This is a genomic window from Candidatus Binatia bacterium (assembly GCA_036563615.1).
GTDB lineage: Bacteria > Desulfobacterota > Binatia > UBA12015 > UBA12015 > DATCMB01.
Genome location: DATCMB010000007.1, coordinates 1 through 57,671, shown reverse-complemented (window position 1 = coordinate 57,671; position 57,671 = coordinate 1). Strand labels below are relative to the sequence as shown.

Here is a 57,671-nt window from a genome sequence, read left to right as displayed (position 1 = left end):
CGCGTGCCTGCCAGGCCAACATCGACAAGGCCATCAACAAGTGCGTCACCTCCGGCGTGTTGCTGCAGAACGCCTTCCCGGCGTGCGGTGAGCCGTCGAGCGCCGGTCTCTCCGCCTGCCTCGGCGAGCGCATGCGCTGCCGCGCGTGTGACCTGCTGAACGGCGTCGACGGCATCGACAAGGACTGCGACGTCTTCGACGACGGCGACGACTCCAACCAGAGCTGCAACGAGCCGACGACCTGCGGCGACATGCTGGTCGACGGCCAGGAGAACTGTGAGGACGGCAACGACGTCGGGGGCGACGGCTGCAGCTCGGCCTGCCAGATCGAGGCCGGCTGGAACTGCTCCGGCCATCCGGCGGTCTGCACCGAGATCTGCGGCGACGGCCTCGTGGTCGGCAGCGAGCAGTGCGACGACGGCGGCAACGCCAACGGCGACGGCTGCGACGCGTCCTGCAACGTCGAGCCGGGCTACTCCTGCACGGGCTCGCCGAGCGCCTGCAACGAGATCTGCGGCGACGGCATGATCGTCGGCGCCGAGCAGTGCGACGACGGTAACACGATGTCGAACGACGGCTGCAGCAGCCAGTGCGGCATCGAGCCCGGCTACGCCTGCGACGGCGCGCCGAGCATGTGCATTCCGTTCGACGTGGTGATCACCTCGCCGACCCACGGCTCGTTCACCACGGCAGCCTCGGTCACCGTGAACGGCGTCGTCCAGCACCTCTCGCCGGCGCTCGCCGCGGTGACGGTGAACGGCACCCCGGTGACGGTGAACGGGGACGGCACGTTCTCGACGACGGTGCCGCTCAACGCCACCACGATCCTGAACCCGATCCGTGCGACGGTGACCGACGTGGTCCACGGCGGCTTCGCGCACGACCGCGTCGTGGTGCACCGCGGCATGTCGATCGCCGACGGCGCGTTCTCGCCGCAGAGCGTGGCGCTGCGCCTGAACGACACCGGTCTCGACAAGATCGAGCCGCTGGTCGCCGACCTCGCGGGCGAGGGCCTCGACCTGGCGACGCTCGTGCCGGTCGGGACGGTGCTGATCAACAATCAGTGCTTCGTCGACTCGATCTTCGGCTGTCTGGGTCGCGCCACGGTGCGCATCGCGTCGCCGCCGCCGGCCTTCCAGAGCTTCTCGCTCCAGACGGACTCGATGGTGAACTTCGTCGCGGGCGACATCTCCATCAACAGCATCCGGGTCGACATCAGCCTGGAGGGCAGCGGCGTGGTTCCGACCTGCGGCATCCGGCTGACCGCCAACCAGGCGTTCTTCCTGGGTGACTACACCCTGAGCCCGGATCCGGTGGAGCCGTCGAACATCGACGTCAACCAGCTCGGTGCGATCGACGTCAGCTTCGCCGGGTTCCAGCGGACCTTCACGTCGGGCATCTGCGATGCGCCGATCATCGGCGACATCATCCAGGCGTTCATGCCCAACATCGAGCAGCTGACGATCAACGCGATGCGTGACTTCCTGAACGATCCGGACGGCGCCGGTCCGCTCGACGGCCCGATCGCCGACGCGATCGAGACGGCGCTCGCCGGCATCTCGATCACGGGTCCGATCGGTGAGGGCCTCGGCGTGCTCCTCGAGACGCCGCTGCACGCGGTGGACGAGGACAACGTCGGCATCACCCTCAACTCGAACTCGCGCATCACGTCGCAGATCGGCACGGATCCCGGGCAGTGCCAGCCGCCGCTCGGTGCGCCGAACCTGACCGCGTCGCTGGCCTTCAACGAGGTCTTCCCGACGTTCGGCCAGAACGCGCCGGTGAGCGGCCAGTCCTACGACGCCGCGATCGCGATCTCGGCCGAGGGCTTCAACCAGCTGCTGAAGGCTCAGACCGAGTGCGGCCTGCTGGTGACCACCATCACCGAGCTCGACCTCGGCACCGGGCCGCTGCCGCTCAACGCCGCGATCCTGTCGCTGCTGATGCCGCAGTTCGCGGTGTTCCCGCCGGCGACGCCGTTCCGGCTCGACATCCGTCCGACCCTCGCGCCGATCGTCACCGGTCAGCCGGGTCCGAACGGCGAGCTCACCGAGCTGCGCGTCGGGCAGGTGCTGGCCGACATCGTGCGCGACGACGGCAGCGAGCAGGTCGCTCTGACCGCGGCGTTCGACGTCCGCCTCGGCATGAACCTCGAGGGGCAGTCGGGTGCGCTCGGCGTCGTGCTGTCGCCGCCGGCGCCGGGTGATCTGACGATCGCGATCATCCACAACCCGCTCAACGTCAACGAGGCCTCGCTCGAGAACGACGTGCTCCCGCCGCTCGTCGGGACCCTGATCCCGGATCTGGCGTCGTCGCTCTCCAGCTTCCCGCTGCCGACGTTCTTCGGCCTGCAGCTGCAGCCGGTCGAGGTGTCGCGCACCGGGATGTTCATGGGGATGTACGCGAGGATGGTCGCGGCTCCGTAAGGAGCGCAAAGCTCCGCGCGCCCGCGGGAGAGGAGCTCCCGCGGGCGCGCGGTCTCACTGCACCATACCCCACGAAACACCTCGTCCGGGCCGTGCCGGGGAGCAGGATCTCCCCGGCATGGACGCCCACCCCGCGGGCCGACCCCGCGGCCAGCGATCCCCAACCCGCAGCTCGCGCCGCTCACCCAAGCGACGCTCGAGCGCGATCCCTCGACGCGGCGCTTGTGCGCCGCGCACCGAGCGGCGAGGATGCTCCGCCATGCGAATCGACGCGGTGCTCTTCGACTTCGGCGGCGTGTTCATGGACTCGCCGTTCGAAGCAGTCCGCAACTTCGGCGAGCGCTGCGGCGTCGGCGCGGACCGCATCCTCGAGCTGGTATTCGGCCGGTACGACGACGACACCGACCACCCGTGGCACCGGCTCGAGCGCGGTGAGATCACGCTCGAAGCCGCGCGCCAGGCGATCCTCGAGCTCGCCGCTCCGCACCGCGTCGACCTGTTCGAGGCGCTCGGCTCGATGGCGCGCGCCGCGGTGCGCGACGAGATGGTCGAGATCGCGCGCTTCGCTCGCGCGAGCGGCCGGCGCACGGCGGTGGTGACCAACAACGTGCGCGAGTTCGGCCACGCCTGGCGCGCGATGCTGCCGGTCGACGAGCTCTTCGACGCCGTCGTCGACTCGCACGAGATCGGCATGCGCAAGCCCAATCCGCGGGTCTTCGCCTACGCGCTTGAGCGCCTCGGCAACGTGCCGTGCGCGAACGCCGTCTTCCTCGACGACTTCGAGGGCAACGTCGAGGCCGCGCGACGCGCGGGCCTGCACGGCATCGTCGTCGGCCCCGACTGGCGCCGAGCGGTCAGCGAGCTGCGCGCGCTGCTCGAGGCGGAGTCGCGCCGCTAGCTCGGAAAGGCGACGCGCCGCTCGCTCGCCGCCGACGTCGGCGCGCGCGCCGTCTGGCTCTCTGGCTCGCGCGCTGGCTCAGCTCGCCGCCGACGTCCCGTCGACCCAGTTGCCGTGGAAGCCGTACGGCACGCGGTGCGGCAGCCGCACCCGCGCCACCGGCTCGCCGGTGAAGTCGCGCGCGTCGAGCAGGAGGAGCTCGCTCGCGTTCCGCTCGCGGTCGTAGGCGAGGTACATCACCCAGCCGTCGTCCTCCTCGGCGTCGGGACGGCGCGGGATGAAGATCGGCTCGCCGCAGCCGTTGCCCGCACCGTGCGGACGCAGCTCCACGCGGCCGCCGCGCTCGAGGTCGATCTTCGCGACCGCGGTGAACTCCGGCAGCAACGACGTGTTGCCCTCCGGGCCGGTCGCCGCGAAGTAGCCGAAGCGGTGCTTGCGTCCGACCAGGCGCTCGTCGACGCGCGGGAACTCGCCCTCGTGGTCGTCGAGCGGCTCCGAGCGCACGGTGCCGGCCGTCGGATCGAGCCGGAAGCGGTGCAGGCGGGCGACCTGCGAGTCGCGCCACTGCGGATCGCGCGCGGCCTGCGGGCTCAAGAAGAGGAGCTGCTCGTAGCGGTGGACGTCGAGCACCACCTGATCGCCGTCGTCGTAGGCGTTCAGCGGGTGGAAGACGTAGCAGGGATCCGTCTCGAGCCAGCGCACGTCCTCGCTGCGTCCGCGCCGCGGCATGACGCCGATGCGCGTGCCGCGCTCGGGCTGCCAGGAGAACGGCGAGCCGTGCTGCGCGATCTTCTCGAGGTCGAAGACGATCGGGCAGAGCAGGAAGACGGTGTGGCGCTCGGTGACCGCGAAGTCGTGGATCATCGAGGGCCACGCGAGATCGATCGGCTCCGCGTGCACGAGCGCGCCGTCGCGATCGACGACGTAGTACTGGAGGTAGGGCGGGAAGGGCGAGTAGCCGAAGAAGAGCATCTCGCCCGTCACCGGATCGAGCTTCGGGTGCGCGGTCATCGGTCCCGAGAGCCGGCCGGCGAAGTCGTAGAGTCCCAGCGTCTCGAGCGTGCGAGCGTCGAGCTCCGTCGGCAGCGAGCTCTCGACCAGCGCGAGCAGCCGGCGGGCGTGAAAGACGATGTTGGTGTTCGCCGTGACCTTGAACTTCAGCGACTCGCCCTTGCCGAGCTCGAGCAGGCCGGGGTAGAGCGCACGTCCGGCCGCGCGCTCCTCCTTCAATCCTTCGCTTGCCACCCAGCGGTTGCGGTAGTGTGCGCGGCCGTCCTCGATGCGGATCGCGTGCACCATCCCGTCGCCGTCGAACCAGTGGTAGCGCCCGAGCGGCTCGTACGCGGGGTTGGGGCCGTTGCGGTAGTACGTGCCGACGAGCTCGCGCGGCAGCTCGCCGATCACCTCCAGGTCGGGGGCGTCGCCCTCCATGCGCCACGGCGCGAAGTTGCCCTGCAGGAACGGGTTGACCTCCGACTCACGCTGCCTTGCCATGCTCGCGTCCTTTGCTCTTTCGTGCGGCGTCCCGCCGAGGAAGCAGGATACGGGATCCGCCAGCTGGTGCGAGAGGCGCTGAGCCGGCGATCTCGTCTTGCTGGCGGTGGAGCGGTCGGGCTACTCGAGAGCGATGCGCCCCGAGGTTGGCCACGCGCGCGGTGAACGCCTCGCACGACCGCTGCTGCGCGTGGCGGTCGCCCTGCTCGTGGCGTCGCTCGCGCTCGCGGCGTGCGGGCCGAGCAGCGGCGGCGAAGCGTCGCGAGCCAGCTGCGACCCCGCGCAGACGGCGGCGATCGCGGCGGCGTTCGCGGACGAAACCGTGCCGTACGAGGTCGGCGCGGTCGCGATGGTCAAGGACGCGTGCGGGAAGCGCTACTTCACGCGCGGCGCCTCGACCGACGTGCCGGAGGACGCGCTGCACCTCGTCGGCAGCGTGACCAAGACCTACATCGCGTCGCTCGTCCTGCTGCTCGTCGAGGACGGCAGCCTGTCGCTCTCCGATCCCGTGACGCGCTGGATCCCGGACGTCCCCGGCGGCGACGCGGTGCAGGTCGAGCATCTGCTCAACCACACGAGCGGCATCTTCAACTACACGAGCGACGAGACCTACCTGCTCGACACCCTGAGCCGTCGCGTCTACACGCCGCGCGAGCTGCTCGACATCGCCTTCAGCCGACCGCCGTCCTTCGTCGCCGGCGAGCCGGGGAAGTGGGAGTACTCGAACACCAACTACGTGATCCTCGGAATGATCGTCGAGGGCGTCACCGGAAGGCCAGTCGCGCAGGTGCTGCGCGAGCGCATCCTCGAGCCGATCGGCGCCAGCGCGACGTTCTTCGACGGCGAGGAGCCGCTCGTCGGCGACGTCGCGTACGGCGAGTCGTTTCTCGGCACGAACGGCGCGACGTTCCTCCACCCGAGCGCGTCGTGGTGCGCGGGCAACATGGTCTCGACGATCGGCGACCTGGTCGACTGGACCGAGATGCGCGGCAGCGGCTCGTTCCACTCGGCCGCCATGCAGGCCGTGCTCACCGATGGCGTGCCCACGCCGCCGTCGCCGGAGACGCCGTGGCGTTCGCAGTTCACCTACGGCGCGGCGCTCGTGATGGTCGACGAGGAAGCGCTCGACGGCAACGGTCCGGCGCTCGGCCACGGCGGCGACACCGTCGGCTACCACACGCTCGCGTACTACTTCCCGGAGACGCAGGTGACGATCGCGGTGATCGTCGACAGCGACAAGGGGCCCGGACAAGGCTACCCGTTCGGCCCGACCTACCTCGGCGACCTCTACCAGGCCGTGGTGGACGCCTACTTCGGCATGCAGCGTCGTTAGCGAGATCGCTTCGTCCGAAGCGCTGCAGCAGATCCCCAAGCGTCTGGGATCGTTCGCAGACGGCTCTTTCAAAAGCTGCGAATGGCCGATATCGATAGGGAAGGGGCGTCACCGAGGTGAAGCGCGGCACTCTGAAGCATCAGCGCGTCGACGATCGCGCGGCGAAGCGGCGAGCGACGCAACGTCCGTCGCGCGTCCAGCGCGGCCGCACGACGCTGCTGACCAAGCTCGGCACTGCGACCGGCATCACGCGGTGGTCGCCAGCCTACCCGTGGGACGGTCGGCAGATCGGCACGGGTCTCGTCGACACCTCGCAGCTCGCGTGCGAGTGCGGCGAGTGCCCCGGATGCCAGAGCCGCGTCGGGTGATCGTCCCGCGCGCGACGACCTAGCGGCGCAACGATGGCGCCTCGCTCGCCCAGGCCGAAGTCGATCGGATCGCGGCGGGGACGAGCGGCTCGTCCATCGAAGCTCGCGAAGCTCGGGAAGCGCGGCCGGTGCTTGACGGGCGCGCTGATCGCGACGGGCGCCGTCGCTTTCGCTGTCGCCGCGACGCCGACGCCGAGCGACACCGCGAGCCGCCTGACGGCTGCGGCGCAGAGCTTCCTCGCGAGCCTCGACGCCGGACAGCGCAAGGACGTCGAGTACGACTTCGACGACAGCGAGCGCTTCGACCTGCGTCTCGCACCGATCGGCCTCGACGGCATCGCGCTCAGCGACCTCGACGCCGAGCAGCGCGCCCGCGCGCGCGACCTGCGTGCGGCCGCGCTCAGCGAGCAGGGCCTGCGCAAGGTCGAGCTCATCATGAGCCTCGAGAACGAGGTTCGTCAGCTCGAGGGCGAGCGGCTGATCGGGCTCTTCACGCGCTTCATCCGCGATCCCGAGCGCTACTTCACGACCATCTACGGCGAGCCGTCGACGAGCGAGCCGTGGGGCTTCCGCTTCGACGGCCACCACGTGTCGCTCAACTTCACGGTCGTCCCGGGTGCGCCGCCCGCGTCGACGCCGCTCTTCCTCGGCGCGCAGCCGCGCCAGGTGCGGCAAGGCTGGGAGCGCGCGGGTCTGCGCGTGCTCGCCGCGGAGGAGGATCTCGCGCGCGAGCTCTACCTCTCGTTCGACGAGGCGCAGCGCGCCCGCGCGACGCTGCCCTACGAGAGCGATCGCGAGCTCTTCCTCGGCGACGTGCGCTTCATCGACCTCTCCGAGCCGCCGAAGGGCTTGCCGCGCAGCGAGATGAACGACGAGCAGAAGCGCCTCCTCGACGCCTTGCTCGACGTCTACATCGACAACTTCCCGGCCGACGTCGCGGCGGCGCGCCGCGCCGAGATCGACCCCGCCGGGCGCGACGCGATCCACTTCGCCTGGGCGGGCAGCACCGAGCCTGGCCGTGGCTGCTACTACCGCTTGCAGGGCCCGACGCTGCTCCTCGAGTTCGACGACACCGTGCCCGGCAACGATCACATCCACACGCTGTGGCGCGATCCGCGGCGCGACTTCGGCCGCGACCTGCTCGCCGAGCACCGTGCCCGCGCGCACTGAGCGCGCCGTCGGGAGGATCGAGGTCACCGAGCGCCTCGCGCTGCGCGCGAACGACGAGGCGTGGGACGCGTTCTCCTTGCGTCGGACCGCCGTCGTGCGCTTTGCTCGCACCCGGAGGGATCTCGATGATCGGTTACGTCACCATCGGCACCAACGACCTCGAGCGCGCGTGCAAGTTCTACGACGCGCTGCTCGGCGAGATCGGCGTCAAGCAACTCATGGGGCTCGATCGCATCAAGTTCTACGGGCGGAACATGGGCGAATCGATGCTCGCCGTCTGCACGCCGTACGACGGCAAGCCGCAGAGTCCGGGCAACGGCAACATGGTCGCGATCCCGGCGGGCTCGCGCGAGAACGTCGACCGTCTCTACGCCAAGGCGAGAGAGCTCGGCGCGACCGACGAAGGCGCTCCGGGCGAGCGCATGCCGGTGTTCTACGCGGGGTACGTCCGCGACCTCGACGGCAACAAGCTCTGCTTCTACGAGATGAAGCTCGGCTGATTCGGCCGATTCACGTTCAGGCCGTGTGGGCGCGGCGACCCGACGCCGCGCTCACACCCGCACCTCACACCAACCCATGCGCGACCATCGCGCGCGCGACCTTCAGGAAGCCCGCGATGTTGGCGCCCACCACGTAGTTGCCGGGGAAGCCGAACTCCTCGGCGGTCTCGTAGGTCGTGGTGTGGATGCGCGTCATGATCTCGTCGAGCCGGCTCTCGGTGTACTCGAAGGTCCAGGAGTCGCGGCTCGCGTTCTGCTGCATCTCGAGCGCCGAGGTCGCGACCCCGCCGGCGTTCGCCGCCTTGCCGGGTCCGAAGGCGATGCCGGCGTCGAGGAAGAGCCGCACGGCTTCGGGCGTGCACGGCATGTTCGCGCCCTCCGCGACCGCGATGCAGCCGTTCTTGAGCAGCACGCGCGCGTCCTTGCCGTTGAGCTCGTTCTGCGTCGCGGACGGCATCGCGATCTGGCAGGGCACCTTCCAGATGTTGCCGCCGGCGATGTAGTGCGCCTTGGTGCGCACCTGCGCGTACTCGGAGATGCGCCTACGCTCGACCTCCTTGAGGCGCTTGACGAGATCGAGGTCGATGCCCTCCTCGTCGACGACGACGCCGTCGGAGTCCGAGCACGCGATCACCTTGGCGCCGAGCTGCTGCAGCTTCTCGATGGTGTAGATCGCGACGTTGCCGGAGCCCGAGACGATGCAAACCTTCCCCTCGAGATCTTCGTTCCGGACCTTCAGCATCTCGCGCAGGAAGTACACGGCGCCGTAGCCGGTCGCCTCCTTGCGCACGAGTGAGCCGCCCCAGTCGACGCCCTTGCCGGTCAGCACGCCGGACTCGTGACGATTGGTGATCCGCTTGTACTGGCCGAACAGGTAGCCGATCTCGCGCGCGCCGACGCCGATGTCGCCCGCCGGGACGTCGGTGTGCTCGCCGAGGTGACGGTAGAGCTCGGTCATGAAGCTCTGGCAGAAGCGCATCACCTCGTTGTCCGAGCGCCCCTTCGGATCGAAGTCCGAGCCGCCCTTGGCGCCGCCGATCGGCATGCCGGTGAGCGCGTTCTTGAAGAGCTGCTCGAAGCCCAGGAACTTGATGATCCCGAGGTAGACCGACGGGTGGAAGCGCAGGCCGCCCTTGTACGGGCCCATCGCGCTGTTGAACTCGACGCGGAAGCCGCGGTTGATGTGGATCTCGTTGCGGTCGTCCTGCCAGGGGACGCGAAAGATGATCTGCCGCTCGGGCTCGCAGATCAGCTCGATGATCTTCTTCTCGGCGAACTCGGGATACTTGACGAGCACCGGCCCGAGGGACTCGAGGACCTCCCGGACCGCCTGGTGGAACTCGTCCTCGCCGGGATTGCGCGCCTTGACCTGCAGGTAGATCGCTTCGAGCTGCTCTTCCAGCGCCATCGCCACCATCCTCGACCTCGACGTCGCGACGAGAGCGTCGCGCCCGCGTAGCATAGCGCGATCCGGGCGCGACCGGCGAAGCCCTCGCGCAGGAGAGGCACGAACGTGGCTCGCCGATGTGCTGCGCGCTTGCACCGCCGGCGAGGTCGGGACATGAACCGCGGCCATGGCGACGACTCCGGCCGACATGGGCGCGCTCGCGGACCAGCCACCGTATCCGCCGGAGCGGATCGTCGGGGCGCCGTTCCCCGAGCGCGTCCGCCTCGCGTGCGGGAACTGGGCGTACGCGAGCCCGAACCATCCGGCCGTGATGGCGCTCTACTGGATCAAGTACTTCGTCGGGCTGATCGCCGGCTGGGCGCTCTGGTGCAGCTTCAACGAGAACCATCCGGGGTTCTTCGCGTTCGCCGACTGGGCGTTCACCACCGACGCGTTCGCCAAGGCGATGGTGTGGTCGACGTTCTGGGAGCTCGCCGGCTTCGGCTGCGGCTGGGGGCCGATGAACGCGCGCTTCGACCCTTGGTTCGGCGGCTACCGGCACTTCCTGCGCCCGGGAACGATCAAGCTGCCGCTGTTCCGTGGCGCGCCGCTGATCGGCGGTGACACGCGGAGCTGGCTCGACGTCGCGCTCTACGCGCTGACCCAGCTCGTGCTGCTGCGCGCGCTCGTCGCCGCGAGTGTGACGTCGGAGCTCCTGCTGCCGCTCGTCTTCCTGATCCCGGCGATGGGGATCCTCGACAAGACGCTCTACCTCGCCTGTCGCGCCGAGCACTACTTCGTCGTGCTCGCGTGCATGGCGCTCGCGCCGTCGGAGGCGGTGTGGATCGCGGGCGCGAAGCTCACCTGGTGCTTCATCTGGTTCTGGGCCGCCGTCTCGAAGCTCAACCGTCACTTCCCGACGGTGGTCATGGTGATGATGAACAACGGGCCCTTCTTCCCGAAGGCGCTCAAGCACCGGCTGTTCGCGCGCTACCCCGACGACCTGCGGCCGTCGTGGCTCGCGACCGCCCTCGCGCACTTCGGGACGATCGTCGAGTTCACCATCCCCGTGGTCTTGATCCTCGGCGCCGAGAGCGAGACGGCGAGGCTCGTCGGGCTCTTGATGATGACCGCGTTCCACGGCTGGATCGGCATCAACAACCCGAACGGCATGCCGGTCGAGTGGAACATCCTGATGGTCTACGGCGGCTGGTTCCTGTTCGGGTTCCACCCCGCGGTGCCGCTCGCGACGCTCGCGCAGACGCCCGTCCTGCTCGGGCTGCTGCTGCTCTCGCTCGCCGTGGTTCCCGCCGTCGGCAACCTGTGGCCGTCGCGCGTCTCGTTCCTGCTCGCGATGCGCTACTACGCGGGCAACTGGGCCTACAACATCTGGCTCATCCGCAAGGGCGCCGCGAAGAAGCTCGACAAGATCAAAAAATCCGCGGACCTGGTCTACGCGCAGCTCGCGAAGCTCGTCCCCGACCCGCTCCAGCTCGAGGTCGCGAAGACGATGATGTGCGTGACGCGCTTCATGCACTTCGAGGGCCGTCCGCTGCTCGAGGCGCTGCCAGCGGCGGTCGACGACATCGAGGACTACGAGTGGCACGAGGGCGAGGTCCTCGGCGGCACCGTGCTCGGCTGGAACTTCGGCGACGGCCACCTGAACGGCGAGCAGCTGCTGCGCGCGATCCGGCCGATCTGCGGCTTCGAGGAGGGCGAGGTGCGCGTGGTCTCGATCGAGTCGCAGCCGCTGTTCGGCTCGACCATGCACTGGCGCGTCCTCGATCCTGTGCGCGGCGTGGTCGCCGAGGGTGAGACCAGGCTCGCCGACTGGCTCGACGCCCAGCCGTACCCGACCGGCAAGTACGCCGCGGCGCTGCTGCGCGGCGGCCGCGCGATCGCGTAGCGCGCGCCGTCCGGAAGCCGCTGGCTGTCATGCCGGCGCGATATATCGCTCCGGTCTGACGCCGGTCGCATCGCCCGCCCATCACCACGCTGCGCCGAGCAAATCCGGGCGCGGCGCGCTGGTATCCGCATTGCTCCGGGCTCTCGCCGTCGCGAGAGCAGGCCGTCGAGCCAGAATCGACCGCCGACGTCGCGCCAAGGAGCAAGAGCAAATGGATTCCGCCATCGCGATGATCGGCTACGGCATGCTCGCCCTTCCCGTGCAGACGCTCGCCGTCTGCGTGCTCGCCTACCAGGCCGTCGCGGCGCTGCGCCGTGACGCACGGCTCACGCAGCGCGAGCCGGTGGTCGCGCGGGACGCGAGAAGCCACGCGACCCTCGGCGACGTCGCCGCCTGAGCCGCCGACCGCACGGACCCGCGCCGAGCCGCGCGGGAGCGCGTGCCGAGCCGCGCGGGAGCCGGTACCGAAGTCAGAGTGAAGAACCCGCGCCGGCGAGCGTCGAAGCTCCGTGCGCCGCGTCGCGGCGCGGCGACGATGCGGACGGAGCTGTCGAGGAACGCAAAGAGGAGCGCACGGCAGGGGTTGGCTCGCAGGCCCCGCCGCGGCACGATCTTTTTGACCGTGCCGACGTTCGTCCTCCTCGTCCTGCTGGCCGTACTCGCGCCGGGTGCGGCCCTCGCCGAGAGCAGCGGAGCGGTCAGCGCGGAGCACGTGCAGGTCGAGCTGGTGTCCGACGTGACGCACGTGCGCCCCGGCGAGCCGGTCCCGGTCGGCCTGCGCTTCGAGCTCGAGGACGGCTGGCACGTCTACTGGGCCAACCCCGGCGACTCGGGCCTGGCGCCGACGGTGCGCTGGCAGCTCCCGGAGGGCACCACGGTCGGCGAGCTGCAGTGGCCGTACCCAGAGCGCATCGCCGTCGGGCCGCTCGTCAACTACGGCTACGAGGGCGAGGTGCTGCTGCCGGTCGAGGTGACGCCGCCCGCCTCGCTGCGCGACGGCGACACGCTGCGCCTCGCGGCGCGCGCCGACTGGCTCGTCTGCAAGGAGGACTGCATTCCCGGCCGCGCCGATCTGACGCTCGAGCTGCCGGTGTCGGGCGCGCCGGTCGAGCGCGACTGGCGCTGGGCGGGCGCCTTCGACGAGGCGCGCGCCAAGCTGCCGCGCAGCACTCCCGTGCAGGCGCGCATCGAGGCGGAGCAGCACGACGACCGCATCGAGCTCCGCATCGCCGACGCGCCAGACGGCGAGATCGTCTTCTTCCCGCTCGATCCGGACCTGATCGAGAACGCGGCGCCACAGCCGCTCACGCGCGAGGGCGGGGTCGCGACGCTCGCGCTGACGCCGTCGCAGCAGCGACGCGAGCCCGCCACGCGTCTGCGCGGCACGCTGGTCGCGGAGCACGGCTTCGCGCCCGAGGGCGCGCCCGCGCTCGCGATCGACCTGCCGGTGCGCGTCGCCGTCGCCACGATGCAGCAGGACGGCGCGACGCGCGCCGCGGCTGCCGCGGCTTCGTCGTCGTCGGCCGACGACGGCGCGCTCTCGCTGCGGCTCGCGCTCGTCTTCGCGTTCCTCGGCGGGCTCTTGCTGAACGTCATGCCGTGCGTCTTCCCCGTGCTGTCGATCAAGGTGCTGGACTTCGTCCGGCGCGCGGGCGACAGCGCGGCCCGGCTGCGCCTGCACGGGCTCGTCTACGCCGCGGGCGTGCTGCTCTCGTTCTGGATCCTCGCCGGGGCGCTGCTCGCGCTGCGCGCGGGCGGCGAGAGCCTCGGCTGGGGCTTCCAGCTGCAGTCGCCGGCGTTCGTCGTCGCGATGATCTTCCTGCTGTTCACGCTCGCCGCGAGCCTGCTCGGCGTGTTCGACATCGGTCTTGGCTTGACGGCGCTCGCGGGCCGCGTGGGGCAGGGCGAGGGGCTCGCAGGCTCCTTCGCGACCGGCGTGCTCGCGACCGCGGTCGCGACGCCGTGCACCGCCCCGTTCATGGGACCCGCGCTGGGCTTTGCGGTGACGCTGCCCGCAGGGAGCGCGCTCGCGGTGTTCACGGCGCTCGGGGTCGGCATGGCGCTGCCGTACGTCGTCCTGTGCTTCGTGCCCGGGCTGCTGCGTCTGCTGCCGCGGCCCGGCGCCTGGCTCGAGACCTTCAAGCAAGCGATGGCGTTTCCGCTGCTCGCGACCGTGGTCTGGCTGGTGTGGGTGCTCGGCCTGCAGGCCGGCGTCGACGCGATCCTCGGCGTCCTGATCGGCCTTCTGCTCTTGACGGTCGGGCTCTGGGTGCGCGCGCGCTTCGCCGGGCTCGCGCAGCGCAACCGCCGTCTGGCGCTCGCGGTGTCGGTCGTCCTCGGGTTTGCCGGGCTCGCGACGGCGCTCGCGCTGCGCGACGGTGTCGGCGGCGCGGCGGCGGTCGCGGCCGACGAGCGTGGCGCCGAGCACGACCTCTACGGCAACGTCTGGCAGCCGTGGTCCGAAGCCGCGGTGGAGCGGCTGCTCGCGTCCGGCACGCCGGTGTTCGTCGACTTCACCGCGGCGTGGTGCTTGACGTGCAAGGTCAACGAGCACGTCGTCTTCAGCTCGCAGGAGGTGCGCGACGCGTTCGCCGAGCGTGGCGTCGCGCTGCTGCGCGCGGACTGGACGTCGCGCGACGACACGATCACGCGCGCGCTGGCGTCGTTCGGCCGCAGCGGCGTGCCGCTCTACGTGCTCTATCCGGAGAGCGGCGCGGAGCCCGTGATCCTGCCGTCGGTGCTGACGCGCGGGATCGTGCTCGACGCGCTGGCGCAGGTCGGCGAGTCCCGGCGGGCCGAGCGTCCGCGGAGCGAGCCACACCAAGGAGGCACATGAGGAAGATGATGCGAACCAACCGAAGGATGCTCTTGACGAGCGCGCTCGCGACGCTCGTCCTCTTTGCGACGCACGGACGCGCCGACGCCGCGGCGGTGGTCGGACAGCCTGCGCCGGCCTTCACCCTGACCGACACCAACGGCAAGCAGCACTCGCTCGCCGACTTCAAGGGCAAGTACGTGGTGCTCGAGTGGGTCAACCACGAGTGCCCCTTCGTCAAGAAGCACTACGGCAGCGGCAACATGCAGAGCCTGCAGAAGAAGTACGTCGACCAGGGCGTCGTCTGGCTGTCGATCAACTCGTCGGCGCCGGGCAAGCAGGGTAACTACCCGCCCGAGAAGTGGAACGAGATCACCACCGAGGTGAAGGCGGTGCCGACCGCCGTGCTGCTCGATCCGGACGGCACCGTCGGCCGCGCGTACGGCGCGAAGACGACGCCGCACATGTACATCATCGATCCGGAGGGAACGCTGATCTACGCGGGCGGCATCGACGACAAGCCGTCGACCGATCCGGACGACATCCCCAAGGCGAAAAACTACGTCGACCTCGCGCTCACCGAAGCGCTGTCCGGGCAGCCGGTCGCGATCGCGAGCACCACGCCGTACGGCTGCTCCGTCAAGTACTAGGATCGACGCGGCGCCCGCTCATCCACCGGGCGCGCCGAGCAACGCCGCCGCCCGCCCTGCGGTCTCCGACGCCGGCGCGGGCGGCGGCCCCGCCACCCTGAGCAGCTGCACGTTGCGCATCTTGATCTCGGCGATGCCCGGACCAGCGGGGCCCTTGCCGAGCTTGTTGTAGGCGACGAGCCCGATCTCGCGGACGGTGCCGGGCCAGTAGCCGATCGGGCGCAGGAGCCCGAGCAGACGCTGGAAGTCCGGCGTCAAGCCCATGGGGCCGGTCAGATCGAGGTCGCGATCGAGGATCGGGCCGCGCTTTCCGAGGCAGGAGCCTTCCTTGCAGATGCGCCGCACGTCGCGCAGCGTCTTCTTGATGTCGCGCGAGCCGCGCAGCACGACGCGGTCCTCGAGCCGGTACCAGCGCAGGTACTGCGCGAGCGTCGTGTTGGCCATCGAGTTGCGCTGCGCGATCAGCAGGTACTTCTCGCGCGGCGCGTAGTCCGCGACGGCGTCGCGCACCGTCTGCGTGACGCGCTTCAAGTCGTAGGTCTTCTTGCTGAGCGTGAAGAAGCGCTCGGGCATCGCGAGGTAGGCGCGCACCGTCGGGAGCTGCGTCGCGACGACCAGCGCGCACGCGAGCGCGACGTTGCACGCCGCGCGCCGCTCGCGCAGCCACGGCACGAAGCGGAACGCGTCGAGCCCGCGCAGCGCCGTCATCAGCGAGATCGCGATCAGGATCTGCACCGCAGGCAGCAGGAAGAGCGCGTGGCGCGGGTGGAAGTAGTAGTTCCGCCAGCGCACGATCCCCGTGATCGCCGGGATCAGGAGCAGGCTCGCCGCCAGGTACACGACCACCGGCAGGACGCCGCGCCGGCGCGCATAGACGAGCGGCAGCGGCAGGAGCAGCAGCGCGACCAGCAGCAGCGAGTTGTGCGAGCAGAACGTGAGCAGCGTGCGCCAGGTGACGCGGATCGGGTCGAGCACCTCCGGCGGCACCGTGCGGCTGTGCTTGAAGCCGAGCCAGGTGCCCATGAAGTAGAGCGCGACGCAGCCCGCGACGAGGCTGCCGGTCACGAGCCAGGCGACCGTCTGCCGCGTCGCCGCGCGGCGGAGCGCGACGTCGCCGCGCACGTCGAGCAGCGTGCGCGCGAGCAGGACGCCGAGGATCACGTACTGCACCCCGAGCACGAGCAGGCTGAAGAGGCCCGAGACGAAGTAGACGAGGTTGAAGCCGCCGCACGCCGCCCACGCCGACCAGCGGTCACGGCGCTCGACGAGGTTCGCGAACAGGTACAGGTTGAGGATCGTCGTCAGGACGAACAGCGAGTAGAAGCGCGCCTCGGCGGCGTAGAGGACGTGCGGCAGCGACAGCGCGAGCAGCAGCGTCGAGAGCAGCGCGATCTGCCGGTCGAGGAAGCGCCGCCCGAAGGCGTACAGCATCGGCAGCGCGAGCACGCTGTAGACGAACGACGGCACCCGGTAGTAGGTCTCGAGCGCCTCGGGCTCGGGCGGGGTGGTGACGCGCAGGTAGAGGTGCAGCAGCAGGTAGTCGAGCGGCACCGCGCCGGCGTTGCCGGTGCCGGGCGGGATGCCGCGCTTGACCTCGCGCAGCACGTCGATCAGCCCGCCGCTCTGCGACGTCCAGATGTGGACGATCTCGTCCCACCAGAGGCCGAGCGTGCCCAGGTGGTAGGCGCGCAGCGCCGCGCCCGCGACGATCACCAGCAGCAGCGGCAGGAAGTGTGCGGCGAGCCGCTCCACCACCGAGCAAAGACCACAGGCGCAGACCTCGCGGCAACACCCCTCGCGTGATTCGCGCCCGACGCGGCGTTTGTCCGCCGACGCACCGGTCGATTATCGTGCGCGCCATGTCGGCGCAGACGACGTCGAGCGCAGCCGCTCCTCCGGCCACCGACGCCGCGCCCATCACTGCGCTCGTCATCCTCGGCATGCACCGCAGCGGCACGTCTGCGCTCGCGCGCTGCTGCAACCTGCTCGGCGTCGAGCTCGGCAACGAGTTCATCCCCACGCAGCGCGACAACGAGGCCGGCTTCTGGGAGGACGCGCGGATCAAGGACGCCGACGATCGCGCGCTCGCGACGCAGGGCCTGGTGTGGGACGACGTCCGGCCGCTGCCCGAGCGCTGGGCGGAGGCGCCGGGCATCGCCGAGGTCCGCGAGCGGCTCGCCGAGACGCTGCGCAGCCTCGCCGCGTCGGGCACGCCGTTCGGCGTCAAGGACCCGCGCATCAGCCGGCTGCTGCCGCTCTGGCTGCCGCTGCTCGAGGGCGTCGGCGCGACGCCTGGCTTCCTGCTCGCCGTGCGCCACCCCGCCGAGGTGGCGGACTCGCTCGCGCGGCGCGACGGCCTCACCCCGGCGCGCTCGCACCTCCTGTGGCTGCGCTACACGCTCGAGGCCGAGCTGCACACCCGCGGTCACCGCCGCGCGATCGTGCCGTTCGACGCGCTTCTCTCCGACTGGCGCGCGACGCTCGAGCGCGCGGCGCGCACCCTCGGCTTCACCTGGCCGCGGCCGTTCGACGCCGCGGCACGGGAGATCTCGTCGTTCCTCGACGCGAAGCTGCGCCACCACGTCGCCGCGCAAGCCCCCGCCGCCGACGTGCCCGCGATCGCGCGCTGGACCGGCGAGGCCTACGCGGTGCTGATCGCGATGCGCGAGCACGACACGGCGGAGCAGCGCGCGCGCCTCGACCGTCTGCGCGCGGGTCTCGCGGCGGCCGACCACGCGATGAGCCCGGTCGTGATCGAGCTCGAGGAGGAGATCTCGGCGCTGCGCTCGGGCAAGGCGAGCGGCGACGACGAGGGCGGACGCTCGGCCCGCGAGCGCGAGCTCGACCGCGTCCGCCGCGAGCTCGCGGTCGCGCACGACGTCGCGAAGCGGCTCGAGGAAGAGCTTGCGGGCGTGCGCGCGGCTCTCGCCGAGCAGACGCAGGCGCTCGCCGAGCGCACGCAGGCGCTCGCCGCGCGCAGCGCCGAGCTCGAGGACGCGCGGCGCGTGCTCGCGGGCGTCGAGCGCTCGCTGTCGTGGCGCGTGACCGCGCCGCTGCGGCGCCTCGCGGCGGCGCTGCGGCGCGTGCGCGGACGCTGAGCGTCGCGGAAGCGCTCGGACTGAAGCGCGCGGCCCGGAAGGGGGGTGAGCCGTACGCGTGCGCTTGCGCGATCTCAGCGCGCGCGAGCCGCGCGGCCGCGAGCGCGCGTCAGCGCAGCTCGCGTCGGTACGCGAGGTAGCTCGCGCACACCCGACCGCCGAGCTTCTCCGCCGTGCGCCGCGACGGCCAGTTGTCGTCGAGCACCAGCGTGTAGCTGAGAAAGCGCGCGCCGCGCCGCGCGAGCTCGAGATATCCCGTGCCCGCCATCGCCAGGTTGAGGCCCTGGCCGCGCGCCGGCTCGCGCACCGCGATCGCGAGCACGTTCAGCTTCTCGTCGTCGCCCAGACGGTGCCCGTGCTTCACCACCGCCTGCCAAGAGGTCTCGGGCACGAGCCACAGCGCGCCGAGCGGCTCGCCGTCGCGGTAGGCGAGGAGCGAGGAGTCGAGCATGCCGGCCGGCGTGAGCCCGGCGATGATCGTCGCCATCTCCTCCTCGGAGAACGGCGTGTAGCCCCAGTGCCGCCGGAAGGCGTCGTCCCACACCATGTGGAAGTCGGCGGCGCGGCGCTCGATCGGCACCTGGCGCAGCGTCAGGACGTCGAAGCCCGCGCGCCGGCCTTCCTCGACCGCGGCCCGCCAGCTCGCGATCCGCTCGGGCGTGACCTCGATTTTGTAATCGACGAAGCCCTGCTCGGTCTCGAAGCGCGCGTCCTTGAGCAGCGCGTGGTAGTACGGCGCGTTCTGGCGCAGCACGCTCGGCGGCAGCGTCTCGTAGGCGTCGATCGCGAACGGAAAGTCGAACACGCCGAAGCCCGCGCGCGCGGCGGCCGCGCCCTCGTCGGCGAGCCAGAGGCAGGCGCGGTCGAGCAGCGCCCGCACGGCGACGCGCGTGCCGGGCAGCGCCTCGAAGAGCAGCAAGTGCCCGAGGCGCTCGCTCCACAGCTTCTGGTAGCGCTCGTCGATCGCGGCGACGACGCGGGCGACGATGCGTCCGTCGTCGCGCGCGACGAACGGCCGCAGGCGGCGATCGACCGAGAACGGGCTCTCGCCGGTGAGGAAGGGTAGCTCGATCGTCGGATCGGGACCCCAGCGTGCGCGCCGTCCGGCGTGGACGACGTTGTGGAAGTCGATCAGCTCGCCGAGCTCGGCGCGGCTCCTCGGCGTCTCGATCACGACCGCCATGCGTCTCAGCCGGCTTTCGACCTGGCGAGCGCTTGCTCCTTCGCCCAGCGGTAGTCCGCCTTGCCGCTCGGGCTGCGCACGATCTCGTCGAGGAAGAAGATCGCCTTGGGCAGCTTGTAGCGCGCGACGTGACGCGCGCTCTCGGCGACGAGTTCGTCGACCGTCGCCGACGCACCGTCGCGCAGGCGCACGAGCGCGACCACCTCTTGACCCCAGCGCTCGCTCGGCCGGCCGACGACCACCGCGTCGTACACGGCGGGGTGGTGCTTCAGCGCGAGCTCGACCTCCTCGGCGAAGATCTTCTCGCCGCCCGAGTTGATCGTCACCGAGTCGCGGCCGAGGAGCTCGATCGCGCCGTCCGCAGAGACGCGCGCGCGGTCGCCGGGCAGCGAGTAGCGCACGCCGCCGATCGTCGGGAACGTGCGCTGCGTCTTCGGCTCGTCGCCGAGGTAGCCGAGCGGGACGCGGCCGGTCTTCGCGAGCCAGCCGATCTCGACGTCGCCGGGACCGAGCACGCGCGAGCAGTCCTCGCTCAGCACGCAGTTGTCCGGCACCGGCACGAACGACCCCGACGCGATCTCGCTCGGGCGCGTGCTGAAGCTCTGCCCCTGACGTCCGGTCTCCGACGAGCCGACCGCGTCGAGCAGCGTGACCTTCGGAAGGAGCTCGTGCAGCGCGCGCTTGAGCGTCGGGCTGAGCGGCGCGCCGCCCGAGACGATCAGGCGCAGCGAGTCGACGTCGTACGAGCCGCGCGCGAGCGCATCGACGAGCGGCCGAGCGAACGCGTCGCCGACGATCAGCATCGAGGTGACGCGCTCGCGCTCGATCGTGCGCCAGACGTCGTCCGCGTCGAGGCGCCTGGTCTCGCCCTGGATCACGACCGTGCCGCCGGCGTGGAAGGTGGTGAACGCGTTCCAGCTCGCGGCGCCGTGCATGAACGGCGGCGCGGGCAGCGAGCGCGCCTTGCCACGCTTCGCGTGCTCGACGATCTGCTCGAGCGACTCGAACTCCGCACCGTCGGTGCGACGTCCGCCGAGCGCGGTGACGAAGATGTCGGCCTGGCGCCACAGCACGCCCTTCGGCATGCCGGTCGTGCCGCCGGTGTAGATGACGTACAGGTCGTCCGGCGACCAGCGGACGTCGGGGCGGTGCGCGGGCGCCGCGGCGAGCGCCTCCTCGTAGTCGACCGCGCCCGGCAGCAGCGCGTTGCCGGAGTCGTCGGCGACCTGCAGCAGGACGTCGACGCCGCCGACCTCCGGCAGCACCTTGGCGAGCATCGGCGCGAAGCGCGCGTGGTAGAGGATCGCGCGCGGGCGCGCGTCGCGCAGCAGGTAAACCAGCTCCTCCTCGACGTAGCGGTAATTGACGTTGAACGGCGCGACCCGGGCCTTGAACGCGCCGAGCATGCCCTCGAGGTACTCGCAGCCGTTGTAGAGGTAGAGCGCGAGGTGGTCCTGCCCGGACTCCCAGCCGGCGAGGCCGTCGCGCTCGCGCACGTTTCCCAGGCCGCGCGCGAGCAGGAAGTTCGCGAGCCGGCGCGTGCGGTCGTTGACCTCGGCCCAGCTCAGGCGGCGATTCTCGTGGACGATGCACTCGCGCTCCGGGATGGCGGCGGCGATGGCCTCTTGGACGGCGGCGAGATTGAAGTCCATGCGCTTGTCCTCGTCGCCGCGCTTTAGCTAGAAGTCCGCGGTCCCGCATGCCGCGGGGCGGGAGAGGATGCGCCGATGCGGAGCTGGGATCGGGTCGCAGGCTGGGCTTCGTGGTTGGTCGCGTCGGCGACCGTGCTGACGCTGGCCTGCGGCGGAGGTGGCGACGGCGGCGTCTTCCTCGAGTCGGTCGCCTTCGGCAACGGCACCTTCGTCGCGGTCGGCGAGACCAACCTGACGTACGTCAACTCCGGGCCGGGCTGGGCGACGTTCGGCGCCGGCGTGCCGTCGCTCAACGACGTCACCTACGCGAGCGCGCAGGGCCTCTTCGTCGCGGTCGGCGACGGCGGGGCGATCGTGGTCTCGGTCGACGGCACCGGCTGGGTGCAGCAGCTCTCGCCGACCGGCTTCAACCTGCACGGCGTCGCGGCCGGCGCAGGGACGATCATCGCGGTGGGCGACCTCGGGACCGTTCTTTCGTCCACCGACGGCGTCACCTGGACGCAGCAGGCGATCGGCACCGACGTGCCGCTGTACGGCGTCGGCTTCGGCGAGGACGCGACCTTCGTGGCGGTCGGCGCCGGCGGCGCGATCGTCACCTCGACCGACGCGGGCGCGACCTGGACCGTGCAGAACGGCGGCATCCCGACCGACCTCTACGCCGCCGCCTTCGGTCCGCCGGGCTGGGTGCTGGTGGGAGCGAGCGGCACGATCCAGTTCGCTGCGACCTCGGCCGGACCGTGGCAGGTCGCGGCGTCGGGCGTCCTGCCGAACCTGAACGACGTCGCGTTCGCGCAGGGCATCTACGTCGTCGTCGGCGACGAGGGGAACATCCTGACCTCGCCCGACGGCCTGAACTACGGCTTCCGGGTGTCCGACACCGGCCAGTACATCAACGGCGTCGACTACGGGAACGGCACCTTCGTCGCGGTGGCGACCGGTGGGCGCGTGCTTTCGTCGATCGACGCCGTGGTCTGGCAGAACGGGAAGATCTGATCACTCGCGCGCCGGCGGACCCCACAGCTCCTCGAGCCGCTGGTCGCGTCCGCAGCTGTAGCGGTAAAATTTGTATCTGATCGGATTCTTCCGGTAGTAGTCCTGGTGGTACTCCTCGGCCGGGTAGAACTCGGTCGCGGGGACGATCTCGGTGACGATCGGCTTGCCGAGCTTGCCCGACGCCTCGAGCTTGCGCTTGGACTCCTCGGCGAGGCGCTGCTGCTCCTCGTCGTGCGTGAAGATCGCCGTGCGGTACTGCGAGCCGAAGTCGCAGAACTGGCGGTTCGGCGTCGTCGGGTCGACGTTGCGCCAGAAGACCTCGAGCAGCTTCTCGTAGCTCACCTTGCTCGGGTCGTAGACGATCTCGACCGCCTCGGCGTGGCCGGTGCCGCCCGCGGAGACTTGCTCGTAGCTCGGGTTCGGCGTCGTGCCGCCGGTGTAGCCCGAGGTGGTCGACACCACGCCCTCGAGCTCGTCGAACGGCGGCTCCATGCACCAGAAGCAGCCGCCCGCGAAGGTCGCCTTGGCGAGCCCGGCGGTCGCGGCCGGCGCGGGTGCGCGCGCGGCGGTCGGCGCCGGCTCCGGCGCGGGGGCGGCGCCGTAGGCGGACGCTGCTCGAGCCGACGTCGCGCCGAGAACGGCGACGGCGAGCGCCAGCAGACATCGAAAGCGTGCAGCCACCATCCTGTCCTCCGTCGCCGGGCGCGCGGCACCCGCGCACCGGCCGCCGGCGTGCGACGCGTGAGTCTTCTCGGTCGGCGTTACGACGAGCCGGCGAGCGCGCGCGTCGCGGTCTCCTTCGCCCAACGGTAGTCCGGCTTGCCGCTCGGCGCACGCACCAGCGAGTCGACGTAGACGAACGCCTTCGGCAGCTTGTAGCGCGCGATCTGGGTCGCCGCGGCCTCGCGCAGCTCGTCGTCGCTCGCCTGCGCGCCCGGGCGGAGCTGGACGAGCGCCGTCACCTGCTCGCCCCAGCGCTCGCTCGGCGTGCCGGTGACGATGACGTCGTACACCGCGGGATGGTGCTTCAGCGCCTGCTCGACCTCCTCGGCGAAGATCTTCTCGCCGCCCGAGTTGATGCACACCGAGTCGCGGCCGAAGACGCGGATCGTGCCGTCGGCGGCGACCTGGCCGCGGTCGCCGGGCACCGCGTAGCGCGTGCCGTCGACGACGGGGTAGGTCTTGCGGGTCTTGGCCTCGTCGCCGAGGTAGCCGAGCGGCACGCGGCCGGCGCGCGCCACCCAGCCGACCGCCTCCTCGCCCGGCTCGAGACGCCGCGTGAGCTCGGCGTCGAGCACGCAGGTGTGCTCGTCCATCTTGAACGCGCCCTGCGTCGAGTCCATCCCCGCCATCGAGATGGTCGAGCCCTGCGCGCCGGTCTCGGACGAGCCGAAGCCGTCGAAGATCATCAGACCCGGGATGGCCTCGAGGAGCGCGCGCTTCATCGGCGCCGACAGGATCGCGCCTCCCGAGCCGATGATCTTCAGCGACGACAGGTCGTACTTCTTCTTTTGTAGTTGATCGAGCAGCGGACGGGCGAACGCGTCGCCGACGATCGACAGCGTGACGACGCGCTCGCGCTCGACCGTCGTCCAGATGTCGTCCGGGTCGAGCGTGCGCGTGTTGCGCTGCACGACGATCGTGCCGCCCGAGTGCCACATGATGAAGCCCGCCCAGTGCGCGGCGCCGTGCATGAAGGGCGGCGCGGGCAGCGAGCGCATCTCGGCGCCCGCCTTGCAGCGCTCGACCAGCTCCTCGAGGCTCGTCACCTCCGGTCCGCCGAACATCTTGCCGCCGAGCGCCGCGAAGAAGATGTCCTCCTGACGCCACAGCACGCCCTTCGGCATGCCGGTCGTGCCGCCGGTGTAGAGGATGTAGAGGTCGTCCGGGCTCGGCTGGCAGTCGGGCGGGGCGTCGCTCGAGTCGGCGAGCGCCTGCTCGTAGTCGAGCGCGCCCGGCAGCAGCTTCTCGCCGCTGCCGTCCTCGACCTGCAGCAGGAGCGCCATCTCGGGGAGCTTCGGCAGCACCTCGCGCAAGAGCGGCGCGAAGCACGCGTGGTAGACGATCGCGCGCGTGCGCGCGTCGCGCAGCACGTAGAGCAGCTCCTCGGCGACGTAGCGATAGTTGACGTTGAACGGCGCGACGCGCGCCTTGTACGCGCCGAGCATCCCCTCGAGGTACTCGTGCCCGTTGTAGAGGTAGAGCGCGAGGTGGTCCTGGCCGGACTCCCACGGGGCGAGCTCGCTGCGCTCGACCCGGCAGCCGAGACCGCGGGAGCGCAGCAGGTTCGCGAGCCTGCGGGTGCGCAGCTGCAGGTCGCGCCAGGTCAGGCGGCGCTGCGCCGTGACCAGCGCCTCGCGGTCCGGGATCGCGTCCGCGATCGCTTCGTTGATCACGCCGAGATTGAACGACGACATTCGCTTCGCTCCTCGAGGGAAATTCGGTCCACCGCAGGCCGCAGCCGGCTCTCCGTATAGCGGCCGCTACGCGGCTCGGACAAACGCAGCGTGGGCATCGACGCCGGGCTGCCGTGCCCGAGGTCGTACACCCGCCTTGCGCCGCGAGGCGGGGTGCGCAAGGTGGTGCGCATGTCCGTTGGTCTGAAGCTGCTGAAGGCGGTCGGCGAGAGCCCGTTCTGGAAGGTCACCGGGCGGCTGCACACGGCGCTCTACCGCGCGACCGGCGGGCGTGTCGGACACTCGGCGGGCCGCATCACGAATCTGCTCTTGACGACGCGCGGACGGAAGTCCGGCGCCGAGCGCACGGTCGCGCTCGCGTACCTCGCGGACGGCGAGCGCTTCGTCGTGGTGGCGTCGAACGGCGGCTCGGACCGGCATCCGGCGTGGTTCCTCAACGTGCGCGCGGAGCCGCGGGCGCGCGTCGAGGTCGCCGGTCGCACGCTGGACGTCACCGCGCGCGAGGCGACCGCCGAGGAGCGCGCCCGGTTGTGGCCCGAGCTCAAGGCCGTGAACCCGTTCTACCGCAGCTACGAGCAGATCACGTCGCGTACGATCCCGGTGGTGATCCTCGAGCCCGTAAAGGCGTGAGACGCGGAGCGCGCCGAGAAGAGGTGCGGCGTCCTGCGAGCGCGCTCCGTGCGCGCCCGCGTCACTCCTCGACGAAGCTGCTTCGCGCCTCGCCCGCGAGCACGTGCTTCAGCACCTTGCCGGTCGCGTTGCGCGGCAGCTCGTCGCGCAGCTCCCAGTGCGTCGGCACCTTGAAGTACGCGAGCTTCTCGCCGACGAAGCGCGCGAGCTCGGCGAAGTCGGGACGCGCGCCCGGACGCGGCACGATCACCGCCTTCACCTCCTGCCCGAGCTCCTCGTGGTCGACGCCGATCACCGCGGCCTCGGCGACGTCGGGGTGCTCGACCAGGCGGTTCTCGATCTCGACCGGGTAGACGTTCTCGCCGCCGCGCAGGATGAGGTCGCGCTTGCGCGCGGAGAGGTAGAGCCGCCCGTCGAGCATGCGGCCGACGTCGCCGGTGCGCAGCCAGCGTCCCGGCGCGATGGTCTCCGCGGTCTCGCGCGGACGGTTCCAGTAGCCGAGCATGACGAGCGGGCTGCGGATGCACACCTCGCCCTCGTCGCCTTCGGGCAGCGCGCGACCTTCCGGGTCGCGGATCTCGATCTGCACCGTCGGCAGCGGACGCCCGACCGACTCGGGGTAGCGCGCCCACTCCTCGCCGTTGATCAGCGTCGCGAGCGCGCCGGACTCGGTGCTGCCGTAGCCGTGGCCGAGCGTGCCGCCGAAGCGGATCGAGGGAAACGCCTCGCGCATGCGGCGCTGCAGCTCGGGCGGGGTCGGCGCGCCGCCGCCGCCGATCTGGCGCAGCGACGAGAGGTCGTAGCGGCCGAACTCGGGGTGGTTGATCATGCGCTGCACGACGGTGTTCATCGCGCCCCAGCTCGTGACCTTCTCGCGCTCGATCGCGCGCATCGCGGCGACCGGATCGAAGCGTCCGACGCTCCACACCGAGCGGATCCCCGACGCGAGGCAGGTGATCGCCGCCGTGTGCAGGCCCGAGACGTGGAACAGCGGGTTGGTGACGTAGATGCAGGGCGGCGACGCCGGCGGCGCGTCGGCGGGCGGTGGCGGCGCGAGCATCATGTTGCGCAGCCCGGAGTAGGTCGTGAGCCCGACCAGCGCGATCACGTTGCGGTGGCTCTGCACCGCGCCCTTCGGCCGCCCGGTCGTGCCGCTCGTGTAGAGAATGATCGCGGGATCGTCCTCGGCGATCGGCTGATCGGGCAGCGGCGCGTCAAGATCGAAGTTCCAGAGCGCGTCGAACTCGGACTCGATCTCCACCACCGGCACGCCCGGCGACTCGCCCGCGAGGCGCGCGAGACGCTTCGCGTCCGCGACCAGCAGCTTGGGCTCGCAGTCGCGGACGCCGTAGAGGATCTCGTCGCCCGTCCACCAGCCGTTGAGCCCCACGGCGATCGCGCCCAGGCTGACCGTCGCCCAGAAGGTCACGATCCACTCGGGGCAGTTCGCAGCGAGGATCGCGACCCGGTCGCCCGGTCCGACGCCGAAGCGCTCGCGCAGCGCCTTGGCGACGGACGCGACCGCGCGCGCGTGCTCGGCGTAGGTGATGCGCCGCTCGCCGAAGATCAGGTACTCGGCGTCGCCGAAGCCGACCGAGCGCTCGACGAACGCACGCAGCGAGGGCGCGCGGTTCTTGAACACCTGCATGCGCTCGCCGAGGACGTCCTCCTCGACGACCTCGAACATCCCGCCGGGGCCCAGCAGCTGGGCGTCGACTTCCTCGACCGTCGCCATGCCGAGCGGTATGCCCGCGCGCGCCGCCGGCCGCAATCGACGCGCGGTCCGAACGCGCTGCGGTCGCGCGACGTGGACGGGCGAGCCGAGCGCCGCACGCACGTGCGTCGCGCGCTTGAGCCGCAACCCCGCGCGGAGCAAGATCCGCGCACCGTGCCGACGCCCTCGCAGCCCCCGGACGACGACGCGATCCCGCCCGCGTGGCGGCCGATCCTCGCCGACCTCGCGCACCGCCGTGCTGCCGGCGAGGCGATGGGCGGGGAGGAGCGCGTCGCGCGCCAGCGCGCGAGCGGCCGGCTCGACGTCCGCCAGCGCATCGCGACGCTCTGCGATCCGGGCAGCTTCGTCGAGCTCGGCGTGCTGGTCGGCGACGCCGTCCGGATCCCGGCCGACGGCTTCGTCGCCGGCGTCGGGCGAATCGACGGCCGCGAGGTCGCGGTCGGCGGCGAGGACTTCACGGTGCTCGGCGGCTCGATCGGCATCCGCGCGCACGCCAAGCGCCACCGGCTCTGCGAGCTCGCGCTGCAGGAGCGCATGCCGCTCGTGCTGCTGCTCGACGGCGCCGGCGAGCGCGCGCAGAACGCCCTCGAGCGCTACCCGCGCGCGCCGAACGACCTGCAGGTGCTGGCGCGGCTCTCGGGGCTCGTGCCGAGCGTGGTCGCGATCCTGGGACCGTCGGCCGGGCACTCGGCGCTGGCGGCCCCGCTCGCCGACTTCGTCGTCATGACCGAAGCTGCCTGCGCCTTCGTCGCGGGGCCGCCGCTCGTGCAGAGCGCGACCGGCGAGGTGACGACCAAGGAGGAGCTCGGCGGCAGCGCGGTGCACGCGGCGAGCGGGCTCGCGCACGCGGTCGCGCCCGACGACGCGGCGGCGCTCGGGCTCGTGCGCCGCTACCTCGGCTACTTCCCGTCGAGCGCGTGGCAAGCGCCGCCGCGTCTCGACCCGTCGCAGGCCCGCTTCGCCGACCTCGGCGAGCGCCGCCTCGACGCGATCCTCGACGTCGTCCCGGCGGATCAGCGCAGGGCCTACGACATGACCGCGGTGCTCGAGCTGCTGGTCGACGGCGGCGAGCTGCTCGAGCTGCAGCCGGGCTACGGACGCTCGATCTTGACCGTGCTCGCGCGCCTCGGCGGCGAGCCGGCCGCGATCGTCGCGAGCCAGCCGAGCGTCAAGGCGGGCTCGATCGACGCCGACGCCGCCGACAAGGCGGCGCGCTTCATCGAGATCGCGGACGCGTTCCATCTGCCGGTCGTCTTCCTCGCCGACACGCCCGGCGTGCTGGTCGGCAAGGCCGCCGAGCGCGAGGGGACGCTGCGGCGCGCGATGCGCATGTTCGCGGCGCAGGCGCGCATGCGCGGCGTCAAGATCCACGTCACGCTGCGCAAGGTGTACGGCGTCGCGTCGTGCCTGATGGCGATGAACCCGTTCGACGGCCAGACGGCGACGCTCGCTTTCCCGTCCGGGCGCATCGCCGCGATGCCGGCCGCCGGCGCCGGCGACGCCGCGCGGGCCGACGAGGAGACGCGCGAGCGTCTCGACGCGAGCGAGCTCGGCGGCGTCTACGGCCCCGCCGACTCGATGAGCTACGACGACGTCATCGACCCGCGCGAGCTGCGCAACCGGCTGCTGCACGCGCTGCGCGTGGCGCGCGGGCGCGCGAGCGAGCCGCCGACGCCGGTCGCGCGGACCGGCATCCGGCCGTGAGCGGTCGCGCGCGGCCTGGCGCGAGTATCCCGGCGCGAGCGGCCGCGCCAGCCAGCTAGCGGCCTTGCAGCTCGCGGATGCGCCGGGCCAGGATCTCGGCCGCGAGCTCGTGCCCGCCGGCGTTCCAGTGGTTGTCCTGCACGTAGTACAGGCGGCCCCCGTCGCCGAGCTCGGCCGCGACGCGGCGGTACTCTTCGGTCGGCTCGATGCAGTCGAGGCGGTAGTTCGCGCAGATCTCGTCGAAGCGTTGCTTGACGCGGGACGGGTCGAGCTGGTCCTGCGGCAGACCCAGGCGGGCGAGGATCGGCGCCCAGTCCTGCTCGTAGACCACGCCCTTGAACGGGATGTGGAAGACGATCAGCTTCGCGCCGGCCTCGTTCGCGACCTCGTTCATGCGCTCGAGGATCGCGCCGGTCATGCGCCAACCGTTCATCGTCGCGGGCGGCTCTTCTTTCTGGAAGACGCTGAGCTCGTCGGCGACGCGCGGGCCGCCGTTGTCGTCGTCGTCCTCGTCGCGCGGCGAGACGAGGCCGAGCGCGGTCGCGGCGCGGCGCAGCCCGGGCGAGTTCTCGAGCGCGAGCGAGAAGAGGGCGTAGATCTTCGAGTTGGCGCGAATCCAGTGCTTGAGGCCGCGTCCGGTCTCGCGCTTTTTCTTCTTCGGGCGCGCGTCGGGGACGGGCACGTTGGTCAGCTTGAGCTCGCCGTTCTCGAGCACGTACGCAGGCTTCTCGCCGCGCCAGTACTTCGACTGGCCGTTGAACCAGACGTCGTTCATGTAGAACATCACCACGACGACGTCCGGCTGGTACTTGACGCCCTCCGACTCGAGCCAGATCAGCTCCTGGTCGGTGCTGTAGCCGGCGGTGCCGAGCGCGATGACCTCGTAGCGCCGCGACGGATCCTGCTCGGAGAGCAGCTTCTCGAGGCGCTCGGAGACGCGGTCCTCGAGGTTCACCGAGTATCCCTCGATGAAGGAGTCGCCGAGGATCACGACGCGGTACGTGCCCGGCGGCTTCTCGTACGAGCGCTCCGGGCCGCGGAAGCCGCGCGAGTTGTACTGCAGGTGGACGTCGTACTCGTCGGTCGAGAACCAGCCGTCGGCGTTCGGCACGTTGCGCCAGCCGCGCTGCGGGTCGTGCTCGACGTAGAAGCGCTGATGGCTGGTCTTGGTGCGCGGGTACCCGACGACGTGCAGCACGACCTCGAGCAGCAGCACGGAGACGAGGATCGAGAACGCGGCGGCTGCGAGGCCTGGCAGGATGGAGCGGGCTCGGCTCATGGGTGGGAACTCGTATCAGAAGGCTGGCGGCGGGAGCGATGGACGATGCCCGGGCGCGCCGCCCCGGTCAATGCAGATCCTGACGGGAGACCCCGCGACCGCCGCTCGGCTGTGCCGAACCCCATAGCGACGCGCGGGCCGTGCGATGCCGAGCCCCGGCGACGCAGAAGCGTGCTTGTCCACGCAGTGCCGGTCGGGTAGCTTCCTGAGACTTGCTCGCGCCCACCCCAGCGACCCGTCTTCGAAATTTCGTACGCAGGGATTAGCTGATGTACATCCTCGGCCTCTCCTTCTATTACCACGACAGCGCGGCCGCTCTGGTCCACGACGGAGTCGTCGTGGCCGCCGGCGAGGAGGAACGCTTCTCGCGCGTGAAGCACGACAGCCGCTTCCCGTCGCTCGCGGTGGACTTCGTGCTGAAGAAGGCCGGCATCACCATCCACGACGTCGACTACGTCGTCTTCTACGAGAAGCCGTTCCTGAAGTTCGAGCGCCTGCTCAGCACCGCGTTCGCGACCTTCCCGCGCTCGCACCGCGTGTTCACCGAGTCGATGCGACGCTGGGTGACGGACAAGCTTTGGATCAAGCCGCTGATCCGCGAGAAGCTCGGCGTCGACCCGAAGAAGATCCTGTTCTGCGAGCACCACATGTCGCACGCGGCGGCGTCGTTCTTCTGCTCGCCGTTCGACGAGGCGGCGATCATCACGGTCGACGGCGCGGGCGAGTGGTCGACGGGCACGGTCGGCGTCGGACGCGGCACGAAGATCGAGCTCGAGCAGGAGGCGCGCTTCCCGCACTCGCTCGGCCTCCTGTACTCGGCGTTCACCGCGTACTGCGGCTTCGAGGTCAACGAGGGCGAGTACAAGCTCATGGGCATGGCGCCCTACGGGCAGCCGCGCTACGTCGACCGCGTCAAGAAGATGATCAAGATCGGGTCGGACGGCTCGTACTGGCTCGACCTCGACTACTTCGCGTTCCACTACTCGCCGGACAACACGCTGTCGCCGAAGTTCTCGGAGGTGATGGGGCGGCCGCCGCGCGATCCGTCGCTCGGCGACAAGTCGCTCGACCCGTTCTACTGCGACGTCGCGTCGTCGATTCAGCACGTCACCGAGGAGATCATGATCGCGCTCGCGCGCAACGCGCGGCGCAAGACGGGTCTCAAGAACCTCTGTCTCTCGGGCGGCGTCGCGCTGAACTCGGTCGCGAACGCCAAGGTGCTGCGCGACGCGGGCTTCGAGCAGATCTACGTGCCGCCCGCGCCGGGCGACGACGGCGGCGCGATCGGCGCGGCGCTCTGGGCGTACCACCACCTGCTCGGCAAGCCGCGCGTCGCGGCGCTCGGCCACGCCTACCTCGGCTCCGAGTACTCCGAGAGCGAGATCGGCGACTTCCTCAAGGAGTACGACCTCAACTACACCCACATCGACGACGACGAGCGCTTCTTCGAGCGCGTCGTCGACGATCTCACCTCGGGCAAGGTCTGCGGCTGGTACCGCGGACGCTTCGAGTGGGGGCCGCGCGCGCTCGGTGCGCGCTCGATCATTGCCGACCCGCGGCGCGCCGAGATGAAGGACATCGTGAACGCCAAGATCAAATTCCGCGAGGCGTTCCGTCCGTTCGCGCCGAGCGTGCTCGGCGAGCGCTGCGAGGAGTACTTCGAGCTGCCGAACGCGATGTCGCACTACCCGGCGCGCTTCATGCTCTACGTGGTGCCGGTGTGCGAGGACAAGCGCGACGTGATCCCCGCGATCACCCACGTCGACGGCTCGGGCCGTCTGCAGACGGTGATGAAGGAGACCAACCCGGCCTACCACCGGATGATCGAGCTCTTCGGCGAGGCGACCGGCGTGCCGGTGATCCTCAACACGAGCTTCAACCTGAAGGGCGAGCCGATCGTCGAGACGCCGCTCAACGCCTTCAACACCTTCACGCGCTCGGAGATGGACGTGCTCTACCTCGGCAACTTCGTGGTCGAGCGCGCCGCGAAGCGCAAGATCGTCGAGGACTCGCGCTTCGTCCTGCGCCACGAGGGCGATTCGGTCGTCGCGATGGTGTCCTGACCGGGCGCTCGCCGACGGCGAGCCCCGGTTCCGCCGGTCGCGCGGCTAGGCGGGGCGTCCCGCGCGGCGCGCGGCGATGCGCGCGTCGGCGGCGGCCCAGCCGGCGTCGAGCTCGCGTCCCGGCGTGTCGAGGTCGATCAGCACCGGCGCGTGGTCGGACGGCGTCGGCTTGCCCTTGCGCGCCTCGCGGTCGATCTCGGCCCACACGACCCGCGGCGCGACGCTCTCGCTGACCAGCAGGTGGTCGATGCGCATGCCGAAGTTCTTCTGGAAGCAGCCGGCGCGGTAGTCCCACCAGCTGAAGCGTCCCGGCTGCGGGTGGTGCATGCGGTAGGCGTCGCGCAGCCCGAAGGCGCAGAGCCGCGCGAAGGCCTCGCGCTCGCGCTCCGAGACGTGCGTGCCGCCGTGGCAGGCGCTCGGATCCCAGACGTCCTCGTCGGTGGGCGCGACGTTGAGGTCACCGCCCAGCACGAGCGGCTCGTCGGGCGAGCGCGTCTCGCGCAGCCAGCGCACGAGGCGCTCGAACCACGCGAGCTTCGCCGCGTAGAACGGCGAGTCGACGGCCCGGCCGTTCGGCGCGTACACCGAGATCACCCGCACCCCGCCGCACACCGCCGAGATCATGCGCGCCTCGCGCAGCGGCTCGTCGTCCGGCACGTCCGGCGTGCCATCGGGACGCAGCTCGACGCCGAAGTTCGTCACCACGTCCGCGATGCCGACCTTGCTCGCGATCGCGACGCCGTTCCAGCGTCCCTCGCCGTGGTGCGCGAGCTCGTAGCCGCGCTCGGCGAACTCGGCGACCGGCGCCGCCTCGTCGGTGCACTTGGTCTCCTGCATCAGCAGGACGTCGGGCTCGGCGCGCTCGAGCCACCACCAGACCTTCTCGAGGCGCGCCTTGAGCGAGTTCACGTTCCAGGTCGCGATGCGCATCCCGTCGTTCGTAGCACGCGACGCGACGTCGCAGAGAGCGCTCGCGTCAGTCCGCGTTCGCGGACGGCGGCGACGGCTGCGGCGCGGCGGCCCCGCGCAGCGTCGACGGCGAGAGCAGGCGCATCGTCGCGTAGCGCAGCGCGCCGTAGGCGAACGAGAAGCCGTTGTAGAGGTGGTAGAGCAGGTGGAACGGGATCGCCGCGAGCGCGAACGGACGGCCACGCTTCGCCGCGAGGAAGAGGTAGAACTGGTTGTTCAGCGCGATGATCGCGCCGAGCACCGCGAAGCAGGCGAACACCACCGGGTCGCGCGGGAAGTGCGCGATGGTCAGCGCCACGGTGAGCAGGAAGAAGCCGGCGAAGAACAGCGTCGTGCGCCGACGCTCGGGCGAGCCGCGGCGGTATGCGTAGCGGTGCCGCAGGAAGAGCAGCACGTAGGCGAGGAACAGCGGCAGCGCGAGCGCCGGCATGCCGTACCAGAAGCCGAGCGCGACGATCGTCGCCATCGTCAGCCCGACGAAGAGCGCGCCGCGCTGCGAGTCGCTCGGCGACGCCGCCTCGAGCCAGTAGCGCGAGAGCTGCAGGAAGAGCAGGGCGAAGAGCGGCGTCAGGAACGCGCCGCCCCAGCGCACGGCCGCGAACGCCGTCATGCCGAGGAGCACGAAGACCAGCGCGACGCTGACCCGCTGGCTCAGGTGCAGGTTGAGGTCGTTCGGCATGTTGCGGTCGCGCAGGATGAGCTCGGTCCACGGCACGCCGCGGTCGAAGATGTCGGACTTGAGGAGCCCCCAGAAGGTCCAGCGCTTGAGATGCTTGACGGTGAGCGACGGGTCGAGCTCGATCTTGCGACCGGCGCGCACCAGCCGGTAGCCGAGCTCGATGTCCTCGATCGCGGGACGCTTGTAGGACTCGTCGAAGCCGCTGTGCGCGAGCAGCACGTCGCGCCGGATGGCGCCGCAGCCGCTCCAGAAGGTGCTCGCCCGCCGCCGGCCGCGGTGGTGCACGAAGGCGTGCATCAGATTCTTGTACTGCGACAGGAAGTCGGGAGAATGCGGGTCGTCGTCGTAGGAGCCGATCAGCGCGTCCAGCGTCGGGTCGGCGGCGAAGGACGCGGCGACCTTGGCGACCGAGCTCGGCTCGACGCAGACGTCGGCGTCGATGAAGAAGACGACGTCGCCGCGCGCGTGCCGGGCGCCGAGGTTGCGCGCGTGCGCCGGTCCGCGGCGCCCGCCGGTCGAGAGCACGGTCGCGCCGTGACGCGCGGCGATGGCGGCGGTGTCGTCGGTCGAGCCGTCGTCGACCACCAGGCACTCGAGCGGCGCCACGGTCGAGCGCGCGAGGTGCGTGAGGCAGGCGTCGAGGAAGGGCGCGGCGTTGTACGCCGGGATGACGACCGAAATCGACGGTTGCAAGCGCCTTCCCCTCTTCTCGCTCGGGCAGGAAGCTAAAGCGCGACCGACGCTCGATTGCAAGGTGCGCGTCAGGTCGATAGCTCGCGCGCATGCCGCCACGACCGCGGTCGCTCGCCGCAGCCTGCTTGACGATCGCCGCCTTCGCCGCGCTGATCGTCGCGCGGAATCCCGACGCGCTCTTCACGCCGCAGTTCTGGGCCGAGGACGGCTGCGAGTGGTACGCGCGCGCCCACAACTCGGGCGCGCTGCGCAGCCTGGTGCAGCCCTTCGGCGGCTACCTGCAAACGTACCCGCGGCTGGTCGGGATCCTGAGCGTCGCCCTGGGCCTGCGGCACGCGCCGCTGGTCATGGCGCTGTGCGCCCTCGCGGTGCAGGCGATCGTGCCGGCGTTCTTGATGTCGAGCCGCTTCGAGTCGGTCGTTCCGGGGCGGCTGCGCCGCCTCGCGCTCGCGCTGGTCCTGCTCACGGCGCCGAACCTCTACGAGGTGCACCTGAACGTCAGCAACTCGCACGTCCACCTCGCGCTGCTCGCCTTCCTGGTGGTGATCGCGCCGCCGGCCGCGTCGCGGGGCTGGCGCGCGTTCGACGTCGGCGTGCTGCTGCTTTCGGGCGTGAGCGGACCGTTCTGCGTCCTGCTGCTGCCGGTGGCGGTCGTCGCATGGCTGCACGACCGCGAGCGCTGGAGCCGCGTGCGGCTGCTGTGTGTCCTCGTGCCGGCCCTGGTCCAGCTGCGTCTGCTCTACGGCGTGCCCGGCAGCAGCCGGATCGGCTGGCAGCCGGACCTCGGCGCGTCGCTCGTGGGGCTGCTCGAGATCCTCGGCGGTCAGATCTTCGTCGGCGGGCTGGTCGGCGTGGACGCCTACGCGCGGCTCCACGAGACCGCCTGGGGCGGGCACGCCTGGCTCCCCGCCGTGCTCGGCGCGCTCGGGCTCGCGTTCCTCGTCCGCGCCGTGCTCGTGACCCGCAGCTTCGCGCTGCGCGCCCTCCTGATGTTCGCGGGGCTGCACCTCGCGGCGGCGCTGCGCAGCCCGTTGATCTTCGGAGAAGGACGGCCGTGGGAGCTCCTGCAGCGGCCGTACGCCGGCATGCGCTACTACTACTTCTCGATCCTCGCCTACCTGGCGACGCTGCTCTGGACCGCGGTCGCGGATCGCAGCCGCGCGCTGCGCGTGGTCGCGTGCGGCTTGCTCGCCGTGCTGCTCGTGACCGGGATCCCGGCGGACTTCGCGCTGCCGCGTCAGCCGGATCTGCGCTTCGCCGAGCAGGTGGCGCGCTTCGAGGCGGCGCCGCTGCGCGAGCGGGTCGAGCTGCGCATCACGCCGCCGCCGTGGACGATGACCATCGTCAAGCGTCGGCGGTCGTTCCGCTGGTGGTGAGCGGTGCGCTACGCGGCGCCGCGCAGCAGGTCCGAGTACGACGTCGCGAGCAGGTCCGCCGCCTCGACGCCGAAGGCGCGCATGAGCTCCTCGCACTGCGCGCGCAGCGTCTCGAGCGGACGGTCGCCGCGCTCGTCGATCGCCTCGATCTCGACGAAGGTGCCGAGGCTCTCGACCTCGTCGAGGTGGATCTTGACGTTGTCGAGGAAGAAGATCTCGCGCCGCTTGTCGACCACGACGTCGACGCCGAGCGCGCGCTCGAGGATGGTCTTGAGCGGCGAGCCGGGCTCGGTCGGGAGCAGCGTCACCTGCGAGAGCTTCGGACCGCGCTCGTCCGAGCGCTGGTAGTGGATGAGCGCGTTCTCGATCGTCCCCTCGCGGAGCTTCAGGCGGCCGTGCGCGACGCGGAAGTAGGTGTCGATCTGGCGGTCGAGGCCGACGCGGCGCGCGCCGCGCCGCTCGAGCTCGGCGCGGACGCGACCGTGGTCCGCGCAGCGCGCCTTGATCTCGACGTTTCGGCGGCTCCCGCCGTCGCTCATGGTGCAGTCGATTCGCTGCAGTACCCGACCGATGGCCGCAGCGCGTGGCTTGCGGCAGCTCCGCAGACCGGCTGATTTTTCCCGGGAATCCGCGAGCTTCCCGAGTGGCATGCGAGTTGCCGTCGCTCGGCCCCGGCGGCTGCGCTAAGCCTGTCTTCTCGGCGCTCCGCGAGGAAGCACGACATGATGGCAGTCATCGGGTTCATCGTCGCCTTGATCCTCTTCAAGCATTTCTCGAGGCGGCTCAAGCACTACCGCCGGATGACGCTCGATGGCGACCTGGAGGAGGCGATGCCCTACGCGACGAGCTGGCACCGCGAGTGGGAGCGCCACTGGGCGGAGAAGTTCCGTCGGCACGAGGAGCGCCGCGCCTGGTGCATGGCGCACCACGGTCGGCGCAAGTCGAAGTCGAAGCGCAAGCGGGGCTGGCACGATTGGTACGACGACGAGGAGGTGCGCGTCGGCGCGCTCGACGGGGCGGCCAACGGCTCGCCTGCGAGCGAGCGCGTCGCCGAGACCGGCCACGACGCCAAGCCCGCCGCCGCGAGCAAGCGCGACGAGCGCAGCACGCCCGAGGCCGCGATCCTGAAGCGCGCGCGACGCCGCGCCGCGGCCGAGGTCAGCTTCTACGGCCACCTGATGAGCTACCTCGGCGTGATGGCGTTCCTCGCGCTGATCAACATCCTGACGACGCGCTACCCGTGGTTCCTGTGGCCCGCGCTCGGCTGGGGCATCGGGCTCTTCGCGCACTACATGGCGGTGTTCGGCTCGCGGACGCTCAAGGAAAAGTACTTCTACCCGGCCGTCGAGCGTGAGGTGCGCCGCGAGACCGCCAACGTCCGCACCGAGAAGCAGGCGAGCATCGACGAGCTCTCGGCGACCATCGCGCACGAGATCCGCAACCCGATCGCCGCCGCGAAGAGCCTCGTCCAGCAGATGGGCGAGGACCCGCGCTCGGTCGAGAACGTGCAGTACGCGCAGGTCGCGCTCGAGGAGCTCGACCGCGTCGAGAAGTCGATCTCGCACCTGCTGCGCTATGCGAAGGAAGAGGACCTCGAGTTTGCGCCGACCAACCTCGCGAGCGTGGTCGACGCGGCGCTCACCGAGATGCGCGCCAAGCTCGACGCCGCGCAGGTCGCGGTCGCGCGCAACTACATCGGCGGCCCGACGATCGTCGGCGACGCCGGCAAGCTGCGTCAAGTATTCGCCAACATCATCGACAACGCGATCGACGCGCTGGCCCCCGTCGAGCACGAGCGCAGGGTCGACCTGTTCATCGAGAACGGCATCCCGAACCGCGCGCGGGTGCGCATCCGCGACAACGGCATCGGGATCCCGAAGGAGAAGATGGATCGGATCTTCAACCCGTTCTTCACCACCAAGGAGAAGGGGACGGGTCTCGGCATGGCGATCTCGAAGAAGATCGTCGAGGCGCACGAGGGCGCGATCGACGTGCTCAGCGAGCCGCAGCGCGGCACCGAGTTCATCGTCACGCTGCCGCTGCCGCACTGAGGGCCGCGATGCAGGGAAGAGTTCTCATCGTCGACGACGAGAAGGCCCTCGTGCTGGCGATCAAGGGTCTGCTCGTCAAGGAAGGCTACCAGGTCGAGACCGCCTACAGCGGCGAGGACGCCGTCAAGCTGATCGAGACCGGCAGCTTCCACGTCGTGATCACCGACCTGAGCCTGGGCGGGATCAGCGGTCTCGAGGTGCTCGAGCGCGCGCGCGCGATCGATCCCGACCTCGCGGTGATCATGATCACCGCCTACGGCTCGGAGAAGGTCGCCGTGCAGGCGATGAAGATGGGCGCGGCCGACTACCTGCCGAAGCCGTTCGACAACGACGAGCTGCGCGTCGTCGTGCGTCGCGTGATGGAGACCGCGCTGCTCAAGCGCGACCACCGCCGGCTGCTCGAGCAGGTGCAGAGCGCGTACGGCTTCGAGCAGATCGTCGGCACGAGCCCGGTGATGCAGCGGATCTTCGCGACCATCGACAAGGTCGCCGACACCGACGTTACGGTGCTGATCCGCGGCGAGAGCGGCACTGGCAAGGAGCTGGTGGCGAACGCGCTGCACTACCGTAGCCCGCGCCGCTCGAAGCCCATGATCAAGATGAACTGCGCGGCGCTCAACCGCGAGCTCGTCGAGAGCGAGCTCTTCGGCCACGAGAAGGGCGCGTTCACCGGCGCGGTCACGCGGCGCGAGGGCAAGTTCGAGGCGGCGAACGGCGGCACGCTGTTCCTCGACGAGGTCGGCGACATGCCGCTCGAGACGCAGGCCAAGCTGCTGCGCGCGATTCAGGAGAAGGAGTTCGAGCGCGTCGGCGGCAACCAGCCGATCAAGGTCGACGTGCGCCTGATCGCGGCGACCAATCACGATCTGGAAGAAGCCGTGCGCCGCGGCCGCTTCCGCGAGGACCTCTACTACCGGCTGCGCGTCGTCGAGCTGGTGATCCCGCCGCTCGCCGAGCGGCGCGAGGACATCCCGCTGCTGATCGACCATTTCCTCAAGCAGGCGGCGCAGCGCTTCAAGCGCGAGCCGAAGCCGCTCTCGGGCGACGCGCTGCGCGCATGCTTGACGCACGAGTGGCGCGGCAACGTACGCGAGCTGCGCTCGGCGGTCGAGCAGGCGCTGCTGCTCGCGTCGGGGCCGGAGATCACCGCGGCGGACCTGCTGCCCGCGTCGTCCACGAGCGGCGCGTCGCCCGCGCGCTCCGCGGCCGTCAACGGCGACGGCGCGTCCGCGCACGCGGCGAACGGAGCTTCCGACCCCGCCGCGATCTGGGGCGCGCGCTCGTTCCGCGAGGCCAAGGAGAAGCTGATCTACGACTTCGAGCGCCGCTTCCTGCTCGATGCCCTGCGGCGCAACGGCGGCAACATCACGCGCGCCGCCGAGGAGATCGGCATGTACCGCCAGAGCTTCCAGCAGAAGATGCGCGAGCTCGGCATCACCCCGGACGACGCGGTCTAGGCCGCGCGCCCGCGCACCACGTACGCACGCTGCGCGCCGCAGTCGGGCGCGCCGGCTTTCGCTGGAAAGGAGCGAACGATGGGATTCGTGTCTCGACTCTACAACCTCGTCCGCGGCGCCCTGTCGAACTGGATGGGCGGCCGCGAGCAGAAGAATCCGGCCGCGGTCTACGAGGCCGCGATCCAGCAGCGCCTCGAGCAGTACGTCACGCTGCGCCAGGCGACGGCCGGCGTGCTCTACATGCGCAGCAAGCTCGCGCGCGATCTCGAGCTCAAGGCGTCGGCGCTCAGATCGCTGAACCGCGAGCTCGACTACGCCGTCGAGCACGACCACGACGACGTCGCGCTGGCGCTGATCTCGCGTCGCGAGGCGCTGTCGGCCGAGGTCAAGCGCGTCACCGACGAGCTCGCGGACCTCAACCGCGAGGCCGAGGCGGCGAAGAAGAACCTGATCGCCTTCCAGGGCGAGGTCGCGCGGCTGCGCGAGGAGAAGGCGCGCACGCTCGCGCGGCTCGCGAACGCGAAGGCGCGCCTGCGTCTGCAGGAGACGATCAAGGGCCTCTCGCCCGACGCCGACATCCAGGCGCTCGAGGAGGTGCGCGCGCACGTCGAGCGTCTGGTCGCCGAGGCGCAGGTGAGCCGCGAGGTCTCCGACGTCGAGCTCGAGCGCAAGCTCGAGTGCATCCGCGAGGCCGAGGCGACCACCGCGGCGCGCGCGCAGCTCGAGGAGATGAAGCGCGCGCGCAAGCGCTCGCTGGTCCCGCTCGACCTGAAGGACGGCGCGGCGGTGCAGGCCGCAGCGTCCTGAGCGGCGTCAAGCGCCGATCTGCTCGGGGCGTCGGCATTGCGGCGCCCCGAGCGGCGCTCCGGAACGACTCCCGAGTCGTGTCAAGGCGGCGCCTCCGCCCGCGCGGCCATTTTCGCCGACCCGCGTTGCCTCCCGATCCGTCCGGGCCATGATGGAGACAGCCAGAAGGAGGCGCCCATGCAGGCAAAGGATCAGGGACCGTCGCCGTACGTGGTCGACATCGAGGAGACGACCCTCGCCAACGCGAACTTTCGCACCGCCGCCTGGACCGGGAAGCACTTCCAGCTCACCTTGATGACGATCCCACCCGGCGGCGAGGTCGGGCTCGAGGTCCATCCGGACACCGACCAGTTCCTGCGCCTCGAGCAGGGCAGGGCCAAGGTGCTGATGGGCCGCGCGAAGAACGAGCTGTCGCGCACCTGGCAGGCCGAGGCGGACTGGGCGATCATCGTGCCCGCCGGCACCTGGCACAACATCGTCAACATCGGCGACGAGCCGCTGAAGCTCTACTCGATCTACGCGCCGCCGCACCATCCGCACGGCACGGTGCACGCGACGTACGAGGACGCGATGGCCGCCGAGGCCGAGGAGCACTGACGCAGAAAGTCCAGGGCGGGGCGCGCCGGCGAGGCGTCCCGCCGTCGCGCCGCCCGGCGCGGGCAAGGAAGAGCGTCTCGCCTAGAGGAGCGTCCCCGCCAGGATCACGCTCGCGAGCCCGAAGTAGATCAGGATGCCGCACACGTCGACCAGCGTCGCGACGAACGGTGCGGACGCGCTCGCCGGGTCGAAGCCGAGCTTGCGCAGCACGAACGGCAGCATCGATCCGGCGAGCGTGCCCCAGGTCACGACGCCGACCAGGCTCACCGCGACCGTGAGGCCGACCAGCACGTAGTGCTCGCCGTACGTGTTCAGGTACGCGCCGCCCAGCACCACGCGCAGGAAGCCGAGCGCGCCGAGGATCCCGCCGAGCGCGAGCCCCGAGAGGAGCTCGCGCCGCACGACGCGGTACCAGTCGCGCAGCCGGATCTCGTCGAGCGCCATCGCGCGGATGACGAGCGTCGTCGCCTGCGAGCCCGAGTTGCCGCCGCTCGAGATGATCAGCGGGATGAACACCGCGAGCACGATCGCGCGCTCGAGCTCGCTCTCGAAGTACGCCATCGCGGTCGTGGTCAGCATCTCGCCGAGGAACAGCACCGACAGCCAGCCGGCGCGCTTGCGGATCATGCTGAACAGGCCGACGTCGAGGTACGGCGCGTCGAGCGCTGCGGTACCACCGATCTTCTGGATGTCCTCGGTGGCCTCCTCCTGCACGACGTCGACGATGTCGTCGACCGTGACGATACCCTTGATGCGTCCTTCCGTGTCGACGACCGGGATGGCCGCCAGGTCGTGGCGCGCGAAGAGCTGGCTCACGTGCTCCTGGTCCATCTCCTCGGGCACGGTGACGATGTCGGTGCGCATCACCTCGCGCACGCGCTGCTCGGGACGCGCGGCGAAGAGCTCGCGGAAGGTCACCACGCCGAGCAGGCGCTGCTCCGCGTCGAGCACGTAGACGTAGTAGATGTACTCGATGCGCTCGCGCGCCTGGCGTCGCAGGTAGGCGATCGCCTCGTCGACGCTCATGTCCGGCCGCACGCGCGCGTACTTCGGGTTCATCAGACCGCCGGCGCGGTCCTCGGCGTAGGCGAGGAGCCCCATCAGCTCCTTGCGCGTGCTCTCGTCGAACAGCGACAGCAGGCGCTCGCGCTCGGGCTCGGGGAACTCCTGGATCAGGTCCGCGGCGTCGTCGAGCGGCAGCAGGCGCAGCCAGGAGCGGCGCTGGACGTGCGGCAGCTCGGCGAGCAGCTCGGCCTGCTCGCGCGAGCTCAGCGAGAGGAAGAAGTCCTCGGCGATCGCACGGTCGAGCAGGCGGAAGCCCTCGACACGGTCGTCGTGCGAGAGCAACCCCCACGCCTCGTGCAGCTCTTCGGGGGAGAGCCGATCGTCGGCTTCCTGCAGGTTCGCCTGCGAGGACATCTCACCGACCTTGCCACACCGACCTACGGTGTAGAAGCCGAACGTGCGACGCCGAGCAGCGCCGCTCCGGACGGCGCGAGCAGCGGGCTCGCCCCGTGACGACGGAACATCAGCCGGCTCCCCCCTCGCCGCTCGCGGCCGCGGCGAGCAGCGCCGCGCCGAGCGAGCCCGCCGAGTCGCCGAGCCTGTTCTTGACGATCGGCGTGAGCAGCCGGTCGTTGAACACGCGCCGCGCCACCTCCGCGCGGCCGCGGTCGTAGAGCACGTCGAGGTTCGAGAGGCCGCCGCCCAGGACGACGACCGACGGATCGAGGATCGAGATCACGTTGGCGAGCGCGCGGCCGAAGCTTTCGAGGTAGCCGCCGAGGACCCGGGCCGCGATCTCCTCGCCGGCCGCCGCGCGGTCGGCGATCTCGCGCACGCTCGCCGGCGCGCCGCCCGCCTCGCGGTAGGCGCGCTCGAGGGCCGGTCCCGAGAGCAGCGTCTCGACGCAGCCGCGCTGTCCGCAGTAGCACTCGGGGCCCTCGGGATCGATGGCGTGGTGGCCCCACTCCCCGGCGATGTGCTGCGGGCCGGACCAGAGCTGCCCGCGCATCACGATCCCGCCGCCCACCCCCGTGCCGAGGATCACGCCGAACACGACCTCGTACCCGCGACCGGCGCCGGCGAGCGCCTCGGCGAGGACGAAGCAGTTGGCGTCGTTCTCGAGCCGCACCGGCAGCCCGAGCGCGCGCTCGAGGTCGGCGAGCAGCGGCCTGCCGTTCAGGCACGTCGTGTTCGAATTCTTGAGCGTGCCGTCCTGCGTGAGCGCGCCCGGCGTGCCGATCCCGACGACGCGACAGTCGGGGATCATCGGCAGGAAGTCGCGCACCATGTCGACGACGCGGTCGACGATGTGCTCGTAGCCGCGTTCGCGCTCGGTCGGGATGCGCTTGCGCGCGACGATCGACAGGTCGTCCTCCAGGACGACGCCCTCGATCTTGGTCCCGCCGAGATCGATGCCGAGCGTGCGTGCCATCCTGTGCTCGACGTGCGACTAACGGCGGTGAGCGCCGCGTTCAACCGCCGCCCGTTGCTTCGCGCGCGCGCATGCCGAATCGTCGCGGGAACGGCTGCATTCCATCCGCACGGAGGCACGCGATGATCGATCACCTGGGGATTTCCGTCTCGGACTTCGAGCGCAGCAAGCGCTTCTACCAGGCGGCGCTCGCCCCGCTCGGCTACCAGCTCGTGAAGGAGTACGCCGGCATCGCCGCCGGCTTCGGCGCGGACGGCAAGCCCGACTTCTGGATCGCGCCCGGCACCCCGACGGCGGGTCTGCACGTCGCCTTCACGACCCGCGATCGGAAGACCGTCGACGCCTTCTACGAGGCCGCGATCGCGGCCGGCGGGCGCGACAACGGCAAGCCCGGCGTCCGCGCGCAGTACCACCCCAACTACTACGGCGCGTTCGTCCTCGACCCCGACGGCTACAACGTCGAGGCCGTGTGCCACGAGGCCGTCTCGTGACGCCGTCCGCGGCAGGCGGCGAGCGCACGCTCGAGGTCCTCGGCCTCGACCACCTGTACGTCTCGGTCGCCGACTTCTCGCGCTCGGAGGCGTTCTACGACCGCCTCATGCGCTACCTGGGCTTCCGCAAGGGCGACAGGCAGATCGCCGGCGAGCCGCACGCGCACTACTTCAACCGCGTCCTGCAGCTCTCGATCCGCCCGGCGCGCGGCGGACGCGTCGGCCACGATCCGTACGCGCCCGGGCTGCACCACGTCTGCTTCCAGGTGCCGGACCGCGCGTCCGTCGACCACGCGTGCGCGACGCTGCGGAGCTGGGGCGTCGACGCTTCCGAGCCGCGCGTCTGGCCGGAGTACAACGACGACTACTACGCGACCTTCTTCTCCGACCCCGACGGCATCCGCCTCGAGATCGTCGCGCGCTCGAAGTACCGGCGGGCGATCGCCGAGCGGTTCGGCGAGTTCCGCGTCTTCCTGAACCCGCTGCAGGAGCTCCGGGAGCGCACGGGACGGCGCTGAGCGAGCTCGGGGGCCGCCCGTCGCTCACGACGTGCGCGGCAGAGCGCCGAGCGACGCGAGGAACTCGCACGTCCGCTGCCACATCGGCTCGAGCACCTCGATGAGCTCGTGTCCCGCGTCGAAGACGACGAGCTCGCGGTTCGCGCGCGCGGCGGCGAACGGCTCGATCGCGTCGAGCGGCACCGACTCGTCGCGCCGCCCGGCGAAGACCAGCGCGGGGCAGGGCGGGTCGGGCTGTGCGGGGTAGCGCCGTGCCTCGTCGACGACGTCGATCGACAGCGGCTCCTCGCGGTTGGTTGCATAGTGGAAGACGCGCAGCTCGTCGCTCGCGCGCCACTGCGCCATGGCTTCGGCACCGAGCCGTCGCTGCCAGCGCTCGACGAAGCCGAACGCCGGCGCGAGCAGGACGAGCCCGGGGATGCGCGCGGGATGGCGCTCGGCGGCGAGCGCCGCGAGGTAGCCGCCGAGGCTCGAGCCCAGGAGGATCGTCTGCTCTGCTTCGTCGAGCAGCTCTTCCACCACCGCGAGCTCGCCACCGATCGTCATGCGGCGGAAGTCGGGTGCGAGGTCGGGGATCGCGAGCTCGACGCCGAGCTCGGCGAGCCGCGCGCGGAGGAACTGCGCCTTCGTACTGCCGGGTCCCGAGGCGAAGCCGTGCAGGTAGGCGAGCTGCGGGCGTGTCTGCTTCATCCGAGGCTCATCGCGCGTGCGCGTATCTCACGGCTCATCTCACGCGCCGGAACTTGACCAGCGTGATCTCGTCGCTGACCGGCACGAACGTCGCCTCGACCGGCATGCCGGCGTGGATCTCCTCGGGCGCGCAGTCGAGCACCTCGCTCACGAAGTGCACGCCCTCCTCGAGCAGCACGTCGACCACGTTGTAGGGCAGCTTGTGCTGGAACGCGGGCAGCGTCGGCCCGCGGACGATCGTCCAGGTGTAGACCGTGCCGCGGCCGCTCGCGCGCTCCCAGGCGAAGTCGCGCGACAGGCAGTGCGGGCACACCGGACGCGGGTAGTGGCGGAAGCGTCCGCAGCTCGTGCACTTCTGCAGCCGCAGCTCGCCGCGGCGCGCGGCCTCGTAGAACGGCGCGCTGTCGGGCGTCGGCTGCGGCAGGGGCGGCGTCGGCGAGGACAGCTCGGCGGACATCTCACAGCCTCCGCAGGATCACCGCGCCGGTCGGATCGGTGTTGGCACCGGCGACCAGCACGAGGTCGCAGCCCTCGACCTGCGAGGTCGAGGTGCCGCGGATCTGCCGCACCGCCTCGACGGTGTTGTTGAAGCCGTGGATGAACGCCTCCGAGAGCTGGCCGCCGTTGGTGTTGCACGGCAGCCGTCCGCCGCGCCACGCGAGGCCGCCGTTCTCGACGAACGGCCCGCCCTCGCCGCGCGGCGCAAAGCCGTACTGCTCGAGCGCGATGATCACCATCGAGGTGAAGAAGTCGTAGAAGAACGCGGCCTTGATCTCGTGCGGTCCGACGCCCGCCATCGCGTAGAGCTGGCGCGCGACGCGCACCGGAGACTCCTCGTCCCACGGACGCTCGAACAGCGTCGAGAGCCGGATGTGGTGCGAGCCCGCCGCCATCGCGCCCGCGCGGATCACCGCCGGCGGCTGGCGCAGGTCGCGCGCGCGCTCGACCGAGGTGACGATCATCGCCACCGCGCCGTCGGTTTCGATGTTGCAGTCGTAGAGCCGCAGCGGGTCGGAGATCATGCGCGAGGCGTGATGATCCTCGCGCGTCATCGGCGCGCGCATCACCGCGTTCGGGTTGCGCATCGCGTGCTCGCGAAACGCGATCGCGACGTCGGCGTACTGGTCGTCGTTCGTGCCGAACTCGATGCGATGGCGCATGCTGATCATCGCCATCTCCTGAAACGCCGAGACCAGCCCCTGCGGCACGTGCCACTGGTTGAGCCCGGGCAGCGTCGACGGCAGCTTCTCCCAGTAGCGTCCGCCCTGCTTCGGATCCTTGCCCCAGCTCGAGTGCTTGCCGCGCGCGCGCGAGCGGTAGACGAGGACCGTCTCGGCCATGCCCGACGCGATCGCGCTCGCCGCGACCACCAGCACCGACGCCGAGCCGCCGCCGCCCCACGCGGTGCCGGCGAAGAAGCGGAGCAGCGGGTTGCCGAGCACGGAGAGCAGCTGCTCCTCGTCGGTCTGCTCCATGTCGTAGCGCACGAGCCCGTCGATCTCGCGCGGCGCGATGCCCGCGTCCTCGCAGGCGGCGAAGATCGCCTCGACCGCCATCTCGTACTCCGACATGCCGAGGTGCTTCGCGAACCTCGTCTGGCCGATGCCGACGATGGCGGCCTTGTCGCGGATCGTGCGGTCGACGCTCATGTCGCCCGCACACTGGTTCATCGCGCGCGCGGGATCAATCCGGCGAGCGCGAGCGCCTTGGTGAGCAGCGACGAGCGGCCGACGCGGGCGAGCGCCGCGCGCGCGAACACCCGGCGCTCGGGTTTCGCGTTGCGTGCGGCGCGCGCGAGCCGAGCGGGCGTCGTGCGCCGCACGTAGACCTCGACCTCGAGCTGGCGGTGCAGGATCGCGTGGCGCACGACGCCGACGCTCGCGCCCTCGCCGCGCGCGTCCGGTCCGACCTGCGCGAGCGGCAGCCAGAGGTGCGGCAGGTGCGGGAAGGCGCCGCGCTCGAGCAGCACGCGACCCGCGCCGTCGTGCAGCAGCGTGAGCGCGACCCGCACGCGCTCGGGCGCGCGGCGCTCGCGCGGCGGCGGGTGCCGCTCGGCGACGCCGCGGGCGTGCGCGAGGCAGTGCGTGTGAACCGGACACGAGCCACACTGCGGCGCGCGCGGCCGGCACACGGTCTCGCCGAGCTCCATCAGCGCCTCGTTCCACTCGCCCGGGCGCGAGCGGTCGAGGAGCTCTGCGGCGAGCGTGCGGTGCGGCTCGAGGCGCGCGTCCGGACGTCCCAGGCAGGCGAGGCGCGCGAGCACGCGCGCGACGTTTGCGTCCACCGCGGCGTGCGGCAATCCGTAGGCGATCGACAGCACGGCAGCGAGCGTGTACGGGCCCACACCCGGCAGCGTTCGCGCGGCGTCGGCGTCGGCCGGAAACGTGGTCTCGCCGCGCGCGACGAGCGCGCGCGCCGCGCGGTGCAGGCTGCGCGCGCGCGTGTAGTAGCCGAGCCCCGACCACGCGGCGAGGACGCGCTCCTCGCTCGCGCGCGCGAGCGACGCGAGATCCGGGAAGCGGCGCAGGAAGCGCTCGTAGGCCGGGATCACGACCTCGACGCGGGTCTGCTGCAGCATCACCTCGGCGACCCAGACGCGGTACGGGTCGCGACGCACGCGCCAGGGCAGGGGGCGCGCGTGCGCGTCGTACCAGGCGAGCAGCGCCGCGCGCAGCGCGGGGACGTCGAAGGGCGGCCGTGCGACGTCTTGCGCAGAAGATGCGTCGGCAGCGCGAAGCGTCCGCGCGGCGTCGCGCTCGAGCGACGCGTCGGCATCGTGCGCCGACCGCGCGGCGCCGCGCGCAGGCGACGCCGCGGCGCCGCCCGCGTCGCTCACCAGGCGGTCCAGCCGCCGTCGACGAACACCGTCGTGCCGGTGACGAAGGTCGACGACGGCGCGGTCAGGAAGAGCAGCGCCGAGCGCAGCTCGTGCGGCTCGCCGATGCGCCCCATCGGCGTCAGCGTCTCGGCCTTGCTGCGGAAGCGCTCCTGCGTGAAGCCCTCGGCCGTCATCTCGGTCGTGAACCAGCCGGGTGCGAGCGCGTTCACCGTGATGCCGTACTGCGCCCACTCGACCGCGAGCTGACGCGTGACGTTGAGCAGCGCCGCCTTCGCCGCGCTGTAGGCCGGGCCGTGGTAGATCGGGTTCGCGCCGGCCGAGATCACCGACGTCACGTTGACGATCCGTCCGCCGCTGCCGCGCTCGATCATGCGCCTTCCGACCTGCTGGCAGAGCAGCCAGGCGGCGGTGAGATCGACGCGCAGGGTCGTGTCCCACTTGTCGCGCGGGAAGCGCTCCGAGCGTCCGATGAGCGCGATGCCGGCGTTGTTCACCAGGATGTCGACCGGCCCGAGGCGCTCCTCGCACTCGGGGACGATGCGCTCGACGTCGGCGTCGGAGGCGAGGTCGGCGGCGATCGGCTCGGCGCGCACGCCGCCCGCGCGCAGCTCGCTCGCGAGCGCTTCGAGCCGCTCGCGCCGGCGCGCGACCAGCGCCACGTCGGCGCCGGCGATGGCGAGCGCGCGCGCGAGCTCGACGCCGATGCCGGCCGAGGCGCCGGTCACGAGCGCGACCTTGCCGCGCAGGGAGAAGAGGTCGTCTAGCGTCTGCATGGCTTTCAACGTGACTTCTCGTGGCCGAGCGCCGCGGCGCCCGGGCTGCGTGTGGCATGTTTCACGGCCGGGGCTCGACCGCCGCCGGAGCGCGCGACGCCGATCCAGCTGAGCTGCCGGCCCGCGTTCGCGCCGTCGCGGCGGTAGGACGCGAACGGCCCGCCGCCGCACATCGTGCACGGACCGACGCGTGCGATCGCGTCCTGCGGCACGCCGGCCCGACGCAGGACGAGCGCGTTGATCGCGCGCAGGTCGAGGGTGCCCTTGCCTGCGCGCGGGCCGTCGCGCCACGCGGCCCACGTCTCGTCGCCGAGCGCCTGCGCGAAGCGCTCGGCGATCTCGCGCTCGATCTCGAAGCAGCAGCCGTCGATCGAGGGGCCGAGCGCCGCGCGCACGCGCTCCGGTGCGACGCCGCGCTCCGCGAGCGCGCGCACCCCGACCTCGGCGATGCCGGCGAGCGTGCCGCGCCAGCCGGCGTGCACCGCGGCCACCGCGCTGCCGTCGTCGGCGGTGAGCAGCAGCGGCACGCAGTCGGCGGTCGCGATCGCGACCGCGACGCCGGGGTGCGTCGTGAGCAGCGCGTCGGCCTCGCCCGCGGGCGACGGCGTGCGCCCGTCGGCGACGACGCAGGCCGTGCCGTGCACCTGCTTCGCGCGCACCAGGTGGAAGCCGTCCGCCACCGGCTGGTCCGCGGGTGCGAAGCCGTGCGGGATGCGCCCGCTCCAGCCGGGCACGCGCAGCTCGTCGTGCATCGCGCGCTCGCTCTAGCAGGCGTCGCGCGCGCTCGCGATCCCGCGCTCCGTCGGGCGTCGAGACGAGATATCAGCCCGATCTGCGTGACCGTCGCGCGGCAGACGGCTATCACTCGAAGGGCGGCATGACCGGCATGAGGCTCATCGACTCGCTGCTCGAGATCCGCTTCGCGGACGCGGTCGACATCCTCCTGGTCACGTTCATGCTCTACACGGCGGTGGTCTGGATCCGCCGCACGCAGGCCGCGCTGGTCGCGGGCGGCATCGTCATCCTCGCCGGGCTCTACATCGCCGCGCGCTCGATCGGGCTGCAGCTCACCGCCTGGCTCCTGCAAGGCTTCTTTGCGGTCTTCCTCATCATCCTCGTCGTCATCTTCCAGGAGGAGCTGCGGCAGCTCTTCGAGCGGCTCGCGCTGTTCAGCCTGCGCCGCAACCGTCGCGTGCAGACGCCGGCCAACGTCGCCGACATCCTGGTCGAGTGCGCGTCGGACATGGCGCGCGACCGCATCGGCGCGCTGATCGTGCTGCAGGGCGAGCAGCCGCTGCGCCGTCACGTGCGCGGCGGCATCGAGCTCGGCGCCAAGGTGTCGACGCCGCTTCTGAAGAGCATCTTCGACCCGCACTCGCCGGGGCACGACGGCGCGGTGATCATCGAGAACGACCGGGTCGCGACCTTTGCCGCGCACCTGCCGCTGTCGACCGACTTCCAGCAGCTCGCCGGCATGGGGACGCGGCACAGCGCGGCGCTCGGGCTCGCCGAGCTGACCGACGCGCTCTGCCTCGTGGTGTCGGAGGAGCGCGGGCGGATCTCGGTCGCGCAGGACGGCAAGCTGCGCACGCTGCGCGACGCGAACGAGCTCGCGCGCGTGCTCGCGGCGTTCAACGCCGCGCGCGAGCCGGCGCGCAGCCCGCGCCGCATCCTGCGTCGCATGCTGTTCGCGAACTGGGTCGAGCGCCTCGCGTCGCTCGCGGTGGTGCTCGGGCTCTGGCTGCTGTTCGTGCCCGGCTCGCGTCCGGCGGAGATGGTCCTCAAGGTGCCGGTCGAGGTGATCAACGTGCCGGTCGGCGCCACGGTCGAGAAGATGGAGCCCGAGGAGATCGAGGCGGTGTTCTCGGGGCCGCGGCGCGCGTTCGCGCTGCTCAACTCGCGCGACCTCGCGGTGACCGTCGACGCGAGTCGCTCGAAGCCCGGCCGCACGACGTTCACGATCTCCGAGGAGAACGTCCGCCACCCGCCGAACCTGGAGGTGCAGAGCTTCCGGCCGCAGCGGGTGCGGATCGCGCTCGCCGAGGTGCCGGCCGTCGAGGAGACGCCGGCCAACGACGGCAAGCGTGCCCAGAAGAAGAGCGGAGGATAGGCTGGCGCCGCGCGTGCGGGGCGGGCACGAGGACGAAGGGCCGCGAAGGAGGAGGTCGCCATGCAACCCCGGCATCTCGAGTGGGACACGCCCATGTACCGCCTGGCGGTCGCGCAGCTCGACCGGACCGCGGAGATCATGGGGCTGCAGGAGAACATCTGGCACCGCCTGCGCACCCCGCAGCGCGCGCACGTCGTGTCCTTTCCCTTCCGTCGCGATTCGTACAACGTGGTGGAGACGGTGTTCGGCTACCGCGTGCAGCACCTCACGACGATGGGCCCCACCAAGGGCGGGATCCGCTACGACGAGGACGTCGATCTCGGCGAGGTCACCGCGCTGGCGATGTGGATGTCGTGGAAGTGCGCGATCATGGCGCTGCCGTTCGGCGGCGCGAAGGGCGGTCTGCGCATCAATCCCAAGAACTTCTCGCCTGCCGAGCTGCAGCGCATCACGCGCCGCTACACCTCCGAGATCATCGACGTGATCGGGCCGGACCGCGACATCCCGGCGCCCGACCTCGGCACCGACGAGCAGGTCATGGCCTGGATCATGGACACCTACTCGCAGACCAAGGGCTACTCGGTGCCGGGCGTGGTCACCGGCAAGCCGCTCGAGATCGGCGGCTCGCTCGGGCGCAAGGAGGCGACCGGACGCGGCGTGGTGACCTGCATGATCGAGGCGTGCCGCCATCTCGGGATTCCGGTCGAGGGCGCGCGCGTCGTCGTGCAGGGCTACGGCAACGTCGGCTCGGTGTCGGCGCGGCTCGCGGCCGCGGCGGGCGCGCGCGTGGTCGCGGTGTCCGACGTCAACGTCGGCATCTACGATCCGAAGGGCCTCGACCTCGCCGCGGTCGACGCCTGGATGGCCGAGCGCCGGACGCTCGAGGGCTTCCCCGACGCCGACCGCGTGACGAACGCGGAGCTGCTCGAGCTGCCGTGCGAGGTGCTGATCCCGGCCGCGATCCAGAACCAGATCACCGGCGCCAACGCCGCGCGGCTGCGCTGCCGCCTCGTGGTCGAGGGCGCGAACGGTCCGACCAACCTCGAGGCCGACGAGATCCTGAACGGGCGCGGCATCTTCGTCGTGCCCGACATCCTCGCGAACGCCGGCGGCGTCACGGTGTCGTACTTCGAGTGGGTGCAGGGGCTGCAGCACTTCTTCTGGTCCGAGGACGAGGTGAATTCACGCTTGACGACGCTCATGCAGCGCGCGTTCGCCGAGGTGCTGGCGACCGCGCAGCAGCGCAAGGTCGACATGCGGACCGCGGCGCTGATCCGCGGCGTGAGCCGCATCGCCGAGGCGAAGCGGCGGCGGGGAATCTTCCCGTGAGGCAGGCGCATTCGGGAGTGCGGCGCCCGCCGAAGCCCGCCCGGCGGGTGCTGCCCGAGGAACCGCTCTGGTACCGCGACGCGATCTTCTACGAGGTGCGCGTCCGCGCCTTCTACGACAGCGACGGCGACGGCATCGGCGACTTCCGCGGCCTCGCCGAGAAGCTCGACTACCTGCAGGACCTCGGCGTCACGACGCTCTGGCTACTGCCGTTCTATCCGTCGCCGCTGAAGGACGACGGCTACGACATCTCGGACTTCACCTCGGTGCACCCCGACTGCGGGACGCTCGAGGACTTCAAGCACTTCCTGCGCGAGGCGCACCGGCGCGGCCTGCGCGTCGTCACCGAGCTGGTCATCAACCACACGTCGGACCAGCACCCGTGGTTCCAGCGCGCGCGGCGCTCGCCGCGCGGCAGCCGCTGGCGCGAGTACTACGTGTGGAGCGACACGCCGGACCGCTACCGCGAGGCGCGCATCATCTTCAAGGACTTCGAGCGCTCGAACTGGACCTGGGACGAGGTCGCCGGCCAGTACTACTGGCACCGCTTCTACTCGCACCAGCCCGACCTCAACTTCGACCACCCCGACGTGCGCAAGGCGGTGTTCCGCGTGCTCGACTTCTGGCTGAACCTCGGGGTCGACGGCCTGCGGCTCGACGCGATCCCGTACCTCTACGAGCGCGAAGGGACGAACTGCGAGAACCTGCCCGAGACGCACGCGTTCCTGCGCGAGCTGCGCGCGCACGTCGACCGCAACTACAGCGACCGCATGCTGCTCGCGGAGGCGAACCAGTGGCCGGAGGACGCCGTCGCCTACTTCGGCAACGGCGACGAGTGCCACATGGCGTTCCACTTCCCGGTGATGCCGCGCCTGTTCATGGCGCTGCACATGGAGGACCGCTTCCCGATCATCGACATCCTGCAGCAGACGCCGGAGATCCCCGAGACCTGCCAGTGGGCGCTGTTCCTGCGCAACCACGACGAGCTCACGCTCGAGATGGTGACCGACGAGGAGCGCGACTACATGTACCGCGTCTACGCGCACGACGCGCAGGCGCGCATCAATCTCGGAATTCGTCGTCGGCTCGCGCCGCTGCTCGGCAACGACCGTCGGCGCATGGAGCTGATGAACGCGCTCCTGTTCTCGCTGCCCGGGACGCCCGTCATCTACTACGGCGACGAGATCGGGATGGGCGACAACATCTATCTCGGCGACCGCAACGGCGTGCGCACCCCGATGCAGTGGACCGGCGACCGCAACGCCGGCTTCTCGCGCGCCAACCCGCAGAAGCTCTACCTGCCGGTGATCGTCGATCCCGAGTACCACTACGAGAGCCACAACGTCGAAGCGCAGCAGAACAACCTGCACTCGCTGCTGTTCTGGATGAAGCGCCTGATCGCGCTGCGCAAGCAGCACAAGGCGTTCGGTCGCGGATCGATTTCTTTCTTGACGCCGAGCAACCGCAAGGTGCTGTCCTTCGTGCGGCACTACGAGGACGAGACGATCCTCGTCGTCGCGAACCTGTCGCGCTTCGTCGAGTACGTCGAGCTCGACCTCTCGCAGTGGAAGGGCATGGTGGCGGTCGAGCTGTTCGGCAAGAAGCCCTTCCCGCCGATCGGCGACCTGCCGTACCTGCTGACGCTCGGCCCGCACTCGTTCTACTGGTTCTCGCTCGAGCAGCCGGAGGGCCGCGGGCGAGATCAGATCTCGATCGCGGACGCGCCGCTTCCGGTGCTGCGCACGAAGGGCTCCTGGCAGAACGTGCTGCGCGGCGACGGCCACGCCGCCTTCGCGGCGGCGCTGGCGCAGGTGCTGCGCCGGCGCGGCTGGCTGTCGGGCACGATGACGAGCACCACGCGCGTGACGCTGCACGACGTCGTCGACATCGGCAGCGAGGCGGACGACGCGGTCTTCCTGATCGTCCGCGTCGACACGTCCGGCACGTCGGATCTGTACGCGCTGCCGGTCGCGTTCACCTCGGGCGACCGCGCGGCGCGGCTGCGTGAGCAGCGCGACATCGCGATCGCCGACGTCGAGATCACCACCAAGGGCCAGACGGAGCGCGGCGTGCTGTACGACGCGCTCGAGGACCCGAAGGTCGCGCTCTCGCTGCTCGACGCGATCGCGCGCCGGCGCACGCTGCGCGGCGACAAGGGCGACATCGTGCCGTCGCAGACGCGCGCCTTCCGCGCGCTGCGCGGCTCGGGCGACACCGACGTCACGCCGTCGGTGATGCGGCCGGAGCCCTATCAGCGTGCGGTGGTGTACGGCGACCGGCTGGTGCTGAAGGTGCTGCACGGCGTCACCGAGGGCATCAACGCCGAGCTCGAGGTCGGTCTCTTCCTCACCGAGCGCGTGAGCTTCGTTCAGGCCGCACCGATCGCGGGCGCGCTCGAGTACACCTCGCCGCGTCGTCAACCCGCGACGATCGCCATCCTGCAAGGCTACGTGCCGAACGAGGGCGACGCGTTCCAGTTCACCGTCGATCAGGTGCAGCAGTTCTTCCAGCACGCGCTCGCGCGCTCGGCGGAGGTCGGCGAGGTGCCGGCGCCGCGCGAGAGCCCGGTCGTGCTGATCGACCGCGAGCCGCCGCCGCTCGTCGGCGAGATGATGGGCAGCTACCTCGAGTTCGCGCGCCTGCTCGGGCGGCGCACCGCGGAGCTGCACCTCGCGCTGTCGCAGGACAAGGAGGATCCGGCGTTCGCGCCGGAGGACTTCACCGCCCTCTGGCAGCGCTCGCTCTACCAGTCGCTGCGCAACCAGGCGCTGCGGGTGCTCGCGCTCGTGCGCGACCGGATGCCGTCGCTTCCCGAGGAGGTGGTCGAGCTCGCGCGCGCGGTCACGGCCCGCGAGCACGACATCGTGCAGCGCTTCGGGTCGGCGCTGCTCGGACGCCGGATCCACGCGACCCGCATCCGCTGCCACGGCAACTTCGAGCTGCGCCAGGTGCTGTGGACCGGGCGCGACTTCGTGGTCGTCGACCTCGCGGCGAGCGAGATCCAGACGCCGGCCGAGCGCCGCATCAAGACGTCGGCGATGCGCGACGTCGCGTCGATGCTGTGGTCGTTCCACCACGCGGCGCGTGGCGGGCTGCTCGGCGACGGCGCGGCCGCGCTGGTGCGTCCGGAGGACGTGCCGGTTCTCGAGCCCTGGGCGCACTTCTTCGCGCGCTGGTCGGGCTCGAACTTCCTGCGCGGCTACCTGCAGCAGGCGGGCGACGCGTCGTTCGTGCCGCGCGAGCGCAGCGACCTCGCCGCGCTGCTGACGATCTTCGCGCTCGAGAAGAGCTTCGACGAGATCGAGCACGCGATCGATCGGCGCCCGGGCTGGCTGCGGATCCCGTTGCGCGGCATCCTGGAGGTACTCGGTCTCGAGTAACCTCGCGATGGACGATCTTCAGGCTGGGACGGCGGGCGGTGTCGGGCCCGTGCGGTACGACGTCTCGCTGCTCGGCGAGCAGGACGTCTACCTGTTCAACGAGGGCACGCACCTGCGCCTGTACGAGAAGCTCGGCGCGCATCCCGACGTGGTCGACGGCGTCGCCGGCACGCACTTCGCCGTCTGGGCGCCGAACGCCGAGACGGTGTCGGTGATCGGCAGCTTCAACGGCTGGAGCAAGGACGCGCACCCGCTGCGCGCGCTCGAGGGCTCGGGGATCTGGTACGGCTTCATTCCCGGCGTCGAGCCCGGCGCGACGTACAAGTACCACCTGCGCTCGCGCTACGCGGGCTACGAGGTGGACAAGGCGGACCCGCTCGCGTTCTGCAGCGAGCTGCCGCCGGCGACCGCGTCGCGCGTCTGGCGGCTCGACTACGAGTGGCACGACGACGAGTGGCTCGCGTCGCGCGCGGCGCGCAACGCGCTCGACGCGCCGATGTCGATCTACGAGCTGCACGTCGGCTCGTGGCGTCGCGCTGCGGACGGCCGCTTTCTCACGTACCGCGAGCTCGCGCCGCTGCTCGTCGAACACGTCCAGCGCATGGGCTTCACGCACGTCGAGCTGCTGCCGGTGATGGAGCACCCGTTCTACGGCTCGTGGGGCTACCAGACGACCGGCTACTTCGCGCCGACCAGCCGCTACGGCACGCCGCAGGACCTGATGTTCCTCATCGACACCCTGCACCAGGCGGGGATCGGCGTGATCCTCGACTGGGTGCCGTCGCACTTCCCGACCGACGAGCACGGGCTCGGCTACTTCGACGGCACGCACCTCTACGAGCACGGCGACGCGCGTCAGGGCTTCCACCCCGACTGGTCGAGCTTCATCTTCAACTACGGGCGCAACGAGGTGCGCAGCTTCCTGCTGTCGAGCGCGCTGTTCTGGCTCGAGCGCTACCACGCCGACGGATTGCGTGTCGACGCGGTCGCGTCGATGCTTTACCTCGACTACTCGCGCAAGCCCGGCGAGTGGATCCCGAACAGGTACGGCGGCCGCGAGAATCTCGACGCGATCGAGTTTCTGCGCCGGATGAACGTCGAGGTGTACGCCCAGCACCCCGGCACGCAGACCATCGCCGAGGAGTCGACCGCGTGGCCGATGGTGTCGCGCCCCACGTACGTCGGCGGGCTCGGCTTCGGCCTCAAGTGGGACATGGGCTGGATGCACGACACGCTCGAGTACCTGGCGCACGATCCGGTCTACCGGAAGTTCCACCACGGCCAGCTCACCTTCCGCGCCATGTACGCCTTCTCCGAGCACTTCGTCCTGCCGCTGTCGCACGACGAGGTGGTGCACGGGAAAGGGTCGCTGCTGCGCAAGATGCCGGGCGACGACTGGCAGCGCTTCGCGAATTTGCGCTTGCTGCTCGGCTACATGCTGACCCAGCCCGGCAAGAAGCTGCTCTTCATGGGCGCCGAGCTCGCGACCTGGAACGAGTGGTACCACGAGACGAGCCTCGACTGGGACCTCCTCGAGCGCCCCGAGCACGCCGGCGTCGCGCGCTGGCTCGCGGATCTCAACGCCGCCTACCGCGCGCAACGCGCGCTGCACGAGCTCGACTGCGACCCGCAGGGCTTCGCCTGGATCGACTGCAACGACGCCGAGGGCAGCACGCTCTCGTATGCGCGCTACGCCCGCGACCGCGACGACGTCGTGGTCGTGGTGTGCAACTTCACGCCGATCCCGCGCAGCCGCTACCGCCTCGGCCTGCCGCGCGGCGGCTTCTGGCGCGAGCTCCTGAACGGCGACGCGCGCGAGTACGGCGGCAGCGGCGTCGGCAACCTCGGCGGCGTGCACGCCGAGGAGGTGCCGTGGCACGGGCAGCCGTGCTCGGCGGAGATGACGCTGCCGCCGCTCGCGGTGGTGGTGCTGGCGCCGGAGACGGCGGTCCGGGCGGAGCACGGTACGGCCCCCCGTTGAGCGGCGCTGCGTCGCGCCTGCGAGGATCTCGGCCAAAGCGTCGAGCTTGCCGCCGGCTTCAATGGGGCCGCGGCTTAGGAGCCGCGGAATGACCTACATCGAGGGCACGATCCTCGGCCACGCGCAGCTTCAATGGGGCCGCGGCTTAGGAGCCGCGGAATGCTCTGGGAGTGGCAGCAGCCGCGCCTGGAGCACGAGCTTCAATGGGGCCGCGGCTTAGGAGCCGCGGAATGTTGTTGCTTGCGCCGCTCCTCGTCCTCGGACACCGAGCTTCAATGGGGCCGCGGCTTAGGAGCCGCGGAATGCCGCTGCGACCGCTCTGGATCTCCTGGCGCCGCGTCTCCCTTCAATGGGGCCGCGGCTTAGGAGCCGCGGAATGGCGTCGGTGTCGCAGAGGACCTTGTCGGCGTACGCGGTCCTTCAATGGGGCCGCGGCTTAGGAGCCGCGGAATGCCCGGACGACCCGGGCCTGCCCGGGCCGCCGCCTCCCCTTCAATGGGGCCGCGGCTTAGGAGCCGCGGAATGAACGCGCGTTCGAGGACCTTGCGCAGCTGCTCTTCCGTCCTTCAATGGGGCCGCGGCTTAGGAGCCGCGGAATGACGCCAGCCCGCGATTGAAGCCCGAGAACGGCTGCGCAACCTTCAATGGGGCCGCGGCTTAGGAGCCGCGGAATGATCACCACGCCGGTCCCCGCGGAGCCCTCGTCGACCTCCCTTCAATGGGGCCGCGGCTTAGGAGCCGCGGAATGCGCATCGTCCCCTCGGTAGGCGGCTGGAAAAGCCCCCTTCAATGG

Annotated in this window: 46 protein-coding genes and 1 CRISPR repeat array (1 of these 47 running past the window's edge); of the genes, 26 read left to right on the top strand and 20 right to left on the bottom strand. The window is 71.0% G+C overall.

Annotation, left to right across the window (positions count from 1 at the left end; all coding sequences use genetic code 11):
- On the top strand, positions 1-2,426 hold the 3' portion of the coding sequence (locus VIS07_07400; protein HEY8515321.1) for a DUF4215 domain-containing protein. The gene continues 559 nt to the left of window position 1, outside the view; 2,426 of the gene's 2,985 nt are visible here — the last part of the coding sequence; its start codon lies beyond the left edge, outside the window; its stop codon occupies positions 2,424-2,426.
- 259 nt (positions 2,427-2,685) lie between these two features.
- Positions 2,686-3,324: an HAD family phosphatase gene (locus tag VIS07_07395; protein HEY8515320.1), complete on the top strand. Its 639-nt coding sequence runs from the start codon at positions 2,686-2,688 to the stop codon at positions 3,322-3,324.
- Positions 3,325-3,402: 78 nt separating this feature from the next.
- Here VIS07_07395 and VIS07_07390 read toward each other — a convergent pair whose 3' ends face one another.
- Positions 3,403-4,818, bottom strand: coding sequence for a carotenoid oxygenase family protein (locus tag VIS07_07390; GenBank protein ID HEY8515319.1), 1,416 nt, complete (start codon positions 4,816-4,818; stop codon positions 3,403-3,405).
- Positions 4,819-4,951: 133 nt separating this feature from the next.
- Here VIS07_07390 and VIS07_07385 point away from each other — a divergent pair, with 133 nt between their 5' ends.
- The 4 genes from VIS07_07385 (at position 4,952) to VIS07_07370 (ending at position 8,189) form a co-directional block, all read left to right on the top strand.
- On the top strand, positions 4,952-6,151 hold the full coding sequence (locus VIS07_07385) for a serine hydrolase domain-containing protein (protein ID HEY8515318.1): 1,200 nt from the start codon (positions 4,952-4,954) through the stop codon (positions 6,149-6,151).
- A 116-nt stretch (positions 6,152-6,267) separates the two neighbouring features.
- A complete protein-coding gene (locus VIS07_07380; protein ID HEY8515317.1) occupies positions 6,268-6,519 on the top strand; it encodes a hypothetical protein in 252 nt (83 codons plus the stop codon).
- 132 nt (positions 6,520-6,651) lie between these two features.
- A complete protein-coding gene (locus tag VIS07_07375) occupies positions 6,652-7,689 on the top strand; it encodes a DUF3500 domain-containing protein (protein HEY8515316.1) in 1,038 nt (345 codons plus the stop codon).
- Between the two features lie 125 nt (positions 7,690-7,814).
- A complete protein-coding gene (locus VIS07_07370) occupies positions 7,815-8,189 on the top strand; it encodes a VOC family protein (protein HEY8515315.1) in 375 nt (124 codons plus the stop codon).
- 64 nt (positions 8,190-8,253) lie between these two features.
- Here the strand turns inward: VIS07_07370 and gdhA are convergent, their stop codons facing one another.
- Positions 8,254-9,603: an NADP-specific glutamate dehydrogenase gene (gene gdhA, locus VIS07_07365; GenBank protein HEY8515314.1), complete on the bottom strand. Its 1,350-nt coding sequence runs from the start codon at positions 9,601-9,603 to the stop codon at positions 8,254-8,256.
- Between the two features lie 160 nt (positions 9,604-9,763).
- Here gdhA and VIS07_07360 point away from each other — a divergent pair, with 160 nt between their 5' ends.
- From VIS07_07360 to VIS07_07345, 4 genes are all read left to right on the top strand, one after another.
- On the top strand, positions 9,764-11,482 hold the full coding sequence (locus tag VIS07_07360) for a DUF3556 domain-containing protein (GenBank protein ID HEY8515313.1): 1,719 nt from the start codon (positions 9,764-9,766) through the stop codon (positions 11,480-11,482).
- Positions 11,483-11,693: 211 nt separating this feature from the next.
- Complete coding sequence (locus VIS07_07355) at positions 11,694-11,879, top strand: hypothetical protein (protein ID HEY8515312.1); 186 nt, start codon at positions 11,694-11,696, stop codon at positions 11,877-11,879.
- 186 nt (positions 11,880-12,065) lie between these two features.
- A complete protein-coding gene (locus tag VIS07_07350) occupies positions 12,066-14,318 on the top strand; it encodes a thioredoxin family protein (protein HEY8515311.1) in 2,253 nt (750 codons plus the stop codon).
- Between the two features lie 8 nt (positions 14,319-14,326).
- Positions 14,327-14,947, top strand: a complete 621-nt coding sequence (locus VIS07_07345) for a thioredoxin family protein (GenBank protein HEY8515310.1) — start codon at positions 14,327-14,329, stop codon at positions 14,945-14,947.
- Between the two features lie 18 nt (positions 14,948-14,965).
- On the opposite strand, the gene VIS07_07340 is transcribed toward VIS07_07345, so the two are convergent.
- Complete coding sequence (locus VIS07_07340; protein ID HEY8515309.1) at positions 14,966-16,702, bottom strand: glycosyltransferase family 39 protein; 1,737 nt, start codon at positions 16,700-16,702, stop codon at positions 14,966-14,968.
- Positions 16,703-16,806: 104 nt separating this feature from the next.
- On the opposite strand from VIS07_07340, the gene VIS07_07335 reads away from it, so the two are divergent.
- Positions 16,807-18,045: a hypothetical protein gene (locus VIS07_07335; GenBank protein ID HEY8515308.1), complete on the top strand. Its 1,239-nt coding sequence runs from the start codon at positions 16,807-16,809 to the stop codon at positions 18,043-18,045.
- A gap of 109 nt (positions 18,046-18,154) precedes the next feature.
- Here the strand turns inward: VIS07_07335 and VIS07_07330 are convergent, their stop codons facing one another.
- Positions 18,155-19,228, bottom strand: coding sequence for a hypothetical protein (locus VIS07_07330; GenBank protein ID HEY8515307.1), 1,074 nt, complete (start codon positions 19,226-19,228; stop codon positions 18,155-18,157).
- Positions 19,229-19,233: 5 nt separating this feature from the next.
- A complete protein-coding gene (locus VIS07_07325; protein ID HEY8515306.1) occupies positions 19,234-20,880 on the bottom strand; it encodes an acyl-CoA synthetase in 1,647 nt (548 codons plus the stop codon).
- A 75-nt stretch (positions 20,881-20,955) separates the two neighbouring features.
- On the opposite strand from VIS07_07325, the gene VIS07_07320 reads away from it, so the two are divergent.
- A complete protein-coding gene (locus VIS07_07320; protein HEY8515305.1) occupies positions 20,956-21,873 on the top strand; it encodes a cell wall-binding protein in 918 nt (305 codons plus the stop codon).
- On the opposite strand, the gene msrA is transcribed toward VIS07_07320, so the two are convergent.
- Both msrA and VIS07_07310 read right to left on the bottom strand, forming a co-directional pair.
- On the bottom strand, positions 21,874-22,557 hold the full coding sequence (gene msrA, locus VIS07_07315; GenBank protein HEY8515304.1) for a peptide-methionine (S)-S-oxide reductase MsrA: 684 nt from the start codon (positions 22,555-22,557) through the stop codon (positions 21,874-21,876).
- Between the two features lie 77 nt (positions 22,558-22,634).
- On the bottom strand, positions 22,635-24,290 hold the full coding sequence (locus VIS07_07310) for an acyl-CoA synthetase (protein HEY8515303.1): 1,656 nt from the start codon (positions 24,288-24,290) through the stop codon (positions 22,635-22,637).
- Between the two features lie 171 nt (positions 24,291-24,461).
- Between VIS07_07310 and VIS07_07305 the strand changes: the two genes are divergently transcribed.
- Positions 24,462-24,920: a nitroreductase family deazaflavin-dependent oxidoreductase gene (locus VIS07_07305; GenBank protein ID HEY8515302.1), complete on the top strand. Its 459-nt coding sequence runs from the start codon at positions 24,462-24,464 to the stop codon at positions 24,918-24,920.
- 61 nt (positions 24,921-24,981) lie between these two features.
- On the opposite strand, the gene VIS07_07300 is transcribed toward VIS07_07305, so the two are convergent.
- A complete protein-coding gene (locus tag VIS07_07300) occupies positions 24,982-26,655 on the bottom strand; it encodes a class I adenylate-forming enzyme family protein (GenBank protein ID HEY8515301.1) in 1,674 nt (557 codons plus the stop codon).
- Between the two features lie 153 nt (positions 26,656-26,808).
- Here VIS07_07300 and VIS07_07295 point away from each other — a divergent pair, with 153 nt between their 5' ends.
- Positions 26,809-28,359 (top strand): carboxyl transferase domain-containing protein, encoded by a 1,551-nt coding sequence (locus tag VIS07_07295; GenBank protein HEY8515300.1) that lies wholly within the window; start codon positions 26,809-26,811, stop codon positions 28,357-28,359.
- 55 nt (positions 28,360-28,414) lie between these two features.
- Here the strand turns inward: VIS07_07295 and VIS07_07290 are convergent, their stop codons facing one another.
- Positions 28,415-29,638 (bottom strand): SGNH/GDSL hydrolase family protein, encoded by a 1,224-nt coding sequence (locus VIS07_07290; GenBank protein ID HEY8515299.1) that lies wholly within the window; start codon positions 29,636-29,638, stop codon positions 28,415-28,417.
- A gap of 269 nt (positions 29,639-29,907) precedes the next feature.
- Here VIS07_07290 and VIS07_07285 point away from each other — a divergent pair, with 269 nt between their 5' ends.
- On the top strand, positions 29,908-31,701 hold the full coding sequence (locus VIS07_07285; GenBank protein HEY8515298.1) for a carbamoyltransferase: 1,794 nt from the start codon (positions 29,908-29,910) through the stop codon (positions 31,699-31,701).
- 45 nt (positions 31,702-31,746) lie between these two features.
- Here the strand turns inward: VIS07_07285 and VIS07_07280 are convergent, their stop codons facing one another.
- Together VIS07_07280 and VIS07_07275 are read right to left on the bottom strand one after the other, a co-directional pair.
- Positions 31,747-32,631: an exodeoxyribonuclease III gene (locus VIS07_07280; GenBank protein HEY8515297.1), complete on the bottom strand. Its 885-nt coding sequence runs from the start codon at positions 32,629-32,631 to the stop codon at positions 31,747-31,749.
- 46 nt (positions 32,632-32,677) lie between these two features.
- Positions 32,678-34,042, bottom strand: coding sequence for a glycosyltransferase family 2 protein (locus tag VIS07_07275; protein HEY8515296.1), 1,365 nt, complete (start codon positions 34,040-34,042; stop codon positions 32,678-32,680).
- An 89-nt stretch (positions 34,043-34,131) separates the two neighbouring features.
- On the opposite strand from VIS07_07275, the gene VIS07_07270 reads away from it, so the two are divergent.
- Positions 34,132-35,418, top strand: a complete 1,287-nt coding sequence (locus tag VIS07_07270; GenBank protein ID HEY8515295.1) for a hypothetical protein — start codon at positions 34,132-34,134, stop codon at positions 35,416-35,418.
- An 8-nt stretch (positions 35,419-35,426) separates the two neighbouring features.
- On the opposite strand, the gene VIS07_07265 is transcribed toward VIS07_07270, so the two are convergent.
- Entirely contained in the window at positions 35,427-35,957 is a 531-nt protein-coding gene (locus VIS07_07265) for a class IV adenylate cyclase (protein HEY8515294.1), read from the bottom strand.
- 183 nt (positions 35,958-36,140) lie between these two features.
- On the opposite strand from VIS07_07265, the gene VIS07_07260 reads away from it, so the two are divergent.
- The 4 genes from VIS07_07260 (at position 36,141) to VIS07_07245 (ending at position 40,330) form a co-directional block, all read left to right on the top strand.
- Positions 36,141-37,469: a HAMP domain-containing sensor histidine kinase gene (locus VIS07_07260; protein HEY8515293.1), complete on the top strand. Its 1,329-nt coding sequence runs from the start codon at positions 36,141-36,143 to the stop codon at positions 37,467-37,469.
- Between the two features lie 8 nt (positions 37,470-37,477).
- Positions 37,478-38,926 (top strand): sigma-54 dependent transcriptional regulator, encoded by a 1,449-nt coding sequence (locus VIS07_07255; protein ID HEY8515292.1) that lies wholly within the window; start codon positions 37,478-37,480, stop codon positions 38,924-38,926.
- A gap of 78 nt (positions 38,927-39,004) precedes the next feature.
- Entirely contained in the window at positions 39,005-39,733 is a 729-nt protein-coding gene (locus VIS07_07250) for a PspA/IM30 family protein (protein ID HEY8515291.1), read from the top strand.
- A gap of 177 nt (positions 39,734-39,910) precedes the next feature.
- Positions 39,911-40,330 carry a cupin domain-containing protein gene (locus VIS07_07245; GenBank protein HEY8515290.1) on the top strand — a complete coding sequence of 140 codons (420 nt, stop codon included), beginning with the start codon at positions 39,911-39,913 and terminating at the stop codon, positions 40,328-40,330.
- Positions 40,331-40,411: 81 nt separating this feature from the next.
- On the opposite strand, the gene mgtE is transcribed toward VIS07_07245, so the two are convergent.
- Together mgtE and VIS07_07235 are read right to left on the bottom strand one after the other, a co-directional pair.
- Positions 40,412-41,749, bottom strand: a complete 1,338-nt coding sequence (gene mgtE / locus VIS07_07240; GenBank protein ID HEY8515289.1) for a magnesium transporter — start codon at positions 41,747-41,749, stop codon at positions 40,412-40,414.
- 109 nt (positions 41,750-41,858) lie between these two features.
- Positions 41,859-42,767, bottom strand: coding sequence for an ROK family protein (locus VIS07_07235; GenBank protein ID HEY8515288.1), 909 nt, complete (start codon positions 42,765-42,767; stop codon positions 41,859-41,861).
- Positions 42,768-42,889: 122 nt separating this feature from the next.
- On the opposite strand from VIS07_07235, the gene VIS07_07230 reads away from it, so the two are divergent.
- Complete coding sequence (locus VIS07_07230; protein HEY8515287.1) at positions 42,890-43,258, top strand: VOC family protein; 369 nt, start codon at positions 42,890-42,892, stop codon at positions 43,256-43,258.
- Positions 43,255-43,776, top strand: coding sequence for a VOC family protein (locus tag VIS07_07225; GenBank protein HEY8515286.1), 522 nt, complete (start codon positions 43,255-43,257; stop codon positions 43,774-43,776). The genes VIS07_07230 and VIS07_07225 overlap by 4 nt, the downstream gene beginning before the upstream one ends.
- Positions 43,777-43,800: 24 nt before the next feature.
- Here the strand turns inward: VIS07_07225 and VIS07_07220 are convergent, their stop codons facing one another.
- The 6 genes from VIS07_07220 to pgeF are packed head-to-tail and all read right to left on the bottom strand — an operon-like array spanning position 43,801 to position 48,830.
- Positions 43,801-44,466: a YqiA/YcfP family alpha/beta fold hydrolase gene (locus tag VIS07_07220; protein ID HEY8515285.1), complete on the bottom strand. Its 666-nt coding sequence runs from the start codon at positions 44,464-44,466 to the stop codon at positions 43,801-43,803.
- A gap of 34 nt (positions 44,467-44,500) precedes the next feature.
- Positions 44,501-44,923 (bottom strand): OB-fold domain-containing protein, encoded by a 423-nt coding sequence (locus VIS07_07215; protein ID HEY8515284.1) that lies wholly within the window; start codon positions 44,921-44,923, stop codon positions 44,501-44,503.
- A gap of 1 nt (position 44,924) precedes the next feature.
- Complete coding sequence (locus VIS07_07210; GenBank protein ID HEY8515283.1) at positions 44,925-46,136, bottom strand: lipid-transfer protein; 1,212 nt, start codon at positions 46,134-46,136, stop codon at positions 44,925-44,927.
- Positions 46,133-47,302: an A/G-specific adenine glycosylase gene (locus VIS07_07205; GenBank protein ID HEY8515282.1), complete on the bottom strand. Its 1,170-nt coding sequence runs from the start codon at positions 47,300-47,302 to the stop codon at positions 46,133-46,135. The genes VIS07_07210 and VIS07_07205 overlap by 4 nt, the downstream gene beginning before the upstream one ends.
- Positions 47,299-48,078, bottom strand: a complete 780-nt coding sequence (locus VIS07_07200) for an SDR family oxidoreductase (GenBank protein ID HEY8515281.1) — start codon at positions 48,076-48,078, stop codon at positions 47,299-47,301. The genes VIS07_07205 and VIS07_07200 overlap by 4 nt, the downstream gene beginning before the upstream one ends.
- Positions 48,079-48,083: 5 nt before the next feature.
- Entirely contained in the window at positions 48,084-48,830 is a 747-nt protein-coding gene (gene pgeF / locus VIS07_07195) for a peptidoglycan editing factor PgeF (protein HEY8515280.1), read from the bottom strand.
- A 134-nt stretch (positions 48,831-48,964) separates the two neighbouring features.
- On the opposite strand from pgeF, the gene VIS07_07190 reads away from it, so the two are divergent.
- From VIS07_07190 to glgB, 4 genes are read left to right on the top strand one after another with little or no spacing between them, the layout of a single operon-like run.
- Positions 48,965-50,188 carry a diadenylate cyclase gene (locus tag VIS07_07190; GenBank protein HEY8515279.1) on the top strand — a complete coding sequence of 408 codons (1,224 nt, stop codon included), beginning with the start codon at positions 48,965-48,967 and terminating at the stop codon, positions 50,186-50,188.
- Positions 50,189-50,248: 60 nt separating this feature from the next.
- Complete coding sequence (locus VIS07_07185; GenBank protein ID HEY8515278.1) at positions 50,249-51,517, top strand: Glu/Leu/Phe/Val dehydrogenase; 1,269 nt, start codon at positions 50,249-50,251, stop codon at positions 51,515-51,517.
- Positions 51,518-51,564: 47 nt separating this feature from the next.
- Positions 51,565-54,897, top strand: a complete 3,333-nt coding sequence (gene treS, locus VIS07_07180; GenBank protein HEY8515277.1) for a maltose alpha-D-glucosyltransferase — start codon at positions 51,565-51,567, stop codon at positions 54,895-54,897.
- 7 nt (positions 54,898-54,904) lie between these two features.
- Positions 54,905-56,878, top strand: coding sequence for a 1,4-alpha-glucan branching protein GlgB (gene glgB / locus VIS07_07175; GenBank protein HEY8515276.1), 1,974 nt, complete (start codon positions 54,905-54,907; stop codon positions 56,876-56,878).
- Positions 56,879-56,934: 56 nt separating this feature from the next.
- Positions 56,935-57,626: a CRISPR direct-repeat array (repeat unit 35 nt; unit sequence CTTCAATGGGGCCGCGGCTTAGGAGCCGCGGAATG).
- Positions 57,627-57,671 lie beyond the last annotated feature (45 nt).

Coding starts and splice junctions, on each gene's coding strand:
- VIS07_07185 (HEY8515278.1), top strand. CDS start 50,249: ATGCAACCCCGGCATCTCGAGTGGGACACGCCCATGTACCGCCTGGCG.
- VIS07_07345 (HEY8515310.1), top strand. CDS start 14,327: ATGCGAACCAACCGAAGGATGCTCTTGACGAGCGCGCTCGCGACGCTC.
- pgeF (HEY8515280.1), bottom strand. CDS start 48,830: ATGCACGACGAGCTGCGCGTGCCCGGCTGGAGCGGGCGCATCCCGCAC.
- VIS07_07215 (HEY8515284.1), bottom strand. CDS start 44,923: ATGTCCGCCGAGCTGTCCTCGCCGACGCCGCCCCTGCCGCAGCCGACG.
- VIS07_07330 (HEY8515307.1), bottom strand. CDS start 19,228: ATGGCGGTCGTGATCGAGACGCCGAGGAGCCGCGCCGAGCTCGGCGAG.
- VIS07_07385 (HEY8515318.1), top strand. CDS start 4,952: ATGCGCCCCGAGGTTGGCCACGCGCGCGGTGAACGCCTCGCACGACCG.
- VIS07_07305 (HEY8515302.1), top strand. CDS start 24,462: ATGTCCGTTGGTCTGAAGCTGCTGAAGGCGGTCGGCGAGAGCCCGTTC.
- VIS07_07200 (HEY8515281.1), bottom strand. CDS start 48,078: ATGCAGACGCTAGACGACCTCTTCTCCCTGCGCGGCAAGGTCGCGCTC.
- VIS07_07300 (HEY8515301.1), bottom strand. CDS start 26,655: ATGGCGACGGTCGAGGAAGTCGACGCCCAGCTGCTGGGCCCCGGCGGG.
- VIS07_07230 (HEY8515287.1), top strand. CDS start 42,890: ATGATCGATCACCTGGGGATTTCCGTCTCGGACTTCGAGCGCAGCAAG.
- VIS07_07290 (HEY8515299.1), bottom strand. CDS start 29,638: ATGAGCCGAGCCCGCTCCATCCTGCCAGGCCTCGCAGCCGCCGCGTTC.
- VIS07_07190 (HEY8515279.1), top strand. CDS start 48,965: ATGAGGCTCATCGACTCGCTGCTCGAGATCCGCTTCGCGGACGCGGTC.
- glgB (HEY8515276.1), top strand. CDS start 54,905: ATGGACGATCTTCAGGCTGGGACGGCGGGCGGTGTCGGGCCCGTGCGG.
- VIS07_07245 (HEY8515290.1), top strand. CDS start 39,911: ATGCAGGCAAAGGATCAGGGACCGTCGCCGTACGTGGTCGACATCGAG.
- msrA (HEY8515304.1), bottom strand. CDS start 22,557: ATGGTGGCTGCACGCTTTCGATGTCTGCTGGCGCTCGCCGTCGCCGTT.
- VIS07_07335 (HEY8515308.1), top strand. CDS start 16,807: ATGTCGGCGCAGACGACGTCGAGCGCAGCCGCTCCTCCGGCCACCGAC.
- VIS07_07370 (HEY8515315.1), top strand. CDS start 7,815: ATGATCGGTTACGTCACCATCGGCACCAACGACCTCGAGCGCGCGTGC.
- VIS07_07210 (HEY8515283.1), bottom strand. CDS start 46,136: ATGAACCAGTGTGCGGGCGACATGAGCGTCGACCGCACGATCCGCGAC.
- VIS07_07235 (HEY8515288.1), bottom strand. CDS start 42,767: ATGGCACGCACGCTCGGCATCGATCTCGGCGGGACCAAGATCGAGGGC.
- VIS07_07360 (HEY8515313.1), top strand. CDS start 9,764: ATGGCGACGACTCCGGCCGACATGGGCGCGCTCGCGGACCAGCCACCG.
- VIS07_07250 (HEY8515291.1), top strand. CDS start 39,005: ATGGGATTCGTGTCTCGACTCTACAACCTCGTCCGCGGCGCCCTGTCG.
- VIS07_07325 (HEY8515306.1), bottom strand. CDS start 20,880: ATGGACTTCAATCTCGCCGCCGTCCAAGAGGCCATCGCCGCCGCCATC.
- VIS07_07255 (HEY8515292.1), top strand. CDS start 37,478: ATGCAGGGAAGAGTTCTCATCGTCGACGACGAGAAGGCCCTCGTGCTG.
- VIS07_07395 (HEY8515320.1), top strand. CDS start 2,686: ATGCGAATCGACGCGGTGCTCTTCGACTTCGGCGGCGTGTTCATGGAC.
- VIS07_07285 (HEY8515298.1), top strand. CDS start 29,908: ATGTACATCCTCGGCCTCTCCTTCTATTACCACGACAGCGCGGCCGCT.
- VIS07_07260 (HEY8515293.1), top strand. CDS start 36,141: ATGATGGCAGTCATCGGGTTCATCGTCGCCTTGATCCTCTTCAAGCAT.
- VIS07_07270 (HEY8515295.1), top strand. CDS start 34,132: ATGCCGCCACGACCGCGGTCGCTCGCCGCAGCCTGCTTGACGATCGCC.
- VIS07_07355 (HEY8515312.1), top strand. CDS start 11,694: ATGGATTCCGCCATCGCGATGATCGGCTACGGCATGCTCGCCCTTCCC.
- VIS07_07310 (HEY8515303.1), bottom strand. CDS start 24,290: ATGTCGTCGTTCAATCTCGGCGTGATCAACGAAGCGATCGCGGACGCG.
- VIS07_07280 (HEY8515297.1), bottom strand. CDS start 32,631: ATGCGCATCGCGACCTGGAACGTGAACTCGCTCAAGGCGCGCCTCGAG.
- VIS07_07390 (HEY8515319.1), bottom strand. CDS start 4,818: ATGGCAAGGCAGCGTGAGTCGGAGGTCAACCCGTTCCTGCAGGGCAAC.
- mgtE (HEY8515289.1), bottom strand. CDS start 41,749: ATGTCCTCGCAGGCGAACCTGCAGGAAGCCGACGATCGGCTCTCCCCC.
- VIS07_07320 (HEY8515305.1), top strand. CDS start 20,956: ATGCGGAGCTGGGATCGGGTCGCAGGCTGGGCTTCGTGGTTGGTCGCG.
- VIS07_07220 (HEY8515285.1), bottom strand. CDS start 44,466: ATGAAGCAGACACGCCCGCAGCTCGCCTACCTGCACGGCTTCGCCTCG.
- VIS07_07265 (HEY8515294.1), bottom strand. CDS start 35,957: ATGAGCGACGGCGGGAGCCGCCGAAACGTCGAGATCAAGGCGCGCTGC.